Annotated in this window: 50 protein-coding genes and 1 pseudogene (2 of these 51 running past the window's edge); 5 read left to right on the forward strand and 46 right to left on the reverse strand. The window is 31.3% G+C overall.

Annotation, left to right across the window (positions count from 1 at the left end; all coding sequences use genetic code 11):
* The 12 genes from ACCQ40_RS03710 to ACCQ40_RS03765 form a co-directional block, all read right to left on the reverse strand.
* Nucleotides 1–283, reverse strand: partial view of a DUF2871 family protein gene (locus tag ACCQ40_RS03710; protein ID WP_410032650.1) — the 5' end (the start) only. Its footprint begins 824 nt before the window's first position; 283 of the gene's 1,107 nt are visible here — the first part of the coding sequence; it begins with the start codon at nucleotides 281–283; the stop codon falls past the left edge of the window.
* A complete protein-coding gene (locus ACCQ40_RS03715) occupies nucleotides 283–852 on the reverse strand; it encodes a TetR/AcrR family transcriptional regulator (RefSeq protein ID WP_394011738.1) in 570 nt (189 codons plus the stop codon). The genes ACCQ40_RS03710 and ACCQ40_RS03715 overlap by 1 nt, the downstream gene beginning before the upstream one ends.
* A gap of 77 nt (nucleotides 853–929) precedes the next feature.
* Nucleotides 930–1,094 carry a hypothetical protein gene (locus ACCQ40_RS03720; RefSeq protein ID WP_394011739.1) on the reverse strand — a complete coding sequence of 55 codons (165 nt, stop codon included), beginning with the start codon at nucleotides 1,092–1,094 and terminating at the stop codon, nucleotides 930–932.
* Between the two features lie 15 nt (nucleotides 1,095–1,109).
* Entirely contained in the window at nucleotides 1,110–1,553 is a 444-nt protein-coding gene (gene aac(6'), locus ACCQ40_RS03725) for an aminoglycoside 6'-N-acetyltransferase (protein ID WP_410032651.1), read from the reverse strand.
* 23 nt (nucleotides 1,554–1,576) lie between these two features.
* A complete protein-coding gene (locus tag ACCQ40_RS03730) occupies nucleotides 1,577–2,284 on the reverse strand; it encodes a nucleoside phosphorylase (protein ID WP_410032652.1) in 708 nt (235 codons plus the stop codon).
* A 111-nt stretch (nucleotides 2,285–2,395) separates the two neighbouring features.
* Nucleotides 2,396–3,595: a hypothetical protein gene (locus ACCQ40_RS03735; protein ID WP_410032653.1), complete on the reverse strand. Its 1,200-nt coding sequence runs from the start codon at nucleotides 3,593–3,595 to the stop codon at nucleotides 2,396–2,398.
* A gap of 78 nt (nucleotides 3,596–3,673) precedes the next feature.
* Nucleotides 3,674–4,888, reverse strand: a complete 1,215-nt coding sequence (locus tag ACCQ40_RS03740; RefSeq protein WP_410032654.1) for an NAD(P)/FAD-dependent oxidoreductase — start codon at nucleotides 4,886–4,888, stop codon at nucleotides 3,674–3,676.
* 44 nt (nucleotides 4,889–4,932) lie between these two features.
* Nucleotides 4,933–5,970, reverse strand: coding sequence for an enoyl-CoA hydratase/isomerase family protein (locus ACCQ40_RS03745; protein ID WP_410032655.1), 1,038 nt, complete (start codon nucleotides 5,968–5,970; stop codon nucleotides 4,933–4,935).
* A gap of 163 nt (nucleotides 5,971–6,133) precedes the next feature.
* Nucleotides 6,134–7,663, reverse strand: a complete 1,530-nt coding sequence (locus ACCQ40_RS03750) for an ABC transporter permease/substrate-binding protein (RefSeq protein ID WP_410032656.1) — start codon at nucleotides 7,661–7,663, stop codon at nucleotides 6,134–6,136.
* Nucleotides 7,656–8,396 carry an ABC transporter ATP-binding protein gene (locus tag ACCQ40_RS03755; RefSeq protein WP_410032657.1) on the reverse strand — a complete coding sequence of 247 codons (741 nt, stop codon included), beginning with the start codon at nucleotides 8,394–8,396 and terminating at the stop codon, nucleotides 7,656–7,658. The genes ACCQ40_RS03750 and ACCQ40_RS03755 overlap by 8 nt, the downstream gene beginning before the upstream one ends.
* An 81-nt stretch (nucleotides 8,397–8,477) precedes the next feature.
* The gene (locus ACCQ40_RS03760) at nucleotides 8,478–8,789 is read right to left on the reverse strand and encodes a hypothetical protein (protein ID WP_410032658.1); all 312 of its coding nucleotides are present in this window, start codon (nucleotides 8,787–8,789) and stop codon (nucleotides 8,478–8,480) included.
* 8 nt (nucleotides 8,790–8,797) lie between these two features.
* Nucleotides 8,798–9,214, reverse strand: a complete 417-nt coding sequence (locus ACCQ40_RS03765; protein ID WP_410032659.1) for a 2-thiouracil desulfurase family protein — start codon at nucleotides 9,212–9,214, stop codon at nucleotides 8,798–8,800.
* Between the two features lie 239 nt (nucleotides 9,215–9,453).
* Here ACCQ40_RS03765 and ACCQ40_RS03770 point away from each other — a divergent pair, with 239 nt between their 5' ends.
* Complete coding sequence (locus tag ACCQ40_RS03770) at nucleotides 9,454–10,392, forward strand: alpha/beta hydrolase (protein ID WP_410032660.1); 939 nt, start codon at nucleotides 9,454–9,456, stop codon at nucleotides 10,390–10,392.
* 70 nt (nucleotides 10,393–10,462) lie between these two features.
* Here the strand turns inward: ACCQ40_RS03770 and ACCQ40_RS03775 are convergent, their stop codons facing one another.
* The 12 genes from ACCQ40_RS03775 to ACCQ40_RS03830 form a co-directional block, all read right to left on the reverse strand.
* Nucleotides 10,463–11,143 carry a phosphoribosylaminoimidazolesuccinocarboxamide synthase gene (locus tag ACCQ40_RS03775; protein WP_394011750.1) on the reverse strand — a complete coding sequence of 227 codons (681 nt, stop codon included), beginning with the start codon at nucleotides 11,141–11,143 and terminating at the stop codon, nucleotides 10,463–10,465.
* Nucleotides 11,144–11,154: 11 nt separating this feature from the next.
* Entirely contained in the window at nucleotides 11,155–12,174 is a 1,020-nt protein-coding gene (purM, locus tag ACCQ40_RS03780) for a phosphoribosylformylglycinamidine cyclo-ligase (protein WP_410032661.1), read from the reverse strand.
* The gene (purE, locus tag ACCQ40_RS03785; RefSeq protein WP_410032662.1) at nucleotides 12,174–12,650 is read right to left on the reverse strand and encodes a 5-(carboxyamino)imidazole ribonucleotide mutase; all 477 of its coding nucleotides are present in this window, start codon (nucleotides 12,648–12,650) and stop codon (nucleotides 12,174–12,176) included. Before purE ends, purM begins: the two co-directional genes overlap by 1 nt.
* Before the next feature lie 8 nt (nucleotides 12,651–12,658).
* Entirely contained in the window at nucleotides 12,659–14,110 is a 1,452-nt protein-coding gene (guaB, locus tag ACCQ40_RS03790) for an IMP dehydrogenase (RefSeq protein WP_410032663.1), read from the reverse strand.
* Entirely contained in the window at nucleotides 14,110–19,002 is a 4,893-nt protein-coding gene (locus tag ACCQ40_RS03795; protein ID WP_410032664.1) for a phosphoribosylformylglycinamidine synthase, read from the reverse strand. The genes guaB and ACCQ40_RS03795 overlap by 1 nt, the downstream gene beginning before the upstream one ends.
* 12 nt (nucleotides 19,003–19,014) lie before the next feature.
* Entirely contained in the window at nucleotides 19,015–20,520 is a 1,506-nt protein-coding gene (purH, locus tag ACCQ40_RS03800; protein WP_410032666.1) for a bifunctional phosphoribosylaminoimidazolecarboxamide formyltransferase/IMP cyclohydrolase, read from the reverse strand.
* Nucleotides 20,508–21,062 (reverse strand): phosphoribosylglycinamide formyltransferase, encoded by a 555-nt coding sequence (gene purN, locus ACCQ40_RS03805; protein WP_410032667.1) that lies wholly within the window; start codon nucleotides 21,060–21,062, stop codon nucleotides 20,508–20,510. Before purN ends, purH begins: the two co-directional genes overlap by 13 nt.
* Nucleotides 21,059–22,402, reverse strand: coding sequence for an amidophosphoribosyltransferase (gene purF / locus ACCQ40_RS03810; RefSeq protein WP_394011757.1), 1,344 nt, complete (start codon nucleotides 22,400–22,402; stop codon nucleotides 21,059–21,061). Before purF ends, purN begins: the two co-directional genes overlap by 4 nt.
* A gap of 293 nt (nucleotides 22,403–22,695) precedes the next feature.
* Nucleotides 22,696–24,351, reverse strand: a complete 1,656-nt coding sequence (locus ACCQ40_RS03815) for a formate--tetrahydrofolate ligase (protein ID WP_410032668.1) — start codon at nucleotides 24,349–24,351, stop codon at nucleotides 22,696–22,698.
* Nucleotides 24,352–24,531: 180 nt separating this feature from the next.
* Nucleotides 24,532–25,827: a phosphomethylpyrimidine synthase ThiC gene (thiC, locus tag ACCQ40_RS03820; protein WP_410032669.1), complete on the reverse strand. Its 1,296-nt coding sequence runs from the start codon at nucleotides 25,825–25,827 to the stop codon at nucleotides 24,532–24,534.
* A 240-nt stretch (nucleotides 25,828–26,067) separates the two neighbouring features.
* Complete coding sequence (locus tag ACCQ40_RS03825) at nucleotides 26,068–26,703, reverse strand: nuclease-related domain-containing protein (protein ID WP_410032670.1); 636 nt, start codon at nucleotides 26,701–26,703, stop codon at nucleotides 26,068–26,070.
* 276 nt (nucleotides 26,704–26,979) lie between these two features.
* Nucleotides 26,980–28,272, reverse strand: a complete 1,293-nt coding sequence (locus ACCQ40_RS03830; protein WP_410032672.1) for an O-acetylhomoserine aminocarboxypropyltransferase/cysteine synthase family protein — start codon at nucleotides 28,270–28,272, stop codon at nucleotides 26,980–26,982.
* Between the two features lie 707 nt (nucleotides 28,273–28,979).
* On the opposite strand from ACCQ40_RS03830, the pseudogene ACCQ40_RS03835 reads away from it, so the two are divergent.
* From ACCQ40_RS03835 to larD, 3 genes and pseudogenes are all read left to right on the forward strand, one after another.
* Nucleotides 28,980–29,858, forward strand: a pseudogene (locus ACCQ40_RS03835) (homoserine O-acetyltransferase/O-succinyltransferase family protein).
* Between the two features lie 819 nt (nucleotides 29,859–30,677).
* Nucleotides 30,678–31,955, forward strand: a complete 1,278-nt coding sequence (gene larA / locus ACCQ40_RS03840; protein ID WP_410032673.1) for a nickel-dependent lactate racemase — start codon at nucleotides 30,678–30,680, stop codon at nucleotides 31,953–31,955.
* A 17-nt stretch (nucleotides 31,956–31,972) separates the two neighbouring features.
* Entirely contained in the window at nucleotides 31,973–32,680 is a 708-nt protein-coding gene (gene larD / locus ACCQ40_RS03845) for a D/L-lactic acid transporter LarD (protein ID WP_394011765.1), read from the forward strand.
* A 224-nt stretch (nucleotides 32,681–32,904) separates the two neighbouring features.
* Here the strand turns inward: larD and ACCQ40_RS03850 are convergent, their stop codons facing one another.
* From ACCQ40_RS03850 to murB, 12 genes are all read right to left on the reverse strand, one after another.
* A complete protein-coding gene (locus ACCQ40_RS03850; RefSeq protein ID WP_410032674.1) occupies nucleotides 32,905–33,165 on the reverse strand; it encodes an STM3941 family protein in 261 nt (86 codons plus the stop codon).
* Nucleotides 33,162–33,368, reverse strand: coding sequence for a hypothetical protein (locus tag ACCQ40_RS03855; RefSeq protein ID WP_410032675.1), 207 nt, complete (start codon nucleotides 33,366–33,368; stop codon nucleotides 33,162–33,164). Before ACCQ40_RS03855 ends, ACCQ40_RS03850 begins: the two co-directional genes overlap by 4 nt.
* A 290-nt stretch (nucleotides 33,369–33,658) precedes the next feature.
* Nucleotides 33,659–34,264, reverse strand: coding sequence for a CadD family cadmium resistance transporter (locus ACCQ40_RS03860; protein ID WP_410032676.1), 606 nt, complete (start codon nucleotides 34,262–34,264; stop codon nucleotides 33,659–33,661).
* 401 nt (nucleotides 34,265–34,665) lie between these two features.
* A complete protein-coding gene (locus ACCQ40_RS03865; protein WP_410032677.1) occupies nucleotides 34,666–34,854 on the reverse strand; it encodes a hypothetical protein in 189 nt (62 codons plus the stop codon).
* A gap of 225 nt (nucleotides 34,855–35,079) precedes the next feature.
* Nucleotides 35,080–36,345 carry a 23S rRNA (uracil(1939)-C(5))-methyltransferase RlmD gene (gene rlmD / locus ACCQ40_RS03870; protein WP_410032679.1) on the reverse strand — a complete coding sequence of 422 codons (1,266 nt, stop codon included), beginning with the start codon at nucleotides 36,343–36,345 and terminating at the stop codon, nucleotides 35,080–35,082.
* Nucleotides 36,345–38,123, reverse strand: a complete 1,779-nt coding sequence (gene pyk, locus ACCQ40_RS03875; protein ID WP_410032680.1) for a pyruvate kinase — start codon at nucleotides 38,121–38,123, stop codon at nucleotides 36,345–36,347. Before pyk ends, rlmD begins: the two co-directional genes overlap by 1 nt.
* Nucleotides 38,124–38,141: 18 nt before the next feature.
* Nucleotides 38,142–39,101 (reverse strand): 6-phosphofructokinase, encoded by a 960-nt coding sequence (pfkA, locus tag ACCQ40_RS03880; RefSeq protein WP_410032681.1) that lies wholly within the window; start codon nucleotides 39,099–39,101, stop codon nucleotides 38,142–38,144.
* 9 nt (nucleotides 39,102–39,110) lie between these two features.
* Nucleotides 39,111–42,563 carry a DNA polymerase III subunit alpha gene (locus ACCQ40_RS03885; protein ID WP_410032682.1) on the reverse strand — a complete coding sequence of 1,151 codons (3,453 nt, stop codon included), beginning with the start codon at nucleotides 42,561–42,563 and terminating at the stop codon, nucleotides 39,111–39,113.
* A 30-nt stretch (nucleotides 42,564–42,593) separates the two neighbouring features.
* On the reverse strand, nucleotides 42,594–43,490 hold the full coding sequence (whiA, locus tag ACCQ40_RS03890; protein ID WP_410032683.1) for a DNA-binding protein WhiA: 897 nt from the start codon (nucleotides 43,488–43,490) through the stop codon (nucleotides 42,594–42,596).
* Nucleotides 43,491–43,498: 8 nt separating this feature from the next.
* Nucleotides 43,499–44,215 (reverse strand): tyrosine-protein phosphatase, encoded by a 717-nt coding sequence (locus tag ACCQ40_RS03895; RefSeq protein ID WP_410032684.1) that lies wholly within the window; start codon nucleotides 44,213–44,215, stop codon nucleotides 43,499–43,501.
* A 1-nt stretch (nucleotide 44,216) separates the two neighbouring features.
* Entirely contained in the window at nucleotides 44,217–45,065 is an 849-nt protein-coding gene (rapZ, locus tag ACCQ40_RS03900; RefSeq protein WP_410032686.1) for an RNase adapter RapZ, read from the reverse strand.
* Nucleotides 45,065–45,967 carry a UDP-N-acetylmuramate dehydrogenase gene (gene murB / locus ACCQ40_RS03905; protein ID WP_410032687.1) on the reverse strand — a complete coding sequence of 301 codons (903 nt, stop codon included), beginning with the start codon at nucleotides 45,965–45,967 and terminating at the stop codon, nucleotides 45,065–45,067. Before murB ends, rapZ begins: the two co-directional genes overlap by 1 nt.
* Nucleotides 45,968–46,121: 154 nt before the next feature.
* On the opposite strand from murB, the gene rpmB reads away from it, so the two are divergent.
* Nucleotides 46,122–46,310: a 50S ribosomal protein L28 gene (rpmB, locus tag ACCQ40_RS03910; protein WP_394011777.1), complete on the forward strand. Its 189-nt coding sequence runs from the start codon at nucleotides 46,122–46,124 to the stop codon at nucleotides 46,308–46,310.
* A gap of 68 nt (nucleotides 46,311–46,378) precedes the next feature.
* On the opposite strand, the gene ACCQ40_RS03915 is transcribed toward rpmB, so the two are convergent.
* The 10 genes from ACCQ40_RS03915 to smc form a co-directional block, all read right to left on the reverse strand.
* Complete coding sequence (locus ACCQ40_RS03915) at nucleotides 46,379–48,508, reverse strand: catalase (protein ID WP_410032688.1); 2,130 nt, start codon at nucleotides 48,506–48,508, stop codon at nucleotides 46,379–46,381.
* A gap of 70 nt (nucleotides 48,509–48,578) precedes the next feature.
* Nucleotides 48,579–49,241 (reverse strand): ribulose-phosphate 3-epimerase, encoded by a 663-nt coding sequence (gene rpe / locus ACCQ40_RS03920; RefSeq protein ID WP_410032689.1) that lies wholly within the window; start codon nucleotides 49,239–49,241, stop codon nucleotides 48,579–48,581.
* The gene (gene rsgA, locus ACCQ40_RS03925; RefSeq protein WP_410032690.1) at nucleotides 49,235–50,104 is read right to left on the reverse strand and encodes a ribosome small subunit-dependent GTPase A; all 870 of its coding nucleotides are present in this window, start codon (nucleotides 50,102–50,104) and stop codon (nucleotides 49,235–49,237) included. The genes rpe and rsgA overlap by 7 nt, the downstream gene beginning before the upstream one ends.
* Nucleotides 50,094–52,100: a Stk1 family PASTA domain-containing Ser/Thr kinase gene (pknB, locus tag ACCQ40_RS03930; RefSeq protein WP_410032691.1), complete on the reverse strand. Its 2,007-nt coding sequence runs from the start codon at nucleotides 52,098–52,100 to the stop codon at nucleotides 50,094–50,096. The genes rsgA and pknB overlap by 11 nt, the downstream gene beginning before the upstream one ends.
* Before the next feature lie 9 nt (nucleotides 52,101–52,109).
* Nucleotides 52,110–52,832 carry a Stp1/IreP family PP2C-type Ser/Thr phosphatase gene (locus ACCQ40_RS03935; protein WP_410032692.1) on the reverse strand — a complete coding sequence of 241 codons (723 nt, stop codon included), beginning with the start codon at nucleotides 52,830–52,832 and terminating at the stop codon, nucleotides 52,110–52,112.
* A 2-nt stretch (nucleotides 52,833–52,834) separates the two neighbouring features.
* The gene (rlmN, locus tag ACCQ40_RS03940; protein ID WP_410032693.1) at nucleotides 52,835–53,860 is read right to left on the reverse strand and encodes a dual-specificity RNA methyltransferase RlmN; all 1,026 of its coding nucleotides are present in this window, start codon (nucleotides 53,858–53,860) and stop codon (nucleotides 52,835–52,837) included.
* A gap of 1 nt (nucleotide 53,861) precedes the next feature.
* Complete coding sequence (rsmB, locus tag ACCQ40_RS03945) at nucleotides 53,862–55,142, reverse strand: 16S rRNA (cytosine(967)-C(5))-methyltransferase RsmB (RefSeq protein ID WP_410032694.1); 1,281 nt, start codon at nucleotides 55,140–55,142, stop codon at nucleotides 53,862–53,864.
* Nucleotides 55,135–56,082 carry a methionyl-tRNA formyltransferase gene (fmt, locus tag ACCQ40_RS03950; protein ID WP_410032695.1) on the reverse strand — a complete coding sequence of 316 codons (948 nt, stop codon included), beginning with the start codon at nucleotides 56,080–56,082 and terminating at the stop codon, nucleotides 55,135–55,137. The genes rsmB and fmt overlap by 8 nt, the downstream gene beginning before the upstream one ends.
* A complete protein-coding gene (gene def / locus ACCQ40_RS03955) occupies nucleotides 56,063–56,539 on the reverse strand; it encodes a peptide deformylase (protein ID WP_410032697.1) in 477 nt (158 codons plus the stop codon). The genes fmt and def overlap by 20 nt, the downstream gene beginning before the upstream one ends.
* A 46-nt stretch (nucleotides 56,540–56,585) precedes the next feature.
* Nucleotides 56,586–57,671, reverse strand: partial view of a chromosome segregation protein SMC gene (smc, locus tag ACCQ40_RS03960; RefSeq protein ID WP_410032801.1) — the end only. The gene runs 2,433 nt beyond the window's last position; 1,086 of the gene's 3,519 nt are visible here — the last part of the coding sequence; its start codon lies off the right edge, out of view; it ends in the stop codon at nucleotides 56,586–56,588.

The raw sequence follows: 57,671 nt of genomic DNA on the forward strand, positions 1-57,671 counted from the left end.
TTTGTTTTCTATAAAAATAATAATATAAAACATAAAAAATTGTCATGGTAATACTTGTAACAAATTTACCCCAAGAAAGTGCAAATGTGTGTGCTTCAAACCCTCCAGGACTAAAGTGTGAAATTACTCTGGGGAGCAAATGAAAACTATCTCCCACACCCAAAAGTATGGCCATAATCCCAAATAACTTAGCTTCTTTACTATTTTCCAAAAGTAGTCTGATACCTAAGGCTATTACTAAGGCAAGGTATCCTATATCAAATAAACTTTCTCCTAATTGCATTAAAAAATTCCTTCCTTTATCCACTCTATATGGATCTTATACTTTTCTATAAATGTAAGCTTATCCCATTCTTCTCTAAAATTTCGCTCGATGAGGCTATGTACAATCGCCCTAAAAAAATAAATTTTTTCTATATCTATGCCCATAGAATCCGCCCTATTAAAAGCTTTCTTAAAATCCTCATGTGAGCATTCCCAACTTTTATTAAGATTTTCATCCCAATATAAAAACCTATTTTTATATAAATTATAAACATCCTTATCAAAAATTATTTCAGCAATATTTTCTCCAAATTCATTCAAAGATTTATAAATATCGCCCTTATTATTTTTCAAAGTTGCCATAAAAAGCAAATGTATATCACGGGTATTTTTATCTAGTATATAAAAATAACTATCCTCAAGATTTTCAAAATACTGATAAAAACTACCACGAGCTATGCCAATTTTCTCAACTATTGATTTTACATTTACCTCAGAAAATGGTTTTTGAGAAAACTCCTCATGTAACACATTAATAACTTTTTGCTTTTTTTCTTGGTCTAGATTATAAAATGTATCTTTAGGCAAATTATCCTCCAATCATGACACCGTGTCACTTTTTATATTATAGATGACACCGTGTCATTTGTCAAATAAAAAAAGGCCTATGCCTTTTTATTTTTATCTTCTTGTTTGGAACTCATTAGACCTCCAACCACTCCTAAGATAAGTCCTACTCCAATACCTAGTGGAATATTTTCTATAGCTGAACCAACTCCTGCTCCAAGAGCTAGGCCTAAGGCTACCCAAGTCCCCATTTTGCTGTCCATAAAATCCTCCTTGATTTATATATCTTTTTTAAAACAAATTATTCTATTGACTTCACTAAATCCAATAGCCAGATGAAAGGCTAGGCTATCTAAATTTGTCAATTCACAATCACTTGCAAATTCTTTACAACCCATATCTTTTGCCCAACTTTCACAAGTTTTTACTAGTTCTCTAGCAATATTTTGTTTACGGTATTCTTCCTCTACATATATGCCTTCTAGGTATCCTACAGGAGAAGTTTCAGTACCTTCCACATAATCATATCTCAAACTAGCATTTGCAAAAGCTACTGGCTTTTCATCTATATACTTTATAAAACAAATACTATTAGAATCATCTGCCATATCTATAAATTCATTAGTTAAATCATCAAGAGAATCATTATCCCAAATTTCACTAGCCATTTTTGCTAAAATTTTAGCATCTTGTTTATTTGATTCTTTTATAAGCTCTTCCATATTCATTCGCCTTAAATTATCAATTAATTAAAATTGAGCAAAGTATCCAAAGCAAGTTTTAGAGCATATTCAATAGAATCTCCTCCAAATCCTCTTGGATCATATTTTTCTACATCTGATAGAGAATCTGCTGTAAATAAGATTTGTCCCCATAAAACATCTCTAAATTCTGCAACTGCTGCAAGGGCTAAGCACTCCATTTCTACTACCTTGCATCCCTCATCAACTCTATATTTAACCATTTCTCTAGTTTCCCTATAAAATCCATCAGTAGTCCATGTCATAACTTCTTCATATTTTAAACTATGCTCAGTTAAAGTTTTTTCAATAGCTGCTAAAGCTAGCGGATTTATTTTTACAAAGCGGGATGGTGGCAAGTAATGATAGCTTGCACCCTCATCTCTTAGGGCTTTATAAGGAACTAAAAAAGTATTTTCAGCTATATCAACTAAAGTACCACATGATCCTGTTGTTATTATTTGCCTACAGCCATAAGATATTAACCAATCTAAGATTTGAGCAGAAGCTGCTGCACCTACTGGTGCTTGAACCAAAGAAATATCCTCTCCCTTGTAATCTATAATATATATAGGATATATTTTAGTTATAGAATCAAATGTGGTAACTATCCTAGCTTTATAATTTTCTGCTAATCTATCCAAAGCATCCCCTAAAAAGGTAAATAAACATTTACTAGGAAGTTTTATTTCAAGATTTGCATGATTTGGCATGATTATAGATTTAATATCATTATCATATTCCAGTATTGGTATTTCATTTTTAAATATTGTTATAATATCTCCTTATCTAAAAGTTCAATTTTTTTGGATTTATTATCAGGATTAATTAATCTTGTCTGAGACTAAATAAATGTTATTGTTATCTATAATTATATCTTCGGTATAGTTATAGATTTTTATTATATCATTCATAAGTCTGGTAATAGGACCTGTACCAGGATTTGAAAAGATTGAGAAAGTTTTCAGATTTTGGTCTCTATCATCTATCTTTTTATTTTTACTCTTAACGATATCTTTACTTTTAGAAGATTTTTTTATCAAAGGAATATTATCTGTAAAGTCTCCAACTTTTTTACCTGCAGTTCCTATTCCCTTTTTTATGTTAGTATCAATAGATGACTTGCCCATATTTTCTAATGCTATAGAACTATCACCAAATAGATCTCTATATTTCATGGACTTTTTTACTATATCATCCCTTATATTTGCTACATATTCTTTACCAAAGTTTTGGCTTAGAATAATTTCTAGAAATGAAGCTAGAGAATATGTATATAAGGATAATCTATAGTAATTAAAATGGTTTTCTAAATCTTCTAGAGTAGATTTCACTTTATTAGATGCTACAAAAGTTTTTTTTCTATTTTCTATACTTTTTACTATACTTTCTATATCTCTACGATAAGATGTAATATTGCTTCTTGATGAATTTTGTATTTCTAATACCCTCTGGTGGTAACTATTTAAAATTAATTCGTTATCCCAATTATATTTATATTTTTGAGTGTAATCCATGACTGTTTCTAGGTTAGATATTATTTTTGATTCTTTTTCTACTTTTAAAACGTCTAAAATTTTCCTCTGAGTTTTAGAAATCTCTTTAAAATCTTTCTCAATAGAATATAGAGCAACTGCCATTAGCATGATTATAGGATCTAATGCTATTGGCTGAATTGGAAAATCAACTTTTTCTAGTTGAGCCATAGCTCCTTTCCCACCACCCTTATAGTATGGCGCAAAACCACCAGATTTATAAGAAACTAATTCATCATTCATCCTAAAATTTTTAATCCTATATAAGGGTTGATTCATATTACTAGCACTAATACTCTCTAAAGATGGAGAAAGTAATGCTGCAATAGTTCCTAAGTTTGAAAGTTCATTTCTAGGTACTTTTATGGTAGAAGCCTTATTTAATTGAGATCTTGCCTCAATTAATAAGCTACCTGTAAGTTCTTCTAAACTTATTTTTTCTACTTTATTTTCTTTATCATTAAAATTTTCCAGTTTATTCTTATTCATAATATTTTTAGACTTATCTTTCTTTTTTATTTTATATAATTATTTATTATATATTATAATTAAAATTTAACATAAAATCTACCTAGCAAGTCTATAAGTATCATAATCAGACAAGCTTTCACCCTTTAACCATTTAACTATCATAGTAGACGCAATTTTTGAATAAACAGTACCATTTCCTCCAACACCACAAACTACAAATATATCTTCATTTTCTGGATCTACGCCCATGTATGGCAAATTGTCTTTGCTTATGCCAAATAAAGCTGCATAATTATAATCAGCGTGCATTTGCTTTTTTTCTACAAACATAGAATTAGCAGATTTTACTAAGTCTTTTTCATATTTTAAAGCATCTTTTTCTTTTAATTTATTACCTTTTTCATCAAAACCACCTATCATAAGTCTATTATCAAAAGTTTTCTTAAAGTAGGTATAGGCATCTTTTACTTCCCAAACTAAAAGATCTTCTTCATCACTTATTTCTACCGGATCACTTACTGCCACATAGGTCTTATATATTTCTACATTTTCTAAGCTTTTTTGAAATTGTTCTGGTGGGTTGTAACCGGTCGCTATTATGATTTTATTAAAAGAAGTTTTTATTTTATTACCTGCTATTTCTAAGGTAACTATGTTTTGATTATTTTCTTTATGAGCTTTTATAAACTTAGCTCCTTCTACGATTTCTAAATCATATTTTTCAGATGCTGTTTTTAAAAGTCTTAGGACAAAGGCATAAGGATTTAGGTTTATATCTGGTCCACATTTTAAACCACCATAGGCATTTATATTGTGTTCTTTTAATTCCTCATTATCTAAATATGATACATCATAGCCAATTTCTTTTTGTGTTTCAGTTTCAGCTTTTACATCTTTTATTTTTTTCTTATCTGTAGCTAGGATTAGGCTATCACTTTGCTTGAACGTTTCTTGATTTAGTTTTACTATTTCTTCATCTATTTTTATTAAATCCGCTACTGCCTCTTTGGATTGATTATAAAATTTAATTGCTTTTTGACTACCAATTTGTTCAGTAAAAGATTTTACCCCCTGGTCAGACATATATTGAATCAACCCTGTATTAGCTGAAGTAGACCCAGAAGCTATCCTATTTTGCTCTATTAATGTTACCTTATAACCATTTTTTGCAAGCTCATATGCTGCTAAGGCTCCAGACATACCAGATCCTACAACTAAAACATCAGAATTTTCTGTAATATTATTTCTTATACCTAGACTAATGGCCTCAGTATGGCTAGGCCAGTATAAATTTCCTGTATGTAATTTCATAATTCCCCTTTATTTTATAATCTTCACTAATTTTTACCCCATATTTAAGAAAGTAATAGGTCTTTGACTTCATTTATAGAGACTTCTTGAAATGATTTATGAGGCCAATTTGGATTATTGTCCTTATCTATTATCTTTGCCCTTATTCCTTCATGGATAGATTTTGTTTTTATAGCATATTGGACTATTTTTAAATCTAGGTCTAGGGTTTGGTTATAGGTTAAGTTTTTGCCGACAAAGTATTTTTCAAATTGAATAGTTAATATAAAGGGGTCTTTTTTGCTTAAATTTTGATAGCAATTTAAGGCAAAATCATCATCTAAATTTACTTTTAAATTATTATAAATTTCTTCCATGCTATCATAGGAAAAATACTTATTTATTTTAGATAAATTTTTTTGAAGTACAGAATCATTCTCTTTCATTTCAAATTTACTAGCTTCTATTTTAAACTCATTTATTAAATCATCTCCACTAAAGATAGTTGAAAGCGCATATAGTTTTTCTAATAAAATTTGATAACTATTTTCTTTTATAGCTACATCTGCCAACTTATATTTTACTAAATCAGATGAAGATAAACTTACTCCACAAAGACCTACATATTGGCCTAAAGCTTGAGGAAGTTTTGAGATATATTTTCCTACACCCACATCAGGAACAAATCCTAAGCTTGTTTCAGGCATAGCCCACTTTACATTTGGCTCACAGATTATTAAATCAGAATTTATAGTTAGCCCTACACCACCACCCATGACAATCCCCTGCCAGTGGCTAATGATTGGTTTTTTGTAAGAATTTATGTATGCATCAAGTTCATATTCTTTTTTAAAAAGATAAGACTTATCCTTACAATTGTCATTTACTAAATAATTGGTATATATTTCCTTTAAATCACCACCAGCAGAAAATCCTTTTTTTACCAAACTATCAAAAAGAATTACTTTAATATTCTCATCATCTTCCCACTTTTTTAAAATACTATATATTCGTTCAACCATGGCTAGATTTATAGCATTTAATTTTTCTGGTCGATTTAAATATATAATCCCTACTTTATTTATTACTTTTTCTTCTATCATATTAACTCCACTAAAAAACTCCACCAGTGTATAGATACTAAGTGAAGTTTTTATTATTTTTTATATCTTTCTTTGTATCGGTATTTGAATTTTAAAATCTAAGTCTTAAAATACTATTCCTATCCATAATTTAATTATATATAATTTACTTCAATAGAATAGCTTACTTATTATTTTTACCTTCTATTAAGTTTTCCTTTATTAAAAACTCTCTAGCAACTTCATTAGCTGACTTGCCTTCCACATCTACCATATAATTCATTTCAGTCATCTGGTCATTTGTTATTTTTCCTGCAAGTTTTCCTAGTATCTCTTCAAGCTCAGGATATTCTTTTAAAGTTTCACTTCTTAATAAAGGTGCAGCTTGATAGGGTGGAAATAGCTTTTTATCATCTTCTAAAACTTTTAGTTTATTTGTAATAATCTGACTATCTGTAGAGTAAACATCGGTTATATCTATAGATCCATTTGAAATTGCCGTATATCTTAGCGCAGGCTCCATAGTTTTTACATCTAAATCTAAATTGTATAAAGATTTTAAACCACGATTACCATCCTCCCTATCATTAAATTCTAGAGTAAAACCGGCTACAGAACTATTTTCAACATTTTTTAAGTCTGAAACTTTTTTAATATTATTTTCATTTGCAAAGTCTTCTCTTACAGCTAGGGCATAAGTATTTTGAAATTTACTAGGAGATAGTAAGGCTAAATTATCTTGCTCATAAATTTTATCCCTGGCAAGCTCATAAACCTCATTAGGGTCATTTGAAATTTCTCCAATATCATCATTTAAAAGAGAACTGGTAATTGTCCCTGTAAATTCTGGATACATATCTATACTACCAGATTTTAAGGCCTCATATAGGAAACTAGTTTTTCCAAAATTTGGCTTTAATTCTACTTCTAGGTCACTATTTTCCTCAATTAATTCCTTGTACATATTTATAAGAATTTCTGGCTCTGCTCCAAGTTTTCCAGCTGCAACTAATTTTTTAGAACTTTTTCCTCCAAAAGGAGTTAAACTTAAAAGTGTGACAAGGCTTGCTATTATAAGAATTATAAGTATCGTTTTTGGTTTTTTATTTTGTAATAATTTAATCAAAACTCCAAATAATATTGCCAAAATCGCTGAAGAAATCGCTCCAATTAGTATCAATGAAGAATTGTTTCTATCAATCCCTAGCAAAATAAAAGTTCCTAGTCCTCCAGCTCCTACTAATGCTGCCAAAGTTGCAGTTCCTATAATCATTATAGCAGATGTTCTTACACCTGACATAATAATTGGCATGGCCAAACTTAGTTTAAATTTCTTTAATTTTTCCCACTTGGTCATACCAAAAGCAGTGGCAGCTTCTTCTAAAGATGGATCTATTTCAGATAAACCTGTTACTGTGGCTTGATAAATTGGAAATAGTGCATAAATCACAAGAGCAGTAATAGCAGGAATTTTTCCTATACCCATTAATGGAATAAATAGTCCTAGCAAAGCAAGGGATGGTATTGTTTGAAAAATACCGGTTACTTGTAGTATTGCTTCATTTGCTCTTTTTTTATTTGATAAGGCTATAGCAAGAGGAATTGCTATTAAAATAGCTATAATTAAAGAAACTAGAGATATTTCTATATGTTCAAATAAGGCTCCTATCCAGTCAGCTTTTCTTTCATTAAAAGTTGTTATTAAATTATTCATGGATTAACTCACTTTCATTTTCAAAAAACTGGCTAACAAAACTATTGGCTGGCTTATTTATAATTTCTTTTGGAGTGCCTATTTGTACAATTTTTCCTTCTTTCATAATACAAATCCTATCCGCTAATTTTATTGCTTCATTCATATCGTGAGTTACAAAAACTGTTGTAATTTTATAATCATTGTGGATTTTTGTAATTAAATCTTGAAGCTGGGACCTACTAATTGGATCTAGGGCAGAAAATGGTTCATCCATTAAAAGAACATCTGGATTTGCTGCGATAGCTCTTAATATACCTATTCTCTGCTTTTCTCCCCCAGATAAATCTTTTGGTAACCTATTACTATAAACTTTTGGGTCCATACCAACTTCAGTTAAAAGCTCATTTGTAATATCTTTAATAGTTTTCTTATCCATTTTTTTCATTTCAGGGATAAGGGCAATATTTTCCGCTACTGTCATATTGGGGAAAAGTGCAATTTGTTGTAAAACGTAGCCCATGTTCAATCTTAATTCTCTAAGGGGATAATCTTTTATTTTTTTATTGTTAAATAAAATATCTCCCTCACTTTGCTCTATTAATCTATTTATAAGCTTTAGTGTAGTAGTCTTCCCACTACCGCTGGGTCCAACTATTACAAAAAATTCTCCTTTTTTTATCTCAAAATTTAAATCATCTAGAATTTTCCAACTATCAGGATATGCCATAGATACATTTTGATATCTAATCATTATTATTCCTTTCTTATTATAAAAAAAAGCCTTTTAAGTTTATACTCTAAAAGGCTTTTAAATAAACCAAATAATATTTTATTACTTAATATTATGTTTATCCATTCTCTCTTTAAATAAATCGGTAATTATTTTTTGTAACTCTTCGCGTTCTTTTTCTGGTAATTCTCCAGGTTGTTTGGCAATTTCATATAAATCTGGATATTCATTAGCAATTTTTTCTACACTCTTAGTTGTAGCATGATCTCTTACAAAAAATGGAATTTTTTTAATCCATTCTTCAGGTACAAGGGCTAAGATTTTTTTAGTAGCTTCTTTATCAGTTAGTTTTGCAGTTGATAAGCCCTTTTCAATATCATCTTGGTCACCTTTTGTAAAGTCTGTTAGTTTCATATTTCCTCCTATAAATCTTCTACATCTATAACTTTAATATTATTATCCTCTAAAATTTTTGCAAAGACTCCCTTACCTTTTATAAGATTTCCAGTAAATGAGCCATCATATATATTATTTACCCCACAGGATGGGCTTCTTGATTGTAAGATTACTAAATCAACTTTATTATTCTTTATTATATCTAAAGCTTTTTTGGCACCCTTTTTAAATTCATTATCTAGAGATTCTCCATCCTTTTGTTTTACAAAACCATTTACAATCTCAGCGGGCATCCTTGGTGTAGGTAAACCTCCTAGCACTTCTGGACACAAAGATATAACTTCATGGTCTTTTACAAAATCAGCTAATTTTCTATTATAATTATTGCCACCATTATATTTACAATTTTCACCTAATAAACAAGCACTAACTGCAATTTTCATTATAAATCAACCTCATCTATTAAATTTTTACTATTAATACTATAACTCTTATTTATTAAATTTAAATAATAAGGAACATTTGAAAAGTTCTTATAATCTTCTAAATTTCTTTATAGATAGATTTAAAACTAATTTTTAGTATGATATATATTTTAAAATATAACATTATACTCACCTTGACATTATCAAATTGTAAGATAAATTCTTAGTAAGAAAACATTTGCAATTAGGAGTTTGCTATGACTAAAAATAAAAAGAAGATTATTATAACTATATTGGCAATATTACTAGCTATATTTATAGGATTTACTCTATTTATAGGATCGCAGGTATTTAACGGATTTACAAATATGGTTTCTAGGGAGGAAACTTTAATAGATGAACAATCTTATGATCAAGAATTTGAAGATTTTGCCCAGGGAAAAGACGTCCATTACATAAGTTTTCCATCTAGCAAATACAAACACAATATCCCAGCTCTTTTAGTAAAACAAGGTGGAAATAAAAATATGGCTGTCCTAGTCCATGGCATGGGCGGTACAGGTAAATCTTTAAGTCATATTATGGATATGTTTTTAAATCTGGGCTATGATGTGCTTGCTATTGACCAAAGAAATTCTGGAAACAATCAAGCTCCTTATAATACTTTTGGGGTACTTGAGTCATATGATATTTTGGATGCCATCGATATTGCAAAAAAAGAAATCGGAAAGAATGGCAAAATAGTTTTATGGGGCGAATCCTACGGGGCAGCAAGCTCTGCAATTGCAGCCGGTCGAGATGATCAAAATATAGATTATCTTATCCTAGAATCCCCTCTAGCTGATTCTAACGAATTTTTAGATGAGAAATTAAAGGAAATTGAGCAAAAACAAGGCGTCCCAGCTTCTTATATGAAATTTGCTGGAAATATTTATACCTTGCTAAAACTTCACTTTTCATTTGATGACATAGATGCTAGTAAATTTATAGAAAAGGTCAGCAAACCTGTTTTAATTACAAATGCAGATGAAGATACCGTGACTCCGCCTCATATGGGTGAAAGTCTATATAAAGCCATAAGTCATAACAACAAAGAAATATTTACTGCCAAAGGTTACAAACACGCAGATTTCCCTAGAAAAGAAAGTGATGAATACAAGAATATAGTTGCTAATTTCCTTAATGAATACAAATAAAAAATAAAAGGCCATTACCCAATTAGATACTGGGACTTAATGGCCTTTTAAGTTTAATTTATATTCTTTCTTAACCTAACATTATTTTTTCAAGCTCAAGTGGCTCAATGTATTTATCACCTTGGTAGGCTCTCATATTTCCACCAGAGATTTCATCTATTAATGCAACTTTACCATCTTCTATTCTACCAAATTCAAATTTGATATCATATAGGTCAAGATCTTTTTTCGCTAACTCTTCTCTTACAATTTCTCCAATATTTAAAGCTAAGTCTTTTAACTCTTCGTATTCTTCTTCTGTCATGATATTTAAAAGAACTAGGGCATCTTTGGTAATTAGTGGGTCTTCTCTATCATCATCTTTTAATGTTATTTCTACATATGGATCAATTTTTGTTCCACTTTCAATGTATTTTCCATATCTTCTGATAAATGATCCTACTGCATAGTATCTAACTATTACCTCAACCCCTTCACCAAAAACATCTGCTTTTTTGACTACTGCTTCGTTTTTGTCTAAGTCAGCTGATACAAAGTGAGTTGTAAGTCCTTTATCATTTAAGATTTCATAAAAGTATTTGGTCATTGCAACTGCTTGGTGGCCAGCTCCTTCCATAGTAAGTCCTACGGAATTAGCACCTGGGTCAAATACTCCATCATTTCCTGTTACATCATCTTTAAATTTTAATAAATATTCTTCATCGTTTAATTTATAAACGTCTTTGGTTTTTCCTGTGTATACTTTTTCCATAACTTATCCCCTTATAGATTAATTTTTATATCTTTGTTACCTTTTACAACTTTTCCGATAGTTTTAGCATTTTCTCCTAAAACTTCTAAGGCTTTTGCTTCATCAGATGGATCTACAAAAACTACCATACCAATGCCCATGTTAAATGTATGATACATTTCTTCTGTATCGATATTTCCCCATTCTTGAATTTTTTCAAATATAGGATCCCTATCTAATTTACTTAAATCAAAGTCTACTGATAAATCATCAGCTAGTATCCTAGGAACATTTTCGTATAAGCCCCCACCAGTGATGTGAGATATTGCTTTTATTTCTACTTTTTCTTTTAATTTTTCAATATCTTTTACATATATTTTTGTAGGTGTAAGAAGTTTTTCGCCGATAGTGTAGTTTTCATCAAATTTATCATCTAGTGAAACCCCTGCTTGATCCATAGCAGCTCTTACTAGAGAAAATCCATTACTATGAACCCCTGAAGAAGCTAAACCTATAGCAATATCTCCTTCTTTTAAATTTTCTCCAGTTATTATTTTTTCTTTATCAGCTATGCCTACTGCAAAGCCTGCTAGGTCATAATCTTCTTCCTTGTAGATACCTGGCATTTCTGCAGTTTCTCCACCTATTAGGGCAGCGTCTGAATCCCTACATCCATCCGCTATTCCACTAATAAGATCTGCCATTTTTTTTGGATCTAGTTTTCCTGTTGCTATATAATCTAGGAAAAACAATGGTTTTGCTCCTTGGCAAATAATGTCATTTACACACATAGCTACACAATCTATACCTACTGTGTCATGCTTATCCATATCCATGGCAAGTTTTATTTTTGTACCAACTCCATCTGTTCCACTAATTAGAACTGGATTATTTATTCCTTCTAGGTTTGGGGCAAAGGCTCCAGCAAAGCCACCGATATCAGCTAAAACTTCGCTTCCGTGAGTTTTTTTTACTATTTTTTTGATAAGTTCTACTTCTTCATAGCCTTTTTCTTTATCTACACCTGCATCTTTATAAGTGAGTTTTGCCATTATATTTCCTCAAGATTTTGATCATCTTCGATAACCTTATCTAGCATTTCTTTTTTATGATCTTTTAGTTTTTGTGCTAAGTTTTCATCTGATAAGGCTAGGATTTGAATTGCTAAAAGGGCTGCATTATCTCCACCGTTTATCGCCACTGTTGCAACTGGTACTCCCTTAGGCATTTGCACCATTGATAAAAGTGCATCAAGTCCTGCTGTGTTTGTTCCACCTACAGGAAGTCCTATGACAGGTTTTATTGTCATACCTGCCATAACTCCTGCAAGATGAGCTGCCATACCAGCAATGCCTATATAGACTTTTGCATCATCTTTTGTCATAGTTTCTTCTAATACATCTAGGGCGCGGTGGGCAGAAATTACTGAAACTTCATAGTCTATATCAAATTTTTTTAAGATTTTAGTAACTTTTTTTGCAATCTCTACATCTGAAGCAGAGCCCATGATAACTCTAATGTCAGTCATTTTATCTCCTATCTTTTTGTATAGTTTGGTGATTCTCTTGTAATTGTAATATCGTGTGGGTGGTTTTCTATTAGTGAAGCTGGGGAGATTTTAACAAATTTTGCTTTTTCGTAAAGTTCGTTTAAATCTTTACTTCCTACATAACCCATACCTGATTTTAAACCACCTAGTAATTGGTAAACTACTTCTCCAACTGGTCCTTTATAGTCTACCCTACCTTCTACACCTTCTGGAACATATTTTTTAGTATTAGTTTGGAAGTATCTATCTCCTGAGCCATCTTTCATAGCAGCAAGAGATCCCATGCCGCGGTATTCTTTGTATTGTCTACCTTCAAATAGAATAGTTTCTCCTGGTGATTCCTCAGTACCTGCAAATAATGATCCTGCCATTATTACAGAAGCACCACAAGCTAGGGCTTTGGTGATATCGCCAGAATATTTGATACCACCATCTGCTATTACTGGAATATCATATTTTTTAGCTTCTTCTACACAATTGATAATTGCAGTTATTTGTGGAACACCTATACCTGTTACAACACGTGTAGTACAAATAGATCCTGGTCCTATACCAACTTTTATAGCATCTGCTCCAGCTTCTATTAAGTCGTGAGCCGCTTCAGCTGTAGCAATATTTCCTGCAATGATTTGTAGGTCAGGATATTTTTCTTTTAAATCTTTTATTGCAGAAACTACGTTTTTAGAATGCCCGTGGGCAGTATCTACTGTAATCACATCCACATTTGCTTTTACTAGGGCTTCTACTCTATCAAACATATCATTTGTAATACCTACTGCAGCCCCTACTAATAGTCTATTATTTTCATCTCTTGCAGAGTTTGGATATTGTTTTGATTTTTCAATGTCTTTTATAGTTATAAGACCCTTTAATTTATTATCGCCATCTACTATTGGAAGCTTTTCTACCTTTGCTGATTCCATAAGTTTAATAGCTTCTTGCATATTGATACCTTCATAACCTAAAGTTAGATTTTCTTTAGTCATAATATCATCAATTTTTACATTTACATCATCTTGGAATCTTACATCTCTATTTGTAAGGATACCTTTTAGATACATATCTTTATCTACTATTGGTACACCAGATATTCTGTAATTGTTCATAATATCTAGGGCATCTTGTAAAATATTTTCTGGGTGTAAGTAGAATGGATCGGTTATAACTCCATGTTCTGATCTTTTTACTACATCTACTTGTCTAGCTTGTTCTTCTATTGGCATATTTTTATGGATAATTCCTATACCACCTTGTCTTGCCATAGCTATAGCCATTTGTGATTCTGTAACTGTATCCATACCAGCAGACATCATTGGTATATTTAATTTAATTTTTTTAGTTAGATTAGTAGTTGTATCAACTTGGTTTGGTAAAACTTCTGATGGTCCTGGTACTAATAGTACATCATCAAAAGTTAGTGCATCTCCTAAAAATTGCATTATACATCCTTTCTAAAATATTCAACTGCATTTTCAAATATATTTTCTCTATTTACATCGTATACGTTTTTAAATAGATTTTCATCTATTCTCTCAGCATGGCCCATTCTACCTAAAATCTTACCATCTTTGGATATGATTCCTTCTATATTATAGTTAGAGCCATTTGGAGAGTTTTCATAAACTGAAAATACTTGGTCATTGTCTAATAATTCTTGTAACTTTTCTTCATTTAATATAAATCTTCCCTCACCGTGAGATACAGGGATTCTATAAGTTTTTTCTAGGTCAACTCCATTTGTCCATGGGCTATTATTTGTTAAAGTTTTTGTATTTACAAATGTTGCTATATGGCGAGTGCTGGTGTTATTTGTAAGTGTTGGATCATCATCTTCTGGTACAAGAACTTCTCCATAAGGAAGTAATCCAGTTTTTACCAAGGCTTGGAATCCATTACAAATACCTAAAATCAAACCATCATTTTCATTTAACAGGTAATCAATTGCTTGTGCAATTTTTTCATTTCTTAAAATATTTGCCAAAAACTTAGCTGATCCATCTGGTTCATCTCCTAGGGAGAAACCACCTGGAATTACAAAAATTTGTGATTTTCTGATTTCTTTATCGAGTCTATCTATAGATTCTTTGATATCTTTTTCATTTTGATTTCTAAATACTAATATTTCAGTCTCAGCACCAGCTTTACTAAGGGCATCCTTGGTATCCCATTCACAGTTTGTACCTGGGGCAGCAAGTATTATTGCTCTTGGTTTATCTACTGGTTTATCTGATTTTAATTTTCTGTTTACTTTATTAGTTTTTAATTCTTGGTATTTAACTTCTTCATAGCCTGGGAATACTTCATCTAGACTGTGAATATATGATTCAGATAATTTTTCTTCATCCAATTTCTTACCATTTATAACAATATCATCAGAGAAATTTCCAATATTTTCTATAAAGTCACGGCTATCTTTGTATTCTACTACAAAAGATCCATACATAGGATTATAAAGATTATCATAATCTAGAGTAAATCCAGTATTGCCAATAGCTTGTTCATAGACATTCGCTAAAAGTCCTTTTCTGTCTAGAGCTATAGCTGAGATGATATTACCTTCTCTTATATCTTTTATTAGATTTTGATAATTATTTTCTAATTCTTCTAAATCAAGAGTTCCATCTTTTTTGTAAGAAGTTTTTATTAAACCAAGCTTTCCTTCACCTTTTAAATCATTAGTAATAATATTTTCTACATCTTCAGTAGTAACTGCAAATGATATAAGTGTTGGTGGTACTTTTATATCTTCAAAAGTTCCACTCATACTATCCTTACCCCCTATTGGTGGCATAGAGAAATGATTGCTTACTTCAAAGGCACCTAATAGAGATTTTAATGGCTTAGACCAAGCTTTTTTGCTATCCATTTTTTCATAGAATTCTTGGAAAGTGAGTCTTATTTGCTTTAAATCTGATCCAATAGCTACAAGTTTTGATATAGATTCTACTACTGCATAGTATCCACCCAAATATTGACTTTCACTTGATAAATACGGATCAAATCCATAGGACATAATTGAAGCAGTTTTTGAAACTCCTTCTTCAACTGGAAGTCTAGCTGCCATTACTTGAGATGGATTTAATAATTTTTTTCCACCTAATGGATTTAGTACTGTATTTTTTCCTACTGATGAGTCGAACATTTCTATTAGGTTTTTCTTAGAAGCTACATCTAGTGATTCCACTTTTTCATAGAATTTGCTTGGATCATTATCTTTTTTAGTTAAAATAGCTGGAACATCTTCACTTACTACTTCTACATCTGCGTATCTTTCAGCACCGTCTGTATTTATAAAGTCATAAGAAATTTTAGCTATAACTTCTTCTTTATAATACATAGTCATAGTATTATTATCAGTTATAGTCGCTACTTCTGTAGCTTCCAAGTTTTCTTCACTAGCTAAGTTCATAAAGTTTTCTTTATCATCTTTTGAAATTACTACAGCCATTCTCTCTTGTGATTCTGATAAAGCTATTTCAAATGGTTTTAGTCCCTTATATTTTAATGGAACTCTATCTAGATATATATCTATACCATTAGCAAGTTCACCAATAGCAACTGCTACCCCGCCTGCACCAAAGTCATTACATTTTTTAATAAGCTTTGCTGCCTTTGGATTTCTAAATAGTCTTTGGATTTTGCGTTCTTCTGGTGCATTTCCTTTTTGTACTTGAGCTGATTCTGTTTCAATAGAGCTTATATTGTGAGATTTTGATGAGCCTGTTGCTCCACCTACTCCATCACGGCCAGTTTTTCCTCCAAGAAGGATTACTATATCACCTGGTGCTGGATCAAGTCTTTTTACATTTTTTACTGGAGCAGCAGCCATAACTGCTCCACACTCCATGCGTTTTGCTTTATAACCTTCGTGGTAAAACTCATCTACAAGGCCTGTAGCAAGTCCTATTTGGTTACCATAAGAAGAATAACCTTGAGCTGCTTCATAGGTAATTTTGGCTTGTGGAAGTTTACCTTCTAAAGTTTGGCTATAATCTTCTTTTATATTTGCAGCTCCAGATAATCTCATAGATTGGTAAACATAAGCTCTACCAGAAAGTGGATCACGGATGGCCCCACCTAGACAAGTTGATGCGCCACCAAAAGGCTCTATTTCTGTTGGGTGGTTGTGGGTTTCGTTTTTAAACATTAAAAGATAATCTTCTAGACTTTCTTTACCATCTTTTAAAACTCTAACCTTTGTATAAATAGAGCAAGCATTTATTTCACTAGATACTTCTAGGTCATCAAAATTGTCATTTGCTCTCATATATTTGGCAAGAATTGTACCAAAACTCATTAGATTGATAGGTTTTTTAATATCTAATGCTTTTCTCATTTGTAAATATTTTTCAAATGAATCTCTAATAGTTTCATCTAAAAGAGTAGCTGTATCAAATTCTATATCCAAATAAGTATTAAATGTTGTGTGTCTACAGTGATCTGACCAGTAAGTGTCTAAAATTTTGATTTCAGTTTCATTTGGATCACGATTTTCTTCCTTAAAGTAATCCCTTACCATTCTGATGTCATCTAAGCTCATAGCCATAGAATTTTCTTCTAAGAACCAGCTTAGATCTTTATCATCATAGTCTCTAAAGCCATCATAAGTTTTATTTTCTAGATTTTTGTTATGGTCAGTTTTTAAAGTTGTTGGTATACCAATAATACTTACTTGTTGGGAATCAACTGGATTTATTAAAAATTCTTCGATTTTTGCTAAATCAGATTCGCTTACATCTGATAATTCATAAACTGTAGATGCTTTTACTTCTAAGTTTTCATCATTAATTATAAGAGATGCAGTATCTATAACTCCTTTTTCTCTAGGATTAAATTGGCCTGGTAAATATTGGCTAGCAACTGCATTTTTAAATGAAGCTTGTAAATTAATCGCATCTTCGAAGGCATAAACTTCATCTATTGGAGCTTCTGCTAAAACTTGATATAATATTTTTTCTAAATTTTCATCACTTGTCTCAATATCATATCTTTTGTAGATTTTTAAACCTTCTAAGTCAATATCTAAGGTATTATTTATTTTTGTCTTTAGATTTTGTGATTCAAAATCAAAAGAGTCTTTTCTTCTAACATAAACTCTTTTTACAGATGGACCTATATCTTTTCTATAATACTTACCAGCAAAGTTTATTTTTTTAGCACCTTCATAAACTTCTTTGATAGCATCATCAAAATTATCAGCTGTTGCAACGATATTTAAAACTCTACCACCAGCTGTCAAGATTTTTCCATTTTCTTCTTTAGTTCCTGCATGGTAAATGGTTGATTTTATATCGTCATCAAAACTTATTTCTTTGCCTTTTTCATAAGCTCCTGGGTAGCCTTCTGATGCTAGAATTAAGCATGTAGCCTTTTTATCATTTACATCTAAATTTACTTCATCTAATTTTACTTCAGAAGTAGCCATTAATAAGTCTAAGATATCATTATCTATTAACTCTAAAACTACTTGAGTTTCTGGATCGCCAAATCTTACGTTAAATTCTAAAACATAAATTCCAGATTCATTTATCATAAATCCTATGAATAAAACTCCTCTGTAGTCGATATTTTCCTTATTAAATCCTTCTACAATTTTAGGTAAAATCTCTGCTGCAATTTGTTCTTTATAGGCTTCTGCTTCTACATTTGGCGCATAAGTTCCCATACCCCCAGTATTTGGTCCTAGGTCTTTATCAAATATTCTCTTATGGTCCTTACTTGTTGGCAGTGGAATAATATTTTTAGAGTCAGTTAGGCAAAGCAGGCTCATTTCAAAACCAGCTATATATTCTTCTATAACTATTTCTTTATCTTTTGAGAAAATATCTGCTATAGTTTCTTCTAACTCATTTTTATCTTCTATAATATAGACACCCTTGCCTGCTGCAAGGCCATCTCTTTTTAAAACAACTATGCCTTTTTCTTCTAGTAACTTATTTGCGTATTCGCTAGCTTCATCTTGATTTTCAGTTCTAAGGTAGGCTGCTGTTTTTATGTCATATTTATTTAAAAATTCTTTGGTATAGCCTTTGCTTGACTCAAATTTTGAAGCAGCCTTATTTACACCAAATATTTTTAAGTTATTTTTCTCAAACTCATCTACTCTTCCATGACACAATGGTAGCTCTGGCCCTACAACTGTATAGTCAATATCATTTTCTTTTGCAAATTCTACTAATTTATCAATCTCATCTACATTTATATCAATATTTTTCCCTAGCTGAGCTGTACCTCCATTGCCTGGTGCAAAAAATAAATTTCTATCTGAATTTGCTATTTTTTTACCCAGAGCGTGCTCTCTACCACCTGAACCAATAATTAATATATTCACTAAATTTTCTCCTTAATGTTTAAAGTGACGTGACTTACTAAATACCATGGACATGTCGTATTCATTACACTTATCTATAGAATCTTGGTCTTTTAAAGAGCCACCTGGTTGGATAATTGATACAATTCCCATTTCATGAGCAAGCTCTACTGTATCTGGGAATGGGAAAAATGCATCTGATCCCATAACAGCTCCAGTAAAGTCTCTATCATTAAAGTGATCTTTTATAGATTCTAATGCCCAAACTCTAGATTGTTGACCTGCCCCGCATCCTAAAGTTTGCATGTCTTTTGCAACTACTATTGCATTTGATTTTACATATTTAACAACTTTTTGGGCAAATAATAGGTCTTTAATTTGAGATTCTGTTGGTTTTTTATCTGTTACTATTTCTATCTCATCTTTTCCAAAGTCTTTTCCTTGGATAAGGACTTTGCCGTTTAGGTATCTGATTTCTTCTTTTACTGTTTCATTATCAAAGTCTACTTTTACTAGTCTTACATTTTTCTTTTGAGTTAATACTTCTAGAGCTTCATCTGTAAAGTCTCTTACTGCAATGATTTCAAGGAAGATTTTGTTCATTTCTTCTGCTGTTTTTTCATCAACTATACCATTTACTGCAACAATTCCACCAAAGATTGATTGGCTATCACATTCGTAGGCTTTGATGTATGATTCATAAACTGATTCTCTTTGAGCAACTCCACATGGTGATTGGTGTTTAAGGGCTACTACTGCATTTTCACCTAACTCTTGAGCAAGTTCTAAAGCTGGGTTCAAATCGTTATAGTTATTATAGCTCATTGCTTTACCATGGATTACTTCTATATTTTCCATTAGACCTTTTACAAATGGGTCATTGTAAAGTGCTGCTTCTTGGCCTGGATTTTCGCCGTATCTTAATTCACTTTCTTTTTCAAAACCATATGTTTTGTATTTTCCTTCTTCACCAGTTAATTCTGAAAAGTATCTTGCTATAACTGAATCATAAAAGGCAGTTAGGTTATAAGCTTTCATAGCAAGTTTTTGTCTATATGATAAATCTAAATCATCATTTTTAATTCTTTCTAAAAGCTCATCATAGTCAGATGGGTCAGTTACTATTAAAACATCCTTGTGGTTTTTTGCAGCTGATCTAACCATTGATGGACCACCGATATCGATGTTTTCTATGATATCATCAGGATTACCTTTTTCTAGGGCTTTTTGAAATTCATAAAGATTTACTACAACTATATCTATTGGCTTAATATTATGTTCTTTTACTGTTTCTACATGGCTATCTTCATCTCTTTTATAAAGAATACCACCATGCACGTATGGAGATAGTGTTTTTACTCTGCCTTCTAAGATTTCTGGAAAATTTGTAATCTCATCTATTTCAATAGCTTCTACTCCACTTTCTTTTATTTTTTTGTATGTACCGCCTGTAGATACAATCTCTACTCCTAAATCACTTAAACCTTTTGCAAGTTCTTCAATGCCTGTTTTATCTGTTACTGAAATTAATGCTCGCACTGCTCTTCCTCCAATTTTTTTATAACTTCTTTGAGTGTCTGATGTTCTACTTTTAAAACTTCTTTGCTGATTTCTTCTGCATTTTTACATTTACTTATATCTAGTTCTTTTTGTAAGATGATGTCTCCCTCATCTAGATTTTCATTTACAAAATGCACTGTAACTCCACTTACTTTTTCTTTGTTTTCAAAAACTGCATTATGAACATTCATTCCATAAAATCCCTTGCCCCCATATTTTGGCAATAAGGATGGGTGGATGTTTATAACTGTAAACTCATCTAGGATTTTTTTACTAATTTTAACTAGATATCCTGCTAGAACTATTAAATCAATTTTATGTTCTTTTAGTTTTTTAATTATCTCATCTTCATCTTTGCTAATTAGATAAGCTATATTGTTTTCTCTAGCATATTTTAGACCTGGTGCATCTTTGTTGGAAACTACATATTTTATCTCGCTATTAAAATATCCAGTCTCCTGAGCATCTAATAATGCTTTAAAGTTGCTCCCGCCTCCTGATATAAATACTGCAAGATTCATATTTCATCCTTTTTTACTGGATAATTACCTGTAAAACAAGCGTTACAATAATTATCTGGATTTTCTACAAGCTTTAGCATACTATCTAAGTTTATAAATTCTAAACTATCTGCTCCTATTTGTTGTCTTATTTCCTCTATACTCAAATTGGCAGCTATAAGATTTTTACTATCTGGTGTATCTACACCATAAAAACAAGGATACATAAATGGTGGAGATGTCACTCTAAAGTGGACTTCTTTGGCTCCAGCATCTCTCATTCTTTTTATAAGTTTTGCGCTGGTAGTTCCGCGAACTATAGAGTCATCAACTAAAACTATTCTTTTGCCATCTATCACTGACTTTTGTGGATTAAGCTTTAATCTTACTGCCAGCTCTCTTTCTTTTTGACTAGGTTTTATAAATGATCTGCCCATGTATCTATTTTTTACAAGACCCTCTGCAAATGGTATACCAGATTCTTGGGCAAATCCAATTGCTGATGGTGTTCCAGAATCAGGAACTGGGCACACAAGATCAGCTTCAACTGGAGCTTGTCTGTATAAAATCTCCCCACACCTTCTTCTAAACATATATGAATTTACATTTTCAATATTTGCATCAGGTCTTGCTATGTATATACTCTCAAAGATACAATGTTTCTTATTTATCCCATTTTCTGCAGGATATGACGTAAGTTCATTATCTTCGATTACAACTATTTCACCAGGATTTATATTCCTATAATTTTTTATGTCTAATATTTCGATAGCTTCATTTTCACTAGCTATAATAAAATTTTCCTCATCTTTACCTAGCATTAATGGTCTAAATCCTTGATAGTCTCTAAAGGCAATTATTTTATCTGGCATGGCTATTACACAAGAGTAGGCACCTTTTATTACATCCATAGTTTTTCTGATAGCCTCTAAAATATCTCCTTTATAATATCTAGATATAAGAAGTAAAATTAATTCACTATCTGTTTGAGTATGAAATGATATTCCTTCATCTTCTAAATTTTGTTTTATTACATCATAATTTGCTAAATTCCCATCATGGGCTAGAGCAAATTCATTATTCTTTGTAAAACTAACCAATGGCTCAATATTATAATCTTGTTGACAACCCTCTCTAGAGCTTCTAACATGTCCAATTCCTAACTTATAATCTTTATCATATAAGTCAGCTCCTTTAAAAACTTCATTGACCAAACCAGAACCCTTTATTCTTTTTAAGCTGGTTCCATCAGAAAATACAAGACCTGCAGAGTCTTGTCCCCTATGTTGAATAGAACTTAATGAATACAAGAGTTTTTCTGTTATTAAATCATTTGTTTTTATTGCTACAACTCCGCTCATAAATTACTCTTATCTACCTCCTTGATATTAAAAAAACATAAAGAAAAAGAGAACCCTTTTCTTGGGTCCTCTTTTAGGCACGACAAATGAATCCTCTTGGGAATCTTAATTTTTTAATGTAGGCAAAAATAGAGTATGAAATACAAGAGAATACACTTCTCCCAGCAAATGTAATATTGTTCTTACACTTATTGTTCATAGCACCCTCCATCTTTCCCTAAAATTTTTATATATTTATATTATAAATACTTTGAAAATTTTTTCAAGTATTATGTTAAGAAAATTTTACAATCTTAGAACAATCCTACAATCTCACCATTTGAATCCAAATCTATTTGATAAGCATTTGGAACTTTTGGTAAACCTGGCATTGTTAATATATTATCTGTATAAGCTACCACAAATCCTGCCCCAGCATTTACTCTTACATCCCTGATAGTTATTTCGTAATCATCTACGGTTATGTTTTTATTTGGATCATCTGATAGAGAATATGGAGTTTTTGCTATACACACTGGAAGATCATTATAACCTAAACTTTCTAATTTTATAATTGCTTTTTCAGCCTTTTTTGTATAAACTACTTCCCTTGCTCTATAAATTTCTTTAGCTATTGTTTCTATTTTTTCTTTGGTTGGTAAACTTTCATCATATAAATAATTAAACTCATTATCATTTTCGCAAAGTTCTACAAGGTGTTGGGCAAGTTTAACCCCACCTTCTGACCCGTCAGCAAATACAGTTGTTTCTACAGCCTTTACACCTAATCTTTCGGTAAGTTCTTGCACTAATGCAATTTCTTTATCTGTATCTGTTGCAAATTTATTTATCGCTACTAGGATGTTGTTTCCAAATTTTTTCATATTTTCTATATGAGTTTTTAGATTTTTAAAACCTTTTTCTAAATATTCTAAGTTTTCAGCTGCTAACTCATCCAAAGGCATACCTGCATGGTATTTTAAAGATCTAACTGAAGTAACAATTACTGTTGCATCAGGCGCTAATCCACCTAACCTACATTTGATATCATTAAATTTCTCAGCACCTAGGTCTGCACCAAATCCTGCTTCAGTTACAGCATAATCAGCTATACCAAGAGCAGTTTTTGTAGCTATTAAAGAGTTACATCCGTGGGCAATATTTGCAAAAGGACCACCATGGATAATAGCAGGTGTATTTTCTGTAGTTTGAACTAGGTTGGCTTTTAAAGCATCTTTCATAATTACCGCAACTGATCCTGTAGCTTTGATATCATCTACAGTTACAGGGTTATTTGCATAGTCATACGCTACAATCATTTTGCTAACTTTTTCTTTAAAATCTTCCATGCTTGTTGCAAGACAAAGTACTGCCATCATTTCTGTAGCAACTGTTATATCAAACTTATCCTCACGAGTTACCCCATCAGTTCTATTACCTAGACCAATTACAATATTACGAAGCGCTCTATCATTTAGGTCTACACATCTTCTCCAAACTATTTGATTTGGGTCAATATTTTTTTCATTGCCTTGGTAGATGTGGTTATCTAAAATTGCTGCAACAAGATTTACTGCAGTTGTAATAGCATGAAAATCTCCTGTAAAATGTAAATTTATTTCATCCATTGGTAAAACTTGGCTATAACCACCACCAGCCGCTCCACCTTTTCTACCAAAAGATGGTCCTAGCGAAGGCTCTCTTAAAACAGAAATGGCACTTTTTCCAATTTTATTTAAAGCCATTGATAAACCAATGTTCATAGTGGTTTTACCCTCACCACTTGGTGTAGGATTTGTCGCAGTCACTAAAATTAATTTTGATCCCTCTTTTTGATTTTTTGCATATTCCAAATCCAACTTTGCCTTGTATTTGCCGTATTTATCGTAGTTTTCAACACCCAATTTTTGGCAAATCTCATCAATCTCTTCTAGTTCAATCTCTCTTGCGATTTCGATATCTGTTTTCATAACTCAACCTTTCATAAAAATTAATGTAACTTTACTAAATTTTTAAAGATAAATAAATTTTAACTTTAAATATATTATCTAATAATATAATTAATATTCAATTTTTTGACAAATAAAAAACCCAAGTTCACATTTTTTTTTGTAAACTTGAGTTTAAACTTTTGATTTATAAACCTATCATTATATAGTGATATCTTTACCTTCTAGGATTAGGTTCATATTTCTCATAGAACACATAGATCCACACATAGTGCATGTATCTTCCTCTTCAGGTGATGATGCTGCTCTGTAGGCCCTACATTTATCAGGGTCAAGAGCTAATTCAAACATACCTTCCCAATCAATTTTTTGTCTTCTCTTACTCATTTCAAGATCCCAGTCAGCTGCATCTTTTAATTTTGCTATATCACCTGCATGAGCTGCAATTTTTGTTGCAACTATACCTTCTTTTACATCATCTACATCTGGTAGTCTTAAGTGCTCTGCTGGTGTTACGTAGCATAAGAAGTCTGCCCCGTAGCTTGCCGCAATAGCTCCACCGATAGCACTTGTTATATGGTCATAGCCTGGAGCAATATCAGTTACTAATGGCCCTAGGACATAGAAAGGTGCATTGTGACATAATTTTTTTTGTAATTTTATATTTGTTTCAATATCATTTATTGGAACGTGACCTGGTCCTTCAATTATAACTTGTACATCTTTTTCCCATGCTCTTTTTGTAAGCTCACCTAAAGTTATAAGTTCAGCAATTTGAGAAGGGTCAGTTGCATCGTGAATACCACCTGGTCTTAGTGAATCTCCGAGTGATAAGGTCACATCATATTCTCTTAAAATATCTAATAATTCATCATAGTATTCGTAGAATGGGTTTTCTCTATCATTCATCATCATCCATCCAAATAATAAAGATCCACCACGAGATACAATTTCATTTACTCTTCTGTTTCTTAAAAAGATTTCAGCATTAGCCCTGTTGATACCACAGTGAATTGTTACAAAGTCTACACCATTTTCAGCGTGGTTTCTAACTACTTCTAAGAATTCTTCTGCCTTGATGTGGCTTAGACCCTTATCTAGAAATCCAATTGCATCATACATAGGAACAGTTCCTATCATTGCAGTGGATTTTTCGATTAATCTTTCTCTAAATTCTTGAGTTTTACCATAGTTTGAAAGGTCCATGATTGATTCTGCACCCATTTTAAGGGCCATATCAACTTTTTCCATTTCAAGATCAAGGTCATTGATATCTTTTGAAATACCAAGGTTAACATTTATCTTAGTTTTTAGACCTGTACCAATTCCTTCTGGAGAGATTGAGTTATGGTTGATATTTCTTGGAATAACAATCTCACCTTTTGTAATTTTTTCAACTAAATACTCTTCGCTAACGTTTTCCTTTTTTGCAACTATCTTCATTTCTTCAGTTACAAAACCATGTTTAGCCGCTTCCATCTGTGTCTTATATTTCATAAATTAAAAAAACCTCCTAAAAATTACTTATAGGAGTATAAATATGCTCCATTCCCGTGCAGGCATTATCCTGATTGGTTTAATGGTCGAAGTCAAAACTTCCTCTCAGCACAAAGCTCCCATAGGTTGATAATTTACAATTACTATTATAAGGGAGATTTTATATTTTGTAAACTATATCAAAAATTATACTTAAAAATAGCCCTCATACTTTAAATCTAGGGCTTGGAAAAATTTATTTTAACTGACATTTCTAATAGCTTTTTTTACCTCTCTTATATGCCTTCTTTTTGATAAATCAATTTGTGCATTTTCTAGTTTTTCTTTTATATATAAAATATCTTCGTAAGATAATATTTCATCATAAGACTCAGATTTTATAACTTTTGATACTTTTGGTATCTTGCAAATATTTGCTCTGCTTGTAACTACATTTACTTTTGACTCTTTTGAGAATGCTATTATGGAATAATAAGGTATGTTTTTATATTCTTTACCTATAACATTTTTTATAGCCTTTATATGAGCGTAGTTTTGATTTATGGGATTCATAAATTTATATTTATTTCCATAAATATTATAGGTCCAATTTTTACCATTTTCAGATCCGTATATGATTCCCTTATAATTTTTTGTCTCAATGACATAGATTCCATAGATAGATACAACTATATGATCTATTTGGGTTGCACTTGTATTGCCACCATAGTTTCTTAAGGTAATATTGTTTAAAACTAAATATTTCTTATTATTTAACTTCTTAAGTTTCTTCTTGACAGCCAATTCCCCCACATTTCCCTTAAGCTTATTTTCTAAAAATTTTAATACAAGACAAAATAAAATAAAAATTACTAAATATATATATGCTTTTTTCATCAACACTCCAAACTAACAATAATTACGCTTAAAAAACTACTGTGCTTTTCTTAATTTCTCACTCTATTCTAACGATAAGCTATAAAAGGTAGCTAAAAGAATTTAACTTCAAGGATAGGTATAATTAATATATCATATCTCAATCTAAAATTTAAAATACTCTATGCTATATAATCAAAATAAAACGGAATGCACCTTGTAGCATCCCGTTTATTTATTATTAGTTTATTAGGAGTTTATGAAATTACTTTTAAAACTTTTTTGATTTTTTGCTTATTAAATAGCATCAAAGGCTTGTTCTATATCCCCTATTATATCATCAATATGTTCTGTTCCTATTGATAGACGTACTGTTGCTTTTCCTATGCCTTGACTTTCTAATTCTTCATCATTTAATTGGGAGTGAGTTGTAGTTGCTGGGTGGATTACTAAGCTTTTTACATCAGCTACGTTTGCTAAATTTGAGAATATTTTTAAATGATCTATAAAGGCACGAGCATCTTCTTCGCCACCTTTTACATCAAAGGTAAAAATACTTCCTGCTCCATTAGGAAAATATTTTTTGTATAGCTCATGATCAGGATGGTCTTTTAATGATGGGTGGTTTACCTTTGTCACTTTTTCATGATTATCTAAGTATTTCACTACTTTTAGCGCATTTTCTACATGGCGTTCTACTCTTAATGAAAGAGTTTCTACTCCTTGTAATAATAAAAATGCATTAAATGGTGAAATAGATGCTCCTGTATCTCTAAGTAGGATTGCTCGTATATATGTTGTTAGTGGTCCTTGAGGAACAGCTTGAGTAAAAGATACTCCGTGGTAGGAATCGTTAGGCTCAGATAGGTTTTTAAATTTACCAGAAGACGCATAGTCAAAAGTTCCATTTTCTACAATGATGCCACCTAAAGTAGTTCCATGTCCTCCAATAAATTTTGTAGCAGAATGGATTACCACATCAGCTCCATGATCTATTGGGCGAATCAAATAAGGTGTGGCAAAAGTACTATCAATAACTAGAGGAATATTATGTTTATGAGCAATTTCAGCAACCTTATCAATATCTATTATATTAGAATTTGGATTACCTAAAGTTTCAATAAATATTAGTTTTGTGTTTTCTTTTATAGCTTCTTCAAAGTTTTCTACTTTAGATGGATCAACGAAAGTAGTATCTACCCCGTAATTAGGAAATGTATGGCGTAAATAGTTGTAGGTTCCACCATAAATAGTTTCTGCCGATACTATATGATCTCCTTTTTGAGCTAGGGCTTGGAATACGTAAGCTGTAGCAGCTGCACCACTTGCAACAGCTAGGGCTGAACTACCACCCTCTAAGGCTGCAAGACGTTTTTCTAAAACATCTTCAGTTGGGTTAGTAAGTCTACCATATATATTTCCTGCATCAGTTAAGGCAAATCTTCCTTGAGCTTGGTCAGTATCTTTAAATACATATGAAGTTGTTTGATATATCGGAACTGCACGCGCTCCTGTAGCAGGATCTGCTTCTTCTTGTCCAATGTGTAAGGCTAAGGTTTCAAATTTTGCTTGGTTAAGTTCTTTGGTCATGATAATTTTCTCCTTAAATTTTGTTTTAATATTACTAACAATGTTCAATTCTATTAATTAATCTTTTTAAACAATTTAAAATTATAAGGAGATACATTCGTTCATCCCAAAGGGTGGATCTTGTGCTCCTTAGAATTTTTTCATATTTCATAACAAGCTCCAATCCATAAAAAAAAGAGGAGCCGCAAGGCTCCTCGTAGTCTAATCCCAAAACTAACGATTTTTGGGTACAAGAAAGCCTGCCCATGAATCCATCATGTGCATCATACCCATCATCATTTTGTTGTTTGAATGAATGCAGTACATATTAGCCTCCTTGTTTTTATATTTGTGAGTATTCTATACCAGTTCTTTACTAATGTCAAGTGTTAGCAAAATAAATCTTGCCTGACTTTGACAAGTCATATCTCTTATGATATTTTTATTTAAACCAAATCAAGAGAATAGTAGCTAGTCTAGTGGATTACAGAGAGCTTCATATTATGGTGAGAGAAGCGAAACAAAACTAGTGAATATGGCCTTTTTGTGGGATTTGTCGAATAATTAAGCAGGTACGGGATAGCCCGTTATAGCGACATGTATTGATTGATACTGATAATTTACTATTATATATTAATAGTAAATTAAGGTGGTAACGCGAGTCTTCGCCCTTATGGGAGAAGGCTCTTTTTATATAAAAAAAAATTAAAAACAAAGGAGATAATATTATGCCACTTGCAATAAAAGAAGGACTGATTAAAAAAGAAGATTTATTAAAAGAAAATATTCTAACTATAAACAGTGAAAAGTTAAAGAATCAAAATGAAAATGCTTTTAAAATTGGCATAGTAAATCTCATGCCCAATAAAGAAGAAACAGAAATTAATTTACTAAAACTCATTTCTAGCGAATATCAAATAGAAGTAGATTTTATAAGAACTGCAAGCTATGTAAGCAAACATTCCGATCAAAAAAGATTAGAAAAATACTATAAAACTATCGATGAAGTAAAAGATAGTAAATATGATGGATTAATCATTACTGGAGCACCAGTAGAAGATAGACCCTATAGTAATATTGTTTATTGGGAAGAATTGAAAAATATTTTTGATTATTCAAAAACCAATGTCCGATCCACTCTATTTATCTGCTGAGCAGCAGTGGCGAGTTTAGAATATTTTTACAATATTAAGTCAACTTTTGTAGAAAATAAGATTTTTGGAGTATATGAATATAAAAAAAATTCAGATTCTAAGCTACTTGAAGGACTTGATGACCATTTTTTCATCCCCCAATCTCGTTACAAAAAGATAGATAAAAATAATATTTCTATTGATGAATTAAAAATATTAGCCGAAAATAAACAAACCGGAGTAAGTCTTATAGAATCAACAGATGGCAGATTTATATTTAACCTAGGCCATCTAGAATATTCAAAAAATACCCTCCATAGTGAATACATACGAGATATTAGTAAAGGACTAGCTACAAAAATACCTAAAAATTATTATATAAATTCTACAGCTAGGATAGAAAATGTAAATTATAGTTGGGAATTTACAGCAAAAATTCTTTTTGAAAATTGGCTTGATTATTATGTCTTTTAGAAAGACTATAAGAAAATTTAGAAGATAAATATATATCAATTGAATAGTAAAAAATATTGATTTTAAACTTTCGACGAGTCAAATCTAGCATTAACTGGTAATCGAAATGTGAATATAAGGGGCTACCACCAACATTCCCCTATTATAACTATGGTTATTCACCACTTGTACTACTAGCCCATTCATTAATAAAGTTCTTCTTACTGTGTATCAGATGATTTTTCTTTAATTTCATTCGCTCGACCCACTTAAAAAGCACCTATCAATTTTGATAGGTGCTTTCTTATTTTTTTTACAAACGTTATCTGTAATTTCATCCTATATTTTTTCGAACTAAAATCTCTATTTTCATAAACCTAAAAACCATAATTTTATTATATTTATAGCCTTTTGCGATTGATATAAAATTGTATACTTCTAATATTTATTAATAAATATTTATATATATTCTTTAATATTTATAACATTTTAATATTTTAAAAAAATGCTAAATCTTTTTATAACAAAATAATAACAATTTATTTTAGATCAAATCAGAAACATATAAATATGTTTACCAACCTACGTTATTCATTAAATATTAATATTCTCTACCAAAGATTTGTCCTTTACTCATTTCTTTACTTTTTATAAATTAGCATATATAAGTTAAAGCTAAGCTTAAGTTATAGATAATTATAGCTAAAAATAGGAAAACCTTTCAAAGTTTTATATTTTAGAAAAATATAAATATAACTAACTTTGTTTTGACACTGCTGCAAATTAACGTATAATTATTCTCGTTAAAGATTTAATAACATATGATTAGGAGATGTAAAAATGTTTAAAATCAATGTACCTTACGATGACACAACTATGGAAGTTGCACTAGAAGATGAAAAATTTGCAGGTAAATTAGAAGGAAAACAAACTAATTATATACCTGAAAAGCCTCAAGACCAAATAGTAGAAGACTCTTTAGATAATCCAATTGGACAAAAGAGTTTAGAAGAACTTGTAGTAGGTAAAAAGGATATAGTTATTATCAGTTCAGACCATACCCGTCCAGTTCCTTCAAAAATAATTACACCTATTTTATTAAGAAGAATACGCTCAGCTAATCCAGATGCTCGCATACGTATTCTGGTAGCTACAGGATTCCATCGTCCATCAACTAGAGAAGAATTAATAAGTAAATATGGACAAGAAATTGTTGATAACGAAGAAATTGTAATGCATGTATCAACTGATGATAGTTCAATGAAACAAATTGGAACTTTACCAAGCGGTGGAGCTTGCATAATTAACAAAATTGCTGCGGAATGTGATCTTTTAATTGCTGAAGGTTTTATAGAAGCTCACTTTTTTGCAGGATTTTCTGGTGGAAGAAAATCTGTTTTACCAGGTATTGCTTCTTATAAAACTATCATGGCTAACCATAGTGGTGAATTTATAGAAGATAAAAATTCAAGACCTGGAAATTTAAACCATAATTTAATCCATGAAGATATGGTTTACGCAGCAAGGACTGCAAAACTTGCATTTATAGTTAATGTTGTATTGAATGGAAAACATGAAATTATCGGTTCATTTGCTGGTGATATGGAACAAGCTCATAAGGTAGGTTGTGATTTTGTTCGAGAACTAGCTAGCGTTAAAAAAATTGACTGTGATATTGCTATTACAACAAATGGTGGTGCTCCTCTTGATCAAAATATATACCAAGCTGTAAAAGGTATGACTGCTGCAGAAGCAACAGTAAAAGAAGGTGGAGTTATTATCTGTTGTTGCGCATGTGGTGATGGTCATGGTGGTGAAGGTTTCTACCACAATATTGCTGATGTAAAAGATCCTAGAGAATTTGAAGAATTAGCCGCTAACACTCCAAGACTAGAAACTTTACCAGATCAATGGACTGCTCAAATTTTTGCACGTATTCTTTCACACTATCATGTAATAATGGTATCTGACCAAGTAGATGAAAAGCTTGTAACTGACATGCACATGCAACTTGCAAGAACCATGGATGAAGGAATAGAAAAAGCTTATGAAATCATGGGTAAAGATGCAAAAGTTGTTGTTATTCCAGATGGTTTAGGCGTAGTAGTTGAAAAGTAAATATATAAGGAGATAAGATGTTTTCAAAATTAATAGCAGAATTTCTAGGAACTGCCCTTATGATAATTTTTGGGGTGGGCGTTCATTGTGACGAAGTACTTAATAAAACCAAATACCAAGGTTCAGGACACTTATTTGCCATAACTACATGGGGATTTGGTATAACTATAGTACTTTCAGTATTTGGAGATGTATGTATAAACCCAGCTATGGCGTTAACACAATCAATTATTGGTCTTATTCCTTGGTCTTACTTTATTCCTTATGTTATAGCTGAACTTCTAGGGGCGTGTGTAGGAGCTCTTATTTGTTATGTATTATATAAAGATCAATTTGATGCTTCTCTAGATATAGATCCAGTAAAAATAAGAAATATATTTTCTACAAATCCTATCCATAGAAGCATCCCTAGAAACTTTTTTGTAGAGTTTTTTGCAACCTTTATCTTTCTATCATCTATTTTAGGTCTTGTAAAAAATCAACCAGACTTTGTACCAATAGGTGTTGGATTGTTAGTATGGGCTATTGGTATGGGTCTAGGTGGTCCAACAGGATTTGCAATGAATCCAGCTAGGGACCTAGGTCCAAGACTTGCTTATAGCTTATTACCAATCAAAAACAAAACAGATAATGATTGGAAATATGGACTAACAGTACCAGGAATTGCACCTTATCTAGGTGCCGTTGCAGCAGCATTGTTTGCTATATTTTATTTAGGATTTTAAAATATATATTATTAGACTAATCAGCATAAAGATTTTAACCTTTATGCTGATATTTTTTTTATAAGTTTACAAATAAAATAATTTTACATATTTTATTTGAGGTATCTGATAAAAACCTATCTTTTTATCTATCAAGTCACTTAGCCATAATAGGTAAAAATATTTCTATTAATAGAATATAACTTTATAAGCGCTATATCTTCCTAATTTTTTAGTTAAAATTTTTAGTTATGGTGTATATTTAGATATTCGTTCATAGTTTCAGCCAGTTTTATACCATTCATATTCTGGATTTGATTCATATTAATTGTTATTTCTCTATATCCCATTGCAATGTTTATTTTGGTCAAAGACTTTTTTAATAATGATAACTTATCCAAATACATTTTCTCATCTTTCAAAAATATTGATATCATCCCTTGGTTCATTAAAGGCATATACTCTATCCTATCAACTGAGTTCCAATTAATTAAAGAATTTTTCAAAGATAATATACTTGATTGTCATAAAATCCATCGTTTTCTAGGATTAAGATTGGTTTATTTATTAAAATATTTTTAATGTAAAAGAATGTTGTCATACCAAAAAATATAATTCCAAATAAAGCAATAATTGTTGTAAGCATAGTAAATAAAATATTGCCTATAGAAAATCCAAATAATAATATAAACATTGACAAGACTGTCATGAAAATGCCCCTTAAACTCAACTTTATACTTTTAAACTTATCGCTAAATATTTCTACTCTGTTATTCATGGTTCCTCTGAACAAATTTTAATGCTAAATATTAATAAACTTTTAGACATAATTAAAATATTTTGTCTTGTTTTATTATTATAACCTATTTTATTAGTTCTAATCACTTTTTAGCTTGACAAAATTTAATAACTTTTATCGGTTACTTTAGAGAATTTTAAGTAAACAAAAAAGACCTACTAAAGATTTCCTTTAGTAGATCTGAAATATAAAATAGATTATTAACTTGTGATTAGGGATATGAAATGATTAATCGTTCCATTTTCAATCAATATATAAAGACCGAGTCCAATAAACACGACTGGTACAATTATTTTTTCGTACTTTTCTACGACCTCTCCGATAGTAGAAATTGAGGCGAGACTTTGAGATAATTTGCATAGAATCAAAATCCCTAACGCAAATATTACTAAACTTATACTAATCTCAATCAAACTCTTTCCTGTAAAATAGGGAATATAAATTCCTAAATTATCCCCACCCATTGCCACTGTTAAACCTGTAAATGCTAAGATTTTTGATCCATCTCCGGTAATTTTTCCCTCGATGTCTTCTTCATCAATATCTTCATCCACAAAAATTGCTCTTATACCAAGACCTAGTGGAATTAGACCAAGGAGTCCGATAATCCAATCTTGTGGAATAAAATTTAAAAAGTAAGCGGCAATAAGACTAACCAGTACAAGCAGCCCTGTACCTAAATACTGTCCTGCATAAATTGATTTCAAACCTTCCTTGCCTTGACTGGCGAATAAAATAGTCAAAACAACTAAGAAGTCAATTGATGTAGAGACAAAAACTAATAAAGCGGATAATATTGTTTCCATTATTTCTCCTTTCAAAATGTTTAATTTTTATAGCCAATTAAAAATTTACAGCAAACACATTGTGCCTTGGCAGTTGCCACAGGAGACAATTGAAGAAATAATTTCACAATTTTTCCACCTTTTCTTTAAATATTATCTAAAGTTTACTAAAATAGTCGGATTTTGTCAAGTATGCTGATAGATACCAATGCAAACTATAGAGATTGAAAATATATAAATTAGATCGACTAAACATTATTTTTCTAATATTGACTTATCTCATTCACTCTTTTATGAACTGCGTAGTAATCATATCCATCTTGTAAATTAAGATCATGACCAGTAGATGATGGATAGATAATAGCTTACCTTGTCTTATGCTCTCTTACATCAAACTTATCCTTTATTCTTTTTAAATCTGACTAATACCGATAGGCCATCCTATTAGAACCATCCATTAAATCTTTCAAGGCATTAAGCTTTCTATCAAGGATATGGATCATATTTATATCTTTACCATAAATAGAACCAGATATCATTTGAAGTAACTTATTAGAAAGAGCTGCAGCATTAACTGCATCTATATCTTTATTCTTAATACTAACTCCCAAGTTTTTTTATGTATCGTAAATATCCTTTTTTATCTGATATTTTTACTGATTAATTCACTTGTCAAGTCCTAATATCCATCCCGTTCACTATCCCTAAAATATCCATAGTGCCTATATCCCCTGTTATAATTTACATTTAAACTATTCTCATAAAGTATCATTTAAATGAAAGAATGGCTTTTAAGATTTCTTTTAAAATCCTAAAGGCCACCTGTTTCAACACTTTTATAACCTATCATCTAAATTTCTTGTCATCAATACCACTGTCTCAACATGCATAGTCTGAGGAAACATATCCACTGCCTTGATTTTTTCTAATTTATATCCCCTATCCACAAATCTTTTTATATCACGAGCTAATGTCTGTGGATTACATGAGATATAAACAATTTTATCAATACCAGAGTTTGCTATTGTCTTTACTACTTCTTTATCTAAGCCGGCCCTTGGTGGGTCTACTGTTACTGCGTCTATTTTTTCTTTTTTTATGAAATTACTATCTATAAATCTTGCATTTTTGGCTATGAACTTATAGTTTTTTAGCCCATTTCTTTTAGCATTTTCTTTAGCATCTTTTATAGCATTTTTATTTATTTCTACACCTACTATATTATCATCATTTATGGACATGGAGCTGGTTGCAGATCCGCAGTAGAGGTCTAGGAGTTTTTGATTTTCTCCTAAAAAATCTCTTGCTATCCCATATAAATTTTCTATCTGATAATCATTTACTTGGTAAAAATCATTGGCGCTTATTTTAAATTCTTTTTGACCAATTTTATAATCTAGGTAACCTGATCCACTGATAATAATTAAATCTCTACCGAATAATAAATTGATATTGTAAATGCTATTTGAATATTTTTCTTTTATGTATGCAATGGCATTTGTATCAAAATTTCCTTGAAGGTTTAATAATATATTGTTTTTGCTTGCTCTAATAGATATTTCTTCTATGATGCCTTCAAATTTTTGATTGATATCTATGCTTATTTTCTCAATATCAGATAAATTTTCAGATATTATTTTATTGGCTATAAGGCAGTCTTTTATTCTTACCATTTTTTTAGAATAAGTTTCTAAATAGTTTAATCCACCATCTTTATCTACTTGCAAGCGAATTTTGTTTCTATACCTAAATTCTGGGCTTGCAACAATTTCTAAATCATCTAAAACTATGCTGGCTGATTTTTTTAGAGCATTTTTTATTAAATTCTTTTTTAACTTAATTTGGGTTTCATAATTGATATCCATTATAGAACAACCTCCACATTCATAAAAATATGGACATGGAGGTTTTCTTTGATAATCACTTTTTATTTTTGTATTTATTTTTCTAGCTTCCAAGAAATTTTTCTTTTCTACTATAATTTCGGCATCTAGAGTTTCACCATACACTGCATTTTCCACAAAGACTGTTTTGCCTTCAGTGCGTGCTACTCCTCTGCCATCTTGGAGGATATCAATTATCTGAATGTCTTTTAAAATCATTAGATAACTTTTGATTCTCCTTTATAAATTACGCCACCGATTGGATCTACTGTTATGGTATCTCCATCTTTTACAAGGTTACGGATATTAAAGGCACCTACTACTGCTGGTAAGTTAAAGTGTACTGCTGCAATGGCAGTATGGCTTGTTAGTCCACCTTCTTCTGTAACTATTGCACTTGCTTTTTGGATATATTCTGTAATATCAGCATCGGTGAATTTAGCAACTATGATATCGCCTTCTTCAAATTTTTCTTCTAATTCTTTTTGTGTTGATGCTAGGCATACTTTTCCTGAAACAGATTTTGTTCCTATACCTGTACCACTTGTGATTATATCGCCTATAGTGTGAACTTTAATTAGGTTTGAGTTTCCAGATATACCTAGTGGAATACCTGCTGTTACTACTGTAAGATCTCCTTCTGAAACAAATCCTTCATTGATTGCTCCAAAAATAGCGCGATCTATAAGTTCATCTGTTTCTTGAGCATCTTGGATAACAATTGGATATACTCCCCAAACAACTGATAGTTGACGAGCTACTCTTTCTGTTGTTGTAGCTGCAATAGAGTTTGTTTTTGGTTTAAATTTAGAGATTACTCTTGAAGTATTACCACTTGCTGTACATGAAATAATTGCTTTTGCATCTAATGTTTCTGCAAGGTCACAAGTATTTTTTGCAATAGCATTTGTTGTTGTGAATGATGATGAAATATTTGTTTGGTAAATATTTTCTTTAAAGTCATCAGATAATTCTGTTGTAATACAAATATCTCTCATAGTACGAACAGCTTCTACTGGATATTTTCCTCCAGCTGTTTCCCCAGAAAGCATTACACAGTCTGTACCATCTATAATAGCATTTGCAACATCAGTGGTTTCTGCTCTAGTTGGTCTTGGATTTCTAATCATAGAGTCAAGCATTTGAGTTGCAGTTATAACTGGTTTTGCAGCTTTGTTTACTTTTCTAATGATTTCTTTTTGAACTATTGGGATAAGTTCTGTTCTTATTTCTACACCAAGGTCCCCACGTGCAACCATGATTCCATCGGATGCTTCAATAATTTCTTCGATATTATCTACACCTTCTTGAGATTCGATTTTAGAAATGATTTTGATGTGTTCTCCACCATTATCTTCTAGAATACGTCTAATTTCATAAACGTCTTCTTTTTTACGTACGAAAGATGCTGCTATTAAGTCAATATCATTTTCTATACCAAATTTTATATCTTCAATATCTTTTGGTGTTATTGCTGGAAGGTTTGTTTTTGAACCTGGTAAGTTTACACCCTTATGATTTGAAAGAATTCCGTTATTAAGGGCTTTACAAATAACATCTGTTCCGTCTACTATTTCTGTAACTTCTAATTGTACTAGACCATCATCAATATATATAATTGATCCTGGTTCTACATCATTTGGAAGTCCTTCATATGAAACTGAAACTATATCTTCTGTACCTTCGACATCACGTGTAGTTAGAGTAAATACATCATCAGGTTTTAGATAAACTTCATCTACGTTAAAGTTACCAGTTCTAATTTCTGGTCCCTTTGTATCTAGCATAATCGCAACTGGAACATTTAATTTCCTTCTTACTTTTCTAATTGTTTTAATTTTTGCTAAGTGTTCTTCATGCGTTCCGTGGGAAAAGTTTAATCTTGCGACATTCATTCCACTGTTTATAAGTTCTTCAAGGATTTCTGGTGATTCTGATGAAGGTCCTATTGTACAAACAATTTTGGTTTTTTTAAGTATATCTGGTACTTGATTCATTATTAACTCCTTTACTTATTATTTTGATAAGTTATTTGCTAATTCATATAAATGTTCATTAAATTGAGATTTTGTATTTACTGCATCATCTATATTAACCTCAACAATTTTACCATCTACATAACCTATAGCAAGGTTTGTTTTCTCTTCTAAAAGTAATTCTACAGCACGAGCTCCCATTGTCGAGCCTAGTAACCTATCGGCAACTGATGGTGAGCCCCCTCTTTGTACGTGGCCTAGTACAGTTACTTTTGTTTCTATACCTGTTTTTTCTTCTAATTCTTTTGCAATAGAATATGGATCTCCTACTCCTTCTGCAAGAGTAATAAGATGGTGAAGTTTTCCTCTTTTTCTACCATGTTCCATTTTTGCAACTATATCATCTATAGAAAATTCATGTTCTGGCACAATAATAGATTCTGCTCCACCTGCAAGACCTGAGTACAAAGCTAAGTCTCCGCAATTTCTACCCATTACTTCTACTACAACTGCTCTACCATGGGAGCTAGATGTATCACGAAGTTTTCCTATAGCATCACTTACAGTTTCCATTGCTGTAAAAAATCCAATTGTAAAATCGGTATAGCCCATATCATTATCTATAGTTCCTGGGATTCCAACTGTTTTTATACCCAAATCTGATAGAGCTTTTGCCCCCTTAAATGAACCATCACCACCAATTACAATTAGCCCTTCTATTCCATAATCAGATAATATTTGAGCTGCTCTTTGTTGACCCTCTTTGTTTGTAAATTCGGTAGATCTAGCAGTTCCTAGGATAGTACCTCCTTTATGGATAATATCAGCAACTGATGATACATTCATTTCATAAATGTCACCTTTCATCAATCCATCGTATCCATTTCGGATGCCCTTTATTCTCATGCCATTATTTAAGGCAGATCTTACTGCTGCTCTTATAGCCGAGTTCATACCAGGTGCATCGCCACCGCTAGTTAAAATACCAATAGTATTCATATAAACTCCTTATTCTAACTTAACATTTTCTTTTCCTAAAAATTGTTCTAACTTTTTAATATTTTGGCTGCTGGTATCCACCCACAACCTTTTATCAAGTTTAAAGGATTTTTTGCGATCAGCAAAATAAACCACAACTGGAGTTTGACCACTATAATCCTTTAACACCTCTCTTAGACCATTATACTCTTTATAATCAGTTTTTAAGTACAAAGTCTTAAAATCTAAATTTTCTAAGTCCACAAATTCTTGGGATAATAACTTTACATCGTCATCGTCTACTTGTAATTTACCCTTAACAAGGACCACCTTATCATCTTCAATTAGATTTCTATATTGCTTGTAAGTTTCTGGGAATATTACCACTTCTATTGAACCGTATAGATCTTCTATATTTACAAATGCCATAAGGCTTCTCTTTTTGGTCATTATCTCTGATTTATTAGTAATAATTCCAGCCATAGTTACAAACCTATTATCTAAATTTAGTATTTGCTGATCAGTAAGCTCATCTCTGTAATTTGTTCTAAAATTTATAGTATTTTTTAATTTATCACTAGCTTCACTTAAAGGATGGTCAGAAATATAAAAGCCTAACACATCTTTTTCTAGAGATAGCTTTACATTTTTTGGATACTCACTAATATCTGGGAAAGTTATATCACTAGTTTGATTTTTACTTTCATCAGCCATATCCAATAAATTCATTTGCCCCTTTACATTTATTTTTTGACCTTCGTGGATATTGGTCATTGCTTTTTCATAAACGGCCATAAGTTTTGAACGAGCATATCCCATGCTATCAAAGGCACCTGATTTGACTAATGATTCTAAACCTTTTTTATTTAATGCCCTGCTATCATAGGCCTCTACTCTTTCTAAAAAGTCTTTGAAATTTAAAAACTTTCCATCACTTTCTCGAGCTGCTATTATTGCATTGATAAAGTTTATACCAAGATTTTTTATTCCTGATAGACCAAATATAATCTTCCCTTCTTTTGCAAAAAACTTTTGATAAGATAGGTTTACATCTGGGGCGATTACTTCTATGCCCATAGATTTTGCCTCGCTTACGTATAAATATAGTTTTGAAGCACTATCCATGACTGAGGAAATAAGATTTGCCATATATTCTTCTGGATAATAATATTTTAAATATGCTGTTTGAGCTGCCACTAGCGAATAAGCAGCTGAGTGAGATTTATTAAAGGCATATTTTGCAAAGGAAATCATTTCATCATAAATTTTGTTGGCAGCAGACTCACTAACTCCATTTCTTACACAACCTGGAACTACGATATCGCCATTTTCATCTACCTTACCGTGGACAAAGACTTCCCTATTTGCTTCCATTATGTCCATTTTTTTCTTACTCATCGCTCGTCTTAGGTTGTCAGCTTCTCCTAGAGAAAATCCTCCAAGTTGCTGGACAATCTGCATTACTTGCTCTTGGTAAACTATAATACCATAGGTAACACTTAAAATAGGTTTTAATTTCTCATCTATATATCTTACATCTTCTGGATGGTTTTTATTGTGAATATAGGTAGGAATCTCATCCATAGGTCCTGGCCTAAAGAGAGAGTTTGCCGCAACTAAATCATCAAAAACTGTGGGCTTTAAATTTTTAAGAAAGTTTCTCATCCCAGGTGATTCAAATTGGAAAAGTCCTATAGTTTTTGCCTTATTAAACTGGTCTATGATATTTGGATCATTTTCATCGATAGCTTCTATATCAATCTCTACCCCATGATTTGTTTTTACATCTTTTATGGTATCTTTAATAACTGTAAGATTTCGAAGACCTAAAAAGTCCATTTTTAGTAGACCCAGCTCTTCTATCTCTGTCATATTAAATTGGGTTACTACCTGATTGTTGGATAAGGCTAAAGGAACAATATCTGTAAGTATTTCCTTACTCATTACCACACCTGCAGCATGAATGGATGTATGGCGAGGAAGCGCTTCTACTTTTCTTGCAGTATCTATTAGCCTTTTACTTTCGGCATCATTTTCATAAGCCTCACGAAATTTATCTGATTCTTCTAAGGCTCTATCTAGGGTCATATTTATTACAGCAGGTACTAATTTTGCAATTTTATCTACCTTACCATAAGAAATATCTAATACACGTCCCACATCACGGATGGCATTTCTCGCCTGCATCCTACCAAAGGTTATGATTTGAGATACGTGGTCTCGCCCGTATAGCTCATTTACATATTCTACAACTTCATCACGTCTGACATAATCAAAATCTATATCTATATCAGGCATGGAAACTCTTTCTGGATTTAAAAATCTCTCAAAAATAAGATTATATTTTAAAGGATCAATTTGAGTTATATCTAGGGCATAAGAAACCAAAGACCCTGCAGCAGATCCACGGCCCGGCCCAACTGCTATATCATGCTCACGGGCAAATCTTACAAAGTCCCATACAATTAAGAAATAATCTATATAACCCATGTTATTGATTACATTTATTTCTTTCATAGCACGGGCTCTGATTTCTTCATCTACATTTTCATATTTTCTAGCAAGTCCCTCATCAACTAATTGGGTGAGATATTCTAGATTTGTCATATTTTCTGGCAATTTTGAAAAATATGGCAAGTGGGGATTGTGAAACTCTATTTCAACATTGCACATATCGGCAATTTTATTGGTATTTTCAATGGCTCTTTCATAATTTTTAAAAATAGCATGCATTTCATCAGGTGACTTCAGGTAAAATTCATCACATGGCATCTTCATCCTATCATCTTCCTTTAAAAGAGCTCCTGTTTGTATACATAATAAAACATCCTGGTAGTAGCTATCTTCTCTATTTATATAATGAGCATCATTTGTAGCTACTAGTTCTATATCTAGGTCTTCATGCATTTTAACTAAGACTTCATTGACTTTTTTTTGCTCTGGTAGACCATGATTCTGTAATTCTAAATAATAGTTTTCCCTACCAAATACTTCTGTATATTTTTTTGCAGTTTCATAGGCTCCTTCAATATCATTTTCTAAGATTCTTTGGTTGACCTCTCCACTTAAGCATGCACTTAGAGCTATGATATCTTCTGAATAACCTTTTATAAAATCTAGGTCCACACGCGGTTTATAATAATATCCATTCACATAAGCTTCAGATACTATTTTTAAAAGATTTTGATAGCCATTATTATTTTTTGCTAGCAAAATCAAATGATAATATCTTTTATTACTAGGATCTTTTAAGGTATGGTCTTTTTCGCTTATATAAACTTCGCAACCTATAATTGGTTTTATACCCGCTGACGTAGCTTTTTTATAAAACTCGATTACTCCATACATTTGCCCATGGTCAGTTATGGCAAGAGAGTCCATGCCATATGATTTGGCTTTTTCAATTAGTTGGTCTATCCTAGAAAAACCATCTAATAAAGAATATTCAGTATGCACATGTAAGTGAGTAAATTTATTTTCCATTATTTATCTCCAATTAAAAAGATTTGCTTATCACAAATCTTCAGCCATTTTTATAAATTTTTGTAGCCTATAATTTACCTTTGATTTGCTCATAGGTGGATCTACCATAGCTCCTAGCTCCTCTATAGATGCGTAGGGATTGGCTAGTCTTAGTTCGCCTATTTCTACCATATCATCAGCCAGTTTATAAAACTCATTTGCCTTTATCAAAAGATTTATAGCATCTACTTGTTTTAAAGATGCATTTACTGTCCTATCTATATTTGCCTTATCAAAGTTTGTCTGCCTATTGATATCATTTCTAATAGAACGCATAGCCCTTACATTTTCTAGTTCAAAAAGTGATTTATTAGCTTCTATGAGAGCTAAAAAATCTGAAATCTTGTCGCTATCTTTTATATAAACTACATAGCAATCTTTTTTTATATTTACCTTAGGATTAAGCTCAAATACTTCCATGGACTTTTTTAATAAGTCAGCACCTTCTTTATCCCCTGTGGAAATTTCTAAGTTGTAACCTCTTTGAGGATCATTGACTGATCCTTTAAAAACAAAGGCAGTCTTTAAAAATGATTTTATAGCATCAAATGACACATCTTCTAAATCAATAGACTTATTTATAAAAAAATCATTGCTCTTTTCTATAATATCTTCAGAAATCGGATTATCATCAATAAGCACTGTAAAAAGTCTATCACCATTGACCAAGTCTTTTATTTCAAAAACTGAGGAGTAATCGTATGTGTTTTTTATTATATTGTAAATATATCTGGCTTCTGTATTTGAATAAGTTTTAAAAACTATATTGTAACCGCCATTAGATATCCTTATAGAACCTATAAAGTTTAATACACATAAAAGCTCTGCTTCTGGATTTATTGGTTCTTTTTTAAGTACTTCTTTTTTACATCTTTTAGAAAAAGACATGTCATCACCTAGTTAGTCAATTTACTTTTAACCTTATCTATTGTTTCTTGATCTACCTTTGCATATAAAAGATAATCTTCAAAAGTTTTATATTTTCTTTCGATATATTCATAGGCTTCTTTCATAGCATAAGGATTTGTTATCCTAAATACAGAAAACGGTTCGTCCTCATCATATCTTTCGATATAACCTAAATGGGCAGCAGAAATTTCATAGTCTGCAATTATATCGGCTCTACCAACATTTGCAAGTCCCATAAGGATCATAGAAATAATTCCTGTACGGTCCTTGCCTTCTTGGCAGTGAAATAAAGTTGCCCCATCAGTATTTGCAAATACTTCCATAATCTCTTTTATTTTAGGAAAATTATCGATTAGATTTCTATAAGTTGATCCTATAGATACTTCTCTATTAATAATTTGCTCTATTTCTTCCCTGCGAAATTCATCATTGGGTGCTAGAGATATGTTATTAAAGTTAAAGTTATCAGTGATTTTTTTATGTTCAATACTATCAAAAGGGATTTCTCTATCTCTTCTTAAATCGATTATAGATTCTATCCCATAATCTTTTAAAATTTCTATTTCGCTATCACTGATATCATCTAGATTTGCAGTCCTTAAAAACTTATTCCATTGTGTTACCTTACCATCTATTGTAGGCACGCCGCCTAAGTCTCTTGCATTTTTTATATTTTTTAAAGGTAGTCTTTTATAATACTGCATTTCACCACTTTTCCTTATCTCTATGTTTTTTTATTACTATGTAATCTTCATTTTTTAATTTTTTATAAATACGTTCAGTCATATAAACTGACCTATGTTTACCTCCAGTACATCCAAAGGCTATTGTAACTGTATTTTTACCTTGATTTTTAAATTCTGGTATAAGGTAGTTTATGAGTTTATAAACATCACTTTCAAATTGGTCAAGTATTGGAAATTGATCCAAGTATTTCTTAAGCTTATTATCCGTCCCATTTAAAGGCCTTAGCTCATCAATGTAGAAAGGATTTGGAAGAAATCTCATATCAAATACATAGTCAAAGTCTTCACTAATGCCATTTTTGTAGCCAAATGAAAGTAGGTTTACAATCATCGAATCTTTTTTATCTAAAGAATTTTCTATAACTTTTTTTAATTCTTTAGCTGTATAATTACTGGTATCTATAAATCTATCTGAAATCTGTCTAATATCTTTTAATAGTTCTTTTTCTTTTCCTATCCCATCAGATACATTTCCAAATTCTCCTAAAGGATGTGGGCGGCGGAGTTCATTATATCTTTTTAAAATCATAGAATCACTGCAATATACATAAATTATCTCAGTGTCAGGATTTTTTTCTTTTAAAGATATAAATGACTGGTACATATTGCTATCTAAATTATGAGATCTAAAATCAATAACCACTGCCATTTTTTCTATGGGATTTTCTTGGGTTTCGTTTAGTTCTATAAACTTTTCAACCAAGTATGCTGGCGAGTTATCCATGGCGTAGTAGCCCATATCTTCATAAGATCTTAGAGCTGTAGTTTTTCCTGAGCCGCTTAAACCAGTAATTATTTTAAGTTTCATTATAATTCTCCGATTAATTTAACCTCACGTTCTAAAGTAAAACCTGTTTTTTCATAAACTATAGCTGCCACTTCTTCTATAAAAGCAAGCATTTCACTACATGTTGCATTACCAGCATTAATTATAAATCCACAGTGTTTTTCACTTACTTGGCAGTCCCCTACCCTATATCCACGAAGTCCACATTCATCTATTAGTTTAGATGCATAGGAACCTTCTGGTCTTTTAAAGGTGGAACCAGCTGATTTTTTATCAAGAGGCTGTTTTGTTTCGCGCCTATTGGTATAATCTTCATATTTTAAAACTGCTTCATCTAAACTATCTGGTAAAAGCTCAAAGGTTGCAGATGAAACTATCAAATCTTGCTCAAATATTTTTGAATGCCTATAAGAAAAATTCATCTCTTCATTAGTAAAGTTGTATTCATTGCCTTCAAAGTCAAAGGCTCTTACACTTACACACACATCTTTTATTTCTTTTCCATAAGCACCAGCATTCATAGAAACTGCTCCACCAATAGTTCCTGGTATACCAGAAATCTCTTCCATACCAGTTAAATGGTTGGCTATTGATGTTGTTGCAGCTTTATTTAAAGAAGTTCCTGCAAGCACAGTCATAGTTGTTCCATCTAATGTTATATCATCATAATTATCTGATAAAACTAAAACACAACCACGAATACCCTTATCTGTTATAAGTAAGTTTGATCCAAGACCTATTACTGTTGTTGGAATGTCATTTTCATAATTAAATTTTAATAAGTTTTTTAATTCATCTTCAGTTCTTGGTTTTATAAGCACATCAGCAGGACCGCCTATGCCCCAAGTTGTATAATCTTTTAAAGGTTCGTCAAAAAGTATTTCTCCAAATCTCTTTTTCTCATAAATAGATTTGTAATCCATATTTCCTCCTAGATTTAATAAATTAAATCAAAGTTTTCTATCTAAATTACTATACCGTAATTTGAAATCTTTGTTTATTATAAAAAAATTTGTAATTTGAGTAAATTATTGGTAAAATAATAAAGATTAATTGTAAAAGCTAGGAGGTGTTTATATGGCAAAAGTATGCGAAGTTTGTGGTAAAGGAACAAAAGCAGGTAAAACTGTAACTTTCTCACACAAAATCAACAACAGAACTTTTAAACCAAATGTGCATAGAGTAAGAGCTATAGTAGATGGATCTCCAAAATCAATCAATGTATGTACTAAATGTTTAAAATCTGGAAGAGTACAAAAAGCATAATCGAATGCTTTTTTTATTTTGAATTCAAAATAAAACCACTAGGAATCATCCTAGTGGTCTTTTTTTATCTAGATAGAGCCATCTCTATCCCAGAATCTTTGTTTAGTTAAGTTTTCTATAAATTTATCTATCTCTTTACTGTCTTTGGTTACCATTACACCATCTGCTTTTTGCTTATCTTCAGCTAGTATGTCTGTCGCATCTCCTATAATCCATAGTGGTTTATAGTGTTTAAATGTCTCATCTACGAATTCACCTACATTTTTCTTAAAGTCATGGCTAGGTTTTTCTGGTACTACTACAATAAGAGCGTCTTCTAGTACTGGATGTACTGTTTCGTATCTATGAGTTACCATTACACCATCTTTTGTATCTTGTAAGTTTTCTTGAATGATTTCTGGCTTTGCTTTTTTATCTTTAAGAGCTTTTGTAAGTCCTTTAAAGTCAAAGTCATCTTCATCATCAGAATAGATACCTACTTTTAAAGTATCTGGCTTAAAGATTGTTTTTTCTTGTGAGAATTCTGGCATTCTAACTTTTAGAGCTTCCTTAGTAGGTTTAACACCTGCTGGATCAAATCCTCTTTCAGCATCTGGTGAGTCAGCACCTATATTTTTAGCAATTTCTTTAGCTAAGTCCTCATCAACATTGGCAAACATATCTACTACATTTTGTCTTATCTCTGGTCTTTTAACCTTTGCAAGTTCAAATGAGAAAGCATTTTTAATATGCTCTTGTTCTACTTCACTTAGTGATTTATAGAATGCTGTAGCTTGGCTAAAGTGGTCTCTAAAGCTATCTGCACGAGCTTGGATTTTTCTAGCATCTATTTTTTCTTGGTAGTGTTCATAGCCACCTTCTTCAGGTTTTGCATAGTATGGTGATTGGTCATCAATAGTCGATTTCATATAAGAAACTGGTCCTTTTGGAATCATATGTTGGTGCCATCCATCTCTTTGGTTGTTGTGAACATCTACTATTGGCCTATTAATTGGAATTTGTGCAAAGTTTGGTCCACCAAGTCTGATTAGTTGTGTATCAGTATATGAGAATAATCTACCTTGAAGTAATGGGTCATTTGAAAAATCAATACCTGGCACTACATTACCTGGGTTAAAGGCAACCTGTTCAGTTTCTGCAAAGTAGTTGTCTACGTTTTTATTTAAAGTAATCTCACCAATTTTGATTTTTTCAATATCTTCTTCTGGCCAAACTTTTGTAGGGTCTAAGATATCAAAGTCAAAATCAAATTCTTTTTCTTCTGGTAAAAGTTGTACACAGAAATCCCAAACTGGATAGTCCCCTTCATCAATTGCATCATAAAGATCTTTTCTATGGCTATCTGGGTCATTACCAGAAACTTTTAAAGTCTCATCCCAAACTCTTGAGTGCACACCTAGTTGTGGATTCCATTGGAATCTTACAAAAGTTCCCTTTCCTTCTGCATTTACAAATCTATAAGTATGGATACCAAATCCATCAATCATTCTAAGAGATCTAGGTATTGCTCTATCACTCATTTGCCACATTGTCATGTGCGCTGACTCTTGGTTACGGCTTACAAAATCCCAAAAAGTATCATGAGCTGATTGGGCTTGTGGTACTTCTGTATCTGGTTCTGGTTTTACAGCGTGAACAAAGTCAGGGAATTTGATTGCATCTTGGATGATGAAAACTGGCATATTGTTACCAACTAAGTCATAGTTTCCTTCATCAGTATAAAATTTTAGAGCAAAGCCACGTACGTCACGAGGGGTATCAGTGGAACCTCTAAAACCTGCTACTGTAGAAATTCTTGTAAATAAAGCTGTTTCTTTACCTTCTTCAGTAAATAAACCAGCCTTAGTATATTCGCTCATATCTTTGGTACATTTAAATACACCATGAGCCCCAACACCACGAGCGTGAACTATTCTTTCTGGTATTCTTTCGTGGTCAAAGTGCTGCATTTTTTCTCTAAAGTGAAAGTCTTCTATAAGAGTTGGTCCTCTTTCTCCAGCCTTTAGAGAAAATTCATCTTCAGCTATTTTTAATCCCTTATTTGTAGTAAATGCTTGGTCTTTATTATCAACTTTATGGTTTTTTAATTGTTTTTGTTTATCATTATCAGCAACTCCTTTTACCTTATCTAAGTCCGGCGGAGTTAGAGGGGCTTTTTTAAAATTGTGCTTTTGATTTTTATCATCTTTTTTAGCCATTGTTATCTCCTTTGTTTGCATTAACAATATGTCTGTATATACATACCCTAAAATAAAAAAAAGCCACTAATTAAAGTGACTTTTGTTTGAAAATTTCATAGTATTTATCTATTTGATTTTTAATGTCTTTACCAAAAACATCAGAACCAGATACAATTATATCGGCTCCCGCATCTATAACCTTATCTACATTTGTAGTTTTAATGCCTCCATCAACTTGGAGTTTTACATCTAGGTTATTTTTATCAATATAGTTTCTAAAAAACTTTATTTTTTCAACAGAATCTTCCATAAATATTTGTCCACCAAAACCTGGCTCTACACTCATTACTAAAATTAAATCAATCTTATCTAGGTAAGGAGTGATTAAATCTATATCAGTAGCAGGTTTAAAGGTAAGGCCTACCTCCATACCAGCATTTTTAATTGCTTTTATGGTTTCATCTAAATTTTTACAAGCTTCGTAATGGACAGTTAATCTATCAACACCAGCTTTTTTAAAGTCTTCAATGTATTTTATAGGCTCTTCAATCATAGCGTGAGTATCAAAGAAATAATCATTTTTACCACGAATATCACTTATAACCTTAAAACCAAAGGAAATATTTGGTACAAATATCCCATCCATTACGTCAATATGAATCATTTTTAAATCTGTATCCTTGGTTTGGTCCAAGTCACCTTGTAAATTTGAAAAATCACAACTTAGTATTGATGGGGCTAGTTCTACCATTTATTTTCTCTCCTATCTTTAAGTTCGTTAAACATCATTAGGTAATTTTCATATCTTGATTTTGCTATCTTACCTATCTCAACATTCTCTTTTACTTCACAATTTGGCTCATTTATGTGATTGCAATTATTAAATCTGCAATTTGTATTAGCCATTTCTCTAAAAGTGTATTTTAAATTATTTTCATCTTCTAAAAAGTCAAAGTCAAAACTATCAAAACCTGGGGTATCAAATATAAAGCTATTTTCTTCTAAAGTAAATATTTCTGTATGGCGGGTGGTGTTTTTGCCACGTTTTAATTTTTCTGAAATCTCACCAATTTCTAAATTACTATCTACTAAGTTATTTAAAAAAGTTGATTTACCTACACCAGATGCACCAGAAACTGCAGAAGTTTTACCACTTAAAATTATATTGATTTCTTCTTTTGGAAAATCATTGTAATTGTCTAAAGTAATTAGCTTATAGCCAATATTTTCATATATCCTGGTAATATTTTTGATTTTTTCATCTGTAGCCAAGTCTTTTTTTGATAGGACTATGACTACTTCCATATTTTCGTATTCGCACATGGCAAGATACTTATCTAGGTTATACAAGTTTAAAGGTGGATCAGTTATTGTTATAAAAACTAGCATCTGATCAACATTTGAAATGTTTGGTCTTTTTATAACATTTTTTCTTTCTAGAATTTCTGTTATATAAGCAGTTTCTTCATCTTGGATATCGATTATTACATTATCACCTACTAGAGGCTTAATGCCTTTTTTTCTAAAATTCCCACGCGCCTTGGCCATATAAATTTTATCTGTAGTTTCTACATAATATAATTCTTTTTGAGCTTTGGTTATCTTACCCTTCATTTTTTACTTCATAAACTCCTAAAGTTTCATCATCTATTATAACTTCTAGTTGGGTACCAACTCTTGCTTGTACGTTTAGATTTAAAATTCCATTTTCATCTAAGTCAGCACTAGACATTTGTTGGTTTATTATAGCTTGGTTTCTCTGACCATTTACTACATCAAATACCATTACATTAAAGTAATCTTTTGACTCTGGTAAACTTACTCTTAGTAGTACATCTTTTAGAGTATTTGTAGCTTGATCTTGTGTGTTTTGATTATTTTGGTTATTATCATTTTGGTTTTCTTCTGGACCGAGACTTACAGTTAGGTCAATTTTTGATTGATTTGCTACTTGAGTTCCTCTGGCAATAGACTGACTGATTACAACTCCTTGAGCAACTTCATTTGAATGTTGGTAGTTTACATCGCGCAGGCTTAAGCCATATTGACTTATTATCGTTCTTGCATCGTTTTCAGCTTTACCAACAAGATTTGGTACTTCTACTGTATCTACTCTTTGGTCAGGACCAGTACTTACTGTTACATCTATTTCTGTTCCAGCTTGTTGTTTAGAGGAAGCTCTAGGATTTTGAGTAATAATCAAATCTTTTTCTACATTATCACTTGCTTGAGAATTTGTTCTACCAAGTCTAAGGCCAATTTCTTTTAAAGTCTCATCAGCTTGAGATAAGGTCATATTTCTTAAATCTGGTACTTCTACCTCACGACCTCCACTTATCACAAGATTTACAACAGTTCCACGTTCTACTTTGGTATTTTGCTCTGGATCTTGGTCCATGACTTTGCCTATTTCGTACTCATCGCTTTCTTCTGTTCTAGAAATATTTGCTTTTAGTCCTCTTCTTTCTAGTTCGTTTACAGCTTGTTCTTGGTCAAGGTTAAGAACCATTGGCACTTCTACTGTTCCAGTATTATTAGTCCTACCCTTTAGGAAATATACTGCTCCTAATAAAATTATAGCCAAAAGAAGTAAAGGCCATATTTTTTTACCAGTCCTTTTCGTTTTATCTTTTCTTTCTGGTTCTGGGTTAGAAACATAGACCGCTTCTTTTTCTTCCTCTTCTTCTCTTTTAGCTTGTTCATTATAAACTTTTTGGTAAGATCGCTCTTGAGGTACCACTATAGGTATTCTTGCAGTATCTGTAAGCTCCTCTTCCTCTTTTATAAAGTTTTCATCATCTAATGCTTCTATAAGTTCTCTTGCATTTAAAAATCTATTAGAAGGTTCCTTATCCAAAAGCTTCATTATAATATAATTTAGATGATCTGAAAGCTCTGGATTTAAATTTTTAGGTGCTTCTGGCTTATCTTGGATATGCATTACAGCAATGCCTACAGAATTATCTGCATCAAAAGGGACACGCCCTGTAGCCATCTCATACATAACAGCACCTAGAGAATATAAATCTGATTTGTCATCTACTATTTTTCCCTTGGCTTGCTCTGGTGAAATATAATGAACTGTTCCTAAAATTGAGCTAGTGTAAGTAATAGTAGCATTTGAGGAAACTCTTGCTATACCAAAGTCTGTTACTTTTAATAAACCATAATTATCTATTAAAATATTTTGTGGTTTGATATCTCGGTGGATAATGCCTGCATTATGAGCTGTTTTTAGGGCTTGGGCAATTTGTGTAGAATAATCTATAATATCGTGATTAGAAAGTCTACCTTCTTTTACGATTAAATCCTTTAAAGTTTGCCCTTCCACATATTCCATTACTATATAGTGAATACGCTCGCCTTGATACAAATCTTCTCCAATATCAAAAACATTTACAATATTTATATGGGAAAGCTTTGCTGCGGACTGAGCTTCATTATTAAATTTTTTAAGAAATTCATCATCTTCAGCATATTGGTCTTTTAGTATTTTAATAGCTACAAACCTATCCAAGAGTTTATCTTTTGCCTTATAAACCTTGGCCATACCTCCTACACCAATTTGTTCTATAATCTGGTACCTATCGTCCAAAATTATTTTTTCCATAACATCCTCTTAAATTTTAACAGTTGTAACTGTTATATTGTCTCTACCGCCTGATAAATTAGCAGCTTCTATAAGCTTGCTAGAAATATCATATACATCAGAATTTTCGCTAATAATATTTTTTATTGCATCTAAAGATATTTCATTAGTAAGGCCATCAGTTACTATCAATATAATATCATCATTTTCCATATCAATTGTCTTACTATCTATCTTTATTTCTTTTCCTATACCTATAGCACGAGTGATAGCGCTTTTATTTATAAAGTTTTCTGCTTCATTTTCTTTCAAGGCTCCACTTTCGATTAGTTCATTTACTAAAGAGTGATCCTTAGTTAGTTGGCTAATCTCTCCAGCTCGATATAAATATAATCTAGAATCACCTATATGGCTTATATGATATTTTTTACTTTTATAGTCTACGCATAGGCATACTGCAGTGGTGCCCATTTTTTCTTGTTTTTCACTAGCCACTTTATACACTTTTGTATTAGCATAAGCTAGGGCTTTTTCTTGTAAATCTAAAATTGATTTATAAGTTTCAATATCAGAATTTTCAATAAAATCTGTAAATGATTTACTAGCTAGGCTGCTTGCTAGTTCACCATCACTATGGCCACCCATACCATCAGCAACTATAAAAAAATCATAATCTTTGATAGAAACATTGCTATAAGAGTCTTCATTTGTCTCTCTTAGTTTTCCAATGTTTGATATTGAACTAAATTTCATTTCTACCTCGCATAATTATTTCTTAGCTGACCGCAGCTAGCATCTATATCTTGGCCCATAGAATATCTGATAGTTGCATTTAATCCATTTCTTGTAAGCTTATCTTTAAAGTCATTTATAACTTTTTTACTGGTTTTACCATGCTTAAATTCTTCTATAGGATTAAGAGGGATAAGATTTATGTGGATATTTTTTCCACGCATGAGTTTTGTAAGATTTTCTACATCAATTTCCCTATTATTTACCCCATCTATTACTACATATTCAAAAGATACGCGTCTTTTTGTTTTATCTAGGTAATAATCAGTTGCTTTTAAAAGGCCATTTATATTATATTTACGAGCAACAGGCATATATTCTTTTCTCTGCTCATCTGTTGCATAATGAAGGCTTACTGCAAGATTTACATCAAGGCCTGTATCAGCTAGTTCATAAATTTTTGGAGTAATACCTGAAGTTGATAGGGTAATTGACCTATGGGAAAGATTTCTACCCTTTTCATCTGTGATAATTTCTATAAATTTTGTTATATTTTTAAAATTATCTAAAGGCTCACCTATACCCATGATTACAATATTATTTATATCACCATTTAATCTTTCAAGCTCATAGACCTCATCAATTATTTCTGCTGCACTAAGGTGTCTAACTAAACCGTTTTTAGTTGATGCACAAAATGTACATCCCATTCTGCAACCTACTTGGGATGATATGCAAATAGTTTTGCGGTCATCATATTCCATAAAGACTGCTTCAATAATATTGCCATCATTTAGCTCAAAGAGATATTTTTTTGTAGAATCTATCTTTGAAGCATAGGTTTCAAGTAAGTTTACTTTTTGAATTTCAAAATCTTCTGCAAGTTTTTCTCTCATATCTTTAGGCAGGTCAGTCATTTGTTCAAAATCATTAATTTTATTCACATGAATTTGCCTATAGACTTGCTTGGCCCTAAATTTTTGAAAACCAAGATCTGTAAAAATATCTTCTATTTCTTTTATTGTCTTATCATTTATAGTTTGTTTCATATTATATCTTCTTAAATTTGCTTATAAAAAATCCATCTGTCTTGTCTATATAATTTACATACTCTATGTAATTTTTACCATCGATTGGAATAATGTTTAAATCATCCTTACCAGATAAATAAGAAAAATTATCTTTATTTTCAATATTACCAACCGTACAAGTTGAATAAACTAGAATTCCATCTTTTTTCAAATATTTTATAGCTTGGTCAAGGATATCTTTTTGCAGCTTTGCCAAAGTTTTTATATCATCCATAGTCCTATTGTAGCGAATTTCGGGTTTTCTTCCCATTACACCAAGGCCTGAGCATGGTGCATCTACTAATACATAGTAAAAAGCATTTTCATATTCTTTTTTAAAAACACTTGCATCAAAGCTTGTAAGTTCAATATTTTCTAGACCCAATCTAGCAATGTTTTCTTGTATTAAAGGTAGTTTATCTTTTGATATGTCATTAGCTATTATATCAGCCTTATTTTTAGTATATTCACCAATATAGGAAGTTTTTGTTCCTGGAGCTGCACATAGGTCTAGAATTTTACTATTTTCTTTTGGATCTAGGATTTCTACAGTCTTCATAGATCCTTCTTGCTGAATAGTAAATAAACCTTCTTTAAATTCACTTGTATTTACAAGACCAGCTGGATTTAAAACTTTAAGGGCATTTTTAGATAAGTGACCATATTCTATTTCAAATCCCTTATCTAATAATAAATCTCGTAGACTATCCTTATTAGTTTTCAAATTATTTACCCTGATAGATATTACTTGTTCATTATTTATATATCTTAGGAAATTTTTGGTATAGTCCATACCATAATTTTCAAAAATATAGCGGGTTAATTCTTCTGGCAAAGAATATCTAATAGAAAGTGATTTTATATCATCACTTTCTTTAATTTTTGCAATATCTTCTTCATCTCTTATAAAGTTTCTAAGGATTGCATTTACAAAACCAGAGGACCTCTTATTTTTCTTTTTTGCTAATTTTACTAGCTCATTTACAATAGCATAGTCCTTGGTATTTAGAAAATGAATATTATAAATACCAATTTCTAGAATAACTAAAACTGATGGATGGATTTTTTTAAGCCTTACTGTAGATAATTTTCTTATCATATAGTCTAGGTAGATTTTATTTTCTAAAACTCCATAGACATTTTTTGTAATAAAGGCAAGATTACTTGCATCATCTGCAATTTTATTTATTTCATCATTTGATTTTGCTTCTTCATTTATTACTTTATATAGGATATTAAAGGCTAATTCTAAATCAGTCATCTAATTTTATTCCCTTTTTAAAGTCATTGCCCATCAAAAATGACTTGGTGTCCATGGCTTTTTTGCCTGGAAATTGCAATTTATCTATCTTTATAGCTCCATCACATGTTCCAATTATGATATTATTTTTACTATCAGCTTCATAGATATAGCCAGGATTTGCCTTATAGTTATCTAGAATTTGAGCTTCTAAAACTTTTACATTGTCTCCTTCATAGACAAAATATGCCTTTGGAAAAGCTACTAAGGCTCTTATTTGATTATAAATTTCAAAGCTAGATTTTTCCCAGTCTATCTTACCCATTTCTTTTGAGATTTTAGATGTGTAAGTTGCTTTATCATCATCTTGTTTGATACGGTTTTTATAAATCTCATCAAAGTTTAATAGGGTATCTCTGATAGCTTTTGAGCCTAGGTCTGACATTTTTTCTTCTAAAGAATAATAATCATCTTTTATATCTACATCCACAATGTTTTGCATTAAAATATCACCACTATCCATACCTTTTTCAATAAGCATAGTAGTTGGCGCTGTTTTTTCATCACCATTTAGCAAAGTAAATTGCATTGGTGCTGCTCCCCTATATTTTGGCAGTATTGATGGGTGTAGATTTATAATACGATCGTTAAATTCTTCTAAGAGTAGCTTGCCTATCAGTTGACCAAAGGCAACTACCACTATAAAATCAATTTCTAAGTCTTTTAATTGCTTTACAAATTCTTCTGTATTTACAGAATCTGGGGTTACCACTTTTATATCATTATCCAAAGCATATTGCTTGATTGGGGTTGGGCTTACTTTATTTCTTGATCTTTTCTTATCTTTTGATGAAACTACAAGTTTTACATCAATATTTTCTTCCTTATAAAGAACATCCAAAGTCTGCACTGCAAACTTTGGATTGCCCATAAAACATATATTAAGCATTTTCGACTTCATATGAAATCTCTTCTATATATTTATCTCTAAATAATACTCCATTTAAGTGGTCTATTTCGTGAGATAAAATTACTGCTGGGAAACCATGAGCATCCCAGATTTTCTCTTTTCCATTTTCATCTAAATATTTTACTTTAACGTGTTCTGGTCTTTTTACAGTTGCGTTAAAATTAGGTATAGAAAGACAACCTTCTACTCCTACTTGTTCTCCATCAGCTTCTATAATTTCTGGGTTTACTAACTTAACTAGCCCAGTTTCATCATCATGTGGATCTACAACTATAACACGTTTTAATATTCCAACTTGAGGAGCTGCTAGGCCTACCCCATTGGCATAGTACATGGTTTCACCCATATCATCTAATAATATTTTTATTCTATCTGTTACTTCTGGAACTTCCCTACATACTTTTCTAAGAATAGGGTCGCCTTCAATTCTTATATTTCTAATAGCCATAAAGTCCTCCTATTTACTCATATTTTACTTTTTGACTAGGATATAATCAATTTTTATCAAAGTCTATAGAATATACCTTACTTATCCCAACATCACCTATGGTTACCCCATGGATTTTTTCTGCAAGTTGCATAGTAGTTTGCCTATGGGTAATCATAATAAATTGTGAATGAACTGATAAGGATTTTAGATATTCTATATATCTTTTTATATTTGTCTCATCTAAGGCTGCATCTATCTCATCTAAAATAGCAAAAGGAGCCGGGTTTGTTTCAAAGATTGAAAATAAAAGTGCAACTGCAGTCAGTGCCTTTTCTCCACCTGATAAAAGTGAAATAGATTTTAAAGATTTAGATGGAGGACGAGCTACGATTTCTACTCCTGCTAGTAACTCATCATCATTATCTAATTTTAACCTAGCATCCCCACCCATAAATAATACTTTAAATATTTCAGAAAACTTGTTATTTATAATATCAAAGTTTTTCTTAAACTCATCTTTCATTTCTGATTCTAAAGCTTTAATTAGCTTTTCTATATTATTTTTAGATTCTTTTAAATCTTTTACTTGGGAGTCTATAAAGGCAAATTCTTCCTTAGTTTCTTTATAATTATTTAAAGAATCAGCCGTAAAATAACCTATATTATTTATCTTTCTTTGAAGGTTAATAAGATCCGTTTTACTTACTTTTTCAATTTTTAAATCTTTAAAAGTTTCTTCTAATTCATCCATTTCTTTACTTAAAAATGGTTTTATCTCATCTAAGAGGTTGTCATAATCTTTTACAACACCCTCTAGTTTGTAGGATAGCTCTACTTTTTTAATATTTATTTTATTTAAGCTTTCTTCTAAGTCTTTGGATTTTTCAATTAACTTAGCATTTTCTTCTTGAGACTTGTTTAAAATATTATTTTTATCTGATAATTTAGTTTCTAAATCCACAACTTCTGCTGTGAATTCTTTTATTTGATTAGCTAATTTTACATTACTAGATTCAGTATCAGAAATTATTTTTTCTGTCTCACTTTTTAGCTTGCTTTCTATTTTTTTGCTTTCAGATAAGTTTGCTAGTTCTGCCTTAAAACCTGCTATAGCATTTTCTATCATATTAATATCACGATTCAAAAGCTC

The organism is Anaerococcus cruorum, from assembly GCF_046365495.1.
GTDB classification, from domain to species: domain Bacteria; phylum Bacillota; class Clostridia; order Tissierellales; family Peptoniphilaceae; genus Anaerococcus; species Anaerococcus cruorum.

Excerpts from the sequence above, each read along its gene's own strand:
- ACCQ40_RS03775 (WP_394011750.1), bottom strand. The coding sequence starts at position 11,143 with ATGGAAAAAGTATACACAGGAAAAACCAAAGACGTTTATAAATTAAAC.
- ACCQ40_RS03815 (WP_410032668.1), bottom strand. The coding sequence starts at position 24,351 with ATGAAAACAGATATCGAAATCGCAAGAGAGATTGAACTAGAAGAGATT.
- purE (WP_410032662.1), bottom strand. The coding sequence starts at position 12,650 with ATGACTGACATTAGAGTTATCATGGGCTCTGCTTCAGATGTAGAGATT.
- larA (WP_410032673.1), top strand. The coding sequence starts at position 30,678 with ATGTTTAAAATCAATGTACCTTACGATGACACAACTATGGAAGTTGCA.
- ACCQ40_RS03885 (WP_410032682.1), bottom strand. The coding sequence starts at position 42,563 with ATGGAAAATAAATTTACTCACTTACATGTGCATACTGAATATTCTTTA.
- ACCQ40_RS03860 (WP_410032676.1), bottom strand. The coding sequence starts at position 34,264 with ATGGAAACAATATTATCCGCTTTATTAGTTTTTGTCTCTACATCAATT.
- ACCQ40_RS03855 (WP_410032675.1), bottom strand. The coding sequence starts at position 33,368 with ATGACAGTCTTGTCAATGTTTATATTATTATTTGGATTTTCTATAGGC.
- pfkA (WP_410032681.1), bottom strand. The coding sequence starts at position 39,101 with ATGAATACTATTGGTATTTTAACTAGCGGTGGCGATGCACCTGGTATG.
- rlmD (WP_410032679.1), bottom strand. The coding sequence starts at position 36,345 with ATGATTTTAAAAGACATTCAGATAATTGATATCCTCCAAGATGGCAGA.
- ACCQ40_RS03915 (WP_410032688.1), bottom strand. The coding sequence starts at position 48,508 with ATGGCTAAAAAAGATGATAAAAATCAAAAGCACAATTTTAAAAAAGCC.
- larD (WP_394011765.1), top strand. The coding sequence starts at position 31,973 with ATGTTTTCAAAATTAATAGCAGAATTTCTAGGAACTGCCCTTATGATA.
- ACCQ40_RS03740 (WP_410032654.1), bottom strand. The coding sequence starts at position 4,888 with ATGAAATTACATACAGGAAATTTATACTGGCCTAGCCATACTGAGGCC.
- purM (WP_410032661.1), bottom strand. The coding sequence starts at position 12,174 with ATGGCAAAACTCACTTATAAAGATGCAGGTGTAGATAAAGAAAAAGGC.
- ACCQ40_RS03745 (WP_410032655.1), bottom strand. The coding sequence starts at position 5,970 with ATGATAGAAGAAAAAGTAATAAATAAAGTAGGGATTATATATTTAAAT.
- pyk (WP_410032680.1), bottom strand. The coding sequence starts at position 38,123 with ATGAATCAAGTACCAGATATACTTAAAAAAACCAAAATTGTTTGTACA.
- purF (WP_394011757.1), bottom strand. The coding sequence starts at position 22,402 with ATGAGCGGAGTTGTAGCAATAAAAACAAATGATTTAATAACAGAAAAA.
- ACCQ40_RS03765 (WP_410032659.1), bottom strand. The coding sequence starts at position 9,214 with ATGAAAATTGCAGTTAGTGCTTGTTTATTAGGTGAAAATTGTAAATAT.
- guaB (WP_410032663.1), bottom strand. The coding sequence starts at position 14,110 with ATGCAATTTTTAGGAGATGCACTAACTTTTGATGATGTACTATTAGTA.
- ACCQ40_RS03830 (WP_410032672.1), bottom strand. The coding sequence starts at position 28,272 with ATGACCAAAGAACTTAACCAAGCAAAATTTGAAACCTTAGCCTTACAC.
- purN (WP_410032667.1), bottom strand. The coding sequence starts at position 21,062 with ATGAATCTTGCAGTATTTATATCAGGAGGCGGGAGCAACTTTAAAGCA.
- ACCQ40_RS03895 (WP_410032684.1), bottom strand. The coding sequence starts at position 44,215 with ATGCAGTATTATAAAAGACTACCTTTAAAAAATATAAAAAATGCAAGA.
- rapZ (WP_410032686.1), bottom strand. The coding sequence starts at position 45,065 with ATGAAACTTAAAATAATTACTGGTTTAAGCGGCTCAGGAAAAACTACA.
- murB (WP_410032687.1), bottom strand. The coding sequence starts at position 45,967 with ATGGATTACAAATCTATTTATGAGAAAAAGAGATTTGGAGAAATACTT.
- thiC (WP_410032669.1), bottom strand. The coding sequence starts at position 25,827 with ATGAAATATAAGACACAGATGGAAGCGGCTAAACATGGTTTTGTAACT.
- ACCQ40_RS03935 (WP_410032692.1), bottom strand. The coding sequence starts at position 52,832 with ATGAAATTTAGTTCAATATCAAACATTGGAAAACTAAGAGAGACAAAT.
- ACCQ40_RS03755 (WP_410032657.1), bottom strand. The coding sequence starts at position 8,396 with ATGATTAGATATCAAAATGTATCTATGGCATATCCTGATAGTTGGAAA.
- fmt (WP_410032695.1), bottom strand. The coding sequence starts at position 56,082 with ATGAAGTCGAAAATGCTTAATATATGTTTTATGGGCAATCCAAAGTTT.
- ACCQ40_RS03760 (WP_410032658.1), bottom strand. The coding sequence starts at position 8,789 with ATGAAACTAACAGACTTTACAAAAGGTGACCAAGATGATATTGAAAAG.
- ACCQ40_RS03750 (WP_410032656.1), bottom strand. The coding sequence starts at position 7,663 with ATGAATAATTTAATAACAACTTTTAATGAAAGAAAAGCTGACTGGATA.
- whiA (WP_410032683.1), bottom strand. The coding sequence starts at position 43,490 with ATGTCTTTTTCTAAAAGATGTAAAAAAGAAGTACTTAAAAAAGAACCA.
- rlmN (WP_410032693.1), bottom strand. The coding sequence starts at position 53,860 with ATGAAACAAACTATAAATGATAAGACAATAAAAGAAATAGAAGATATT.
- ACCQ40_RS03720 (WP_394011739.1), bottom strand. The coding sequence starts at position 1,094 with ATGGACAGCAAAATGGGGACTTGGGTAGCCTTAGGCCTAGCTCTTGGA.
- pknB (WP_410032691.1), bottom strand. The coding sequence starts at position 52,100 with ATGGAAAAAATAATTTTGGACGATAGGTACCAGATTATAGAACAAATT.
- ACCQ40_RS03825 (WP_410032670.1), bottom strand. The coding sequence starts at position 26,703 with ATGAAAAAAGCATATATATATTTAGTAATTTTTATTTTATTTTGTCTT.
- rsmB (WP_410032694.1), bottom strand. The coding sequence starts at position 55,142 with ATGACTGATTTAGAATTAGCCTTTAATATCCTATATAAAGTAATAAAT.
- rpe (WP_410032689.1), bottom strand. The coding sequence starts at position 49,241 with ATGGTAGAACTAGCCCCATCAATACTAAGTTGTGATTTTTCAAATTTA.
- rpmB (WP_394011777.1), top strand. The coding sequence starts at position 46,122 with ATGGCAAAAGTATGCGAAGTTTGTGGTAAAGGAACAAAAGCAGGTAAA.
- def (WP_410032697.1), bottom strand. The coding sequence starts at position 56,539 with ATGGCTATTAGAAATATAAGAATTGAAGGCGACCCTATTCTTAGAAAA.
- rsgA (WP_410032690.1), bottom strand. The coding sequence starts at position 50,104 with ATGAAGGGTAAGATAACCAAAGCTCAAAAAGAATTATATTATGTAGAA.
- ACCQ40_RS03735 (WP_410032653.1), bottom strand. The coding sequence starts at position 3,595 with ATGAATAAGAATAAACTGGAAAATTTTAATGATAAAGAAAATAAAGTA.
- ACCQ40_RS03730 (WP_410032652.1), bottom strand. The coding sequence starts at position 2,284 with ATGCCAAATCATGCAAATCTTGAAATAAAACTTCCTAGTAAATGTTTA.
- ACCQ40_RS03770 (WP_410032660.1), top strand. The coding sequence starts at position 9,454 with ATGACTAAAAATAAAAAGAAGATTATTATAACTATATTGGCAATATTA.